This window comes from Pseudomonas sp. DWP2-2, assembly GCF_049897065.1.
Taxonomy (GTDB): Bacteria; Pseudomonadota; Gammaproteobacteria; order Pseudomonadales; family Pseudomonadaceae; genus Aquipseudomonas; species Aquipseudomonas paracarnis.
In genome coordinates, this window is sequence record NZ_JAFCVN010000010.1 from 112,840 (window position 1) to 170,165 (window position 57,326).

Consider the following 57,326-nt stretch of genomic DNA (forward strand, 5'->3'; position numbering starts at 1 on the left):
TGCTTGAGCGAGTTGGACGAATCCCGGACAATGCGGGCAGTTCTTTGGTTTTTTTCTCTCGCGGATTGGGCTGTTCTTTCGCGATGTTTGCCTTAAGCAGTGGAAGTAACGCTCACATGACGACGCATATTCAACGTTCGGCCCTGTTGCCCTACCCGGCGCAGGCGCTCTATGACCTGGTCAACGACGTGGCGCGTTACCCAGAGTTTCTGCCTTGGTGCTCGACAGCCGAGGTTCTGGAGAGCAGTGACGAGCACATGGTTGCCAGTGTGGGGGTGGCCAAGGGCGGCCTCAGCCAGCATTTTGTGACCCGCAATGTGCTGGTGCCGGGCCAATCCATCGAAATGAACCTGCAGGAAGGGCCGTTCACCCAGCTACATGGCGTGTGGGTGTTCAAGGCGCTGACGGACAAGGCCTGCAAGATCAGCCTGGATCTTTCGTTTGATTATGCCGGGCCGATTGTTCGTGCGACGTTGGGGCCTTTGTTCAATCAGGCAGCCAATACCCTGGTGGACGCGTTCTGTCAGCGCGCCAAGCAACTGCATGGTTGAGATTGAGGTGGTGTTCGCCGCCGAGGATCGCCAGGTGTTGCTGGGGGTAAAGGTGGCTGAAGGCACTAGTTTGCGCGAGGCGGTGCGAGCGTCGGGAATGGCGGCCCATTTTCCTGATGTTGATCTGGCTGATTGCCCGGTGGGTATATTTGGCAAGGTTGTCGCGGATGCCGGGACGCGTTTCGTACAAGCGGGCGACCGTATTGAGATCTACCGGCCTTTGCTGGCCGACCCTAAAGAGGTGCGCAGGTTGCGTGCGGCCAAGGCGGCATTGGCCAGGCAAGCGAACTCTTGAGCTTGCCAAATGGCAGCCTAGCTATCTGGAGCGCCGCGATCCAACTGTGGGAGCTGGCTTGCCTGCGATGACGCCCTGATAGCCAGCGCATATCTACCTGATGCCCGCGATCCAAATGTGGAAGGGGGCGGTTCCGATAGCGGATATGTACTCGATCTGATCCAGGATCCTGGTCGACTGTCAGATTGCTTTCGCAGGCAAGCCAGCTCCCACAGGTTCAGCGTCGCACCAAGGTTATGTAGATGCCTATGTAGATGGCAGGCAACAAAAAGCCCGGCATGCCGGGCTTTTTATCGAGCGCAAAATTATTGCGGGCTGGTGTCCAGAGGCTGAGGCGTCGGGACGGGCACGGTTTCCACGTTGTCGATGTCTTTCTGGATGGTGTCCAGCAACGAACCTGGCTTGGCCGGTACCTCGGATTTCGGTTTTTCGGCTTCTTGCGCAGGTGCGGTCACGTTGGCGCCGCTGTCCTTGCCCAGCAAGGCTTCATCGCGGCTTACGCCGGGCATGAAGTCACCGGACAGGCTCACGAGCTGGTCATTGCCATTGAAGATGACACTGACGCGCTCCTGCTGGCGTTCACCGCCACCCGGCTGCAGGCTGTAGAGATAATCCCAGCGATCGGCATGGAAAGTGTCGGTCAGCAGGGGATTACCCATGATAAACCGTACTTGCCGTCGGGTCATTCCCGGGCGTAACTGGTCTATCATGTCCTGCGTGACGACATTGCCCTGCTGGATGTCGATTTTGTAAACCCCGGGGAATGAACAACCGGCGAGTGCGAGCAGTCCCACAAAGGTGAAACTGGTTAGCAAGAGCTTGGTGTTTTGCATCGGTGGGCGACTTCCACTATCTTGGCTGGGACAACGTAAACGCCGATCATACCCGTATTAAGAGAAGCTGCGAAGCAGCATCCGCGAGAAAGCTAACCATGGTTGAAAATAGCGAACTACGCAAAGCCGGTCTCAAAGTGACTCTGCCACGAGTCAAGATTCTACAAATGCTCGATTCTGCTGAGCAGCGCCACATGAGTGCCGAAGATGTTTACAAGGCGCTGATGGAGTCTAACGAGGACGTCGGCCTGGCCACGGTCTACCGTGTACTGACCCAGTTTGAAGCCGCAGGGCTGGTGGTTCGTCATAATTTCGACGGCGGTCATGCGGTGTTTGAATTGGCTGACGGTGGTCACCATGACCACATGGTTGACCTGGATACCAATGAGGTTATCGAGTTCACCAGCCCTGAAATCGAAGCGCTGCAGCACAAGATTGCTGAGGAGCACGGGTTCGATTTGGTCGATCACAATCTCGTGTTGTACATCCGTAAGAAAAAGTAAAAATCGACGCAGTTTTGCTTTGCGAAACGATTGAAGGCGACCCTCGGGTCGCCTTCGTGCTTTCTATAGAGTGGAAAATGTCGCTTCAAGCCTTCGCGGCCACCACCATTTTTTTCGCGTGAGCCAAGGACTCCTTGGTCAAGTCGATACCGCCGAGCATCCGCGCCACTTCTTCCACCCGTTCCGACTTGTTCAGCTTGGAGACGGCGGTGTGTGTCGCGTCGCTACCGCGCACCTTATGCACAAACAGGTGCTGATGCCCTTGGGCTGCCACTTGCGGCAAGTGGGTCACCGTAAGCACCTGGCCACGATCTCCCAGGCGACGCAGCAATTGGCCAACAATTTCTGCGGTTGGCCCGCCAATGCCCACATCCACTTCATCGAATACCAATGTGGGTACCCGTGAGGTCTGGGCGGTAATCACTTGGATCGCCAGGCTGATGCGCGAGAGTTCGCCGCCGGAGGCCACTTTGGCCAGGGCCTTGAGCGGTTGCCCGGGGTTGGCACTCACCAGCAGTTCGACGTGCTCCAGCCCATGGGGCTGCAATTCTTGAGTGGCGTTGGGATGCAACTCGATGGTGAAGCGCCCGCCTGGCATGCCCAGGCGTTGGATTTCCAGCTCAACGGCGCTTGCCAGGCTAGTCGCTGCCTGCTGGCGCAGAGCGCTCAGCTCCCGGGCCTTTTCCTGATAATGACGGGCAAACGAAGCGAGCTCCTCGCCCAGTCGTTCGATGGATTCGTCGTTCGCGTTGAGTGTTTCGATTTCATCCAGCAGTTTCTGCTGCATGGTTGCGACTTCGGTCGGCTGGATTCGATGCTTGCGAGCCAGGGTATAAATAGTGTCCAGGCGCTCTTCTATTTCCTGCAGGCGAGCTGGGTCAGCGTCGAAGTGGTCCAGGAAGCGATTGAGTTCGCCCACGGCCTCTTCAACCTGGATCTGCGCGCTGGTCAGCAGGGTGGTCGCTTCGCTCAGTGAGCCGGAAGCATTGTTCACGCTGGACAGGCGGTTGAGGCTGGCGGTCAGTGCGTTGAGCACATTGCCGGAGTCGCTCTCGCTGCATTGCTCGACCACTTGGCGGCAGATGCCCAGCAAGGTTTCGGCGTTGGTCAGGTTCTTGTGTTCCTGCTCAAGTTGCTCCAGCTCTGTCTCACCCAGGCCAAGGCTTTCGAGCTCTTCCAATTGGTAGCTGAGCAACTGGTGGCGGGCGCGTTGTTCGTCGCCGGAGTTGGAGAGGCGTTCCAGTTCCTGGCGTGTCTGGCGCCAGCGTTGGGCGGCCAGTTGAACTTGCCGGGAAAGATCGGTGGCGCCGGCGTACTCATCGAGCAGGCGACGGTGGGTATCGGTTTTCAGCAGGGATTGGTGTTCGTGCTGGCTGTGGATATCGATCAGCAATTCGCCCAGGGCTTTCAGGTCGCCCAGTGGGCAAGGCGTGCCGTTGATATAGCCGCGGGAGCGCCCCTCGGCGGTGATCACCCGGCGCAGAATGCAGGGGCCTTCATTATTAAGGTCGCGCTCGGCCAGCCATGCTTCGGCTTCGGGTATGTCCGCCAGGTCGAAGGTGGCCAGGATGTCAGCCTTGTCGGAGCCAGGGCGTACCACGCCACTGTCGGCGCGGTCGCCAAGCGTCAGGCCGAGGGCGTCGAGCATGATCGACTTGCCGGCGCCGGTTTCGCCTGTGATTACGCTCATCCCGCGATCCAGTTCAAGATCCAGATGTTCAACGATGGCGTAGTTATGTACAGACAGGTGCACGAGCATGACGGCCGCTCCCAGGCTTTAGGTCTGGTTATTTATACAGTGTTTTGTTCAGGCCTGACAATCCTGACGCTTAGCTCGATTTGCTTGAGTCTCGAATTTTTTTAGCGCGATGTGGAATGAGCGAGAAGGAAATGATCCAGGTCAATCGAAAGACTTTTGGTAACGCCTGCGCCCTTGAACCTGAAAATTGTGGCCCCATATACCGGAGCAGAAGCGCGAGTTGAGTTCGCGCATGATTTTGAAAGGAGAAATCTATGGCTGACGAACAGACGCAGGATACGCAAACTCCAGACGCCAATTCGGCTGCCGGTGATGAACTGGCGACTCGTGTGCAAGTGCTCGAAGAGCAATTGGCCGCTGCGCAGGATCAATCGTTGCGTGTTGCCGCCGATCTGCAGAACGTCCGCCGCCGTGCCGAGCAGGATGTAGAGAAGGCTCACAAGTTCGCGCTGGAAAAATTCGCCGGTGACCTGCTGCCGATCATCGACAGTCTGGAGCGTGGTCTTGAGTTGTCCAACCCGGACGATGAAAACATCCGCCCAATGCGCGAAGGCATCGAGCTGACCCTGAAAATGTTCCAGGACACCCTGAAACGTTATCAGTTGGAAGCTATCGATCCGCAAGCCGGCGAGCCGTTCAATGCAGAACATCACCAAGCCATGGCCATGCAGGAAAGCCATGACCTGGAACCCAATAGCGTCATCAAGGTGTTCCAAAAGGGTTACCAGCTCAACGGTCGCCTGATGCGTCCGGCAATGGTGGTGGTGAGCAAGGCTCCTTCACCCGTTGCACCTTCTATTGATGAGCAGGCTTGAAATCCGCCGCAAGGCCCCCATTTATAAGTCAAGCGTTTAAGTGCTACCGCAGTTAGCCAAAACTGCTGCGGCAACCAAATTCAAGTTTCGGGAGAGTAAATCATGGGCAAAATTATCGGTATCGACCTGGGGACCACCAACTCCTGCGTCTCCGTGCTGGAAAACGGCGTTGCAAAAGTTATTGAAAACGCCGAAGGCGCACGTACCACTCCGTCGATCATCGCTTACGCCAACGACGGTGAAATCCTCGTCGGTCAATCGGCCAAGCGTCAGGCGGTGACCAACCCGCACAACACCCTGTACGCGGTAAAGCGTCTGATCGGTCGTAAGTTCGACGAAGAAGTCGTACAGAAAGACATCAAGATGGTGCCTTACAAAATCGCCAAGGCCGACAACGGTGACGCCTGGGTTGAAGTGAACGGCCAGAAAATGTCGCCGCCGCAAATCTCGGCTGAAATCTTGAAAAAGATGAAGAAGACCGCCGAAGACTACCTCGGTGAAGCAGTGACTGAAGCGGTGATCACCGTTCCTGCCTACTTCAACGACAGCCAGCGTCAGGCCACCAAAGACGCCGGCCGCATCGCGGGCCTGGATGTAAAACGTATCATCAACGAACCAACCGCAGCCGCGCTGGCTTACGGTATGGACAAGGCCAAGGGCGACCACACCGTGATCGTTTACGACCTGGGTGGCGGTACGTTCGACGTCTCCGTGATCGAGATCGCAGAAGTTGACGGCGAGCACCAGTTCGAAGTGTTGGCCACCAACGGTGACACCTTCCTGGGTGGTGAAGACTTTGACATTCGTCTGATCGACTACCTCGTTGACGAATTCAAGAAAGAAAGCGGCATGAACCTCAAGGGTGACCCGCTGGCCATGCAGCGCCTGAAAGAAGCCGCTGAAAAAGCCAAGATCGAGCTGTCTTCCGCTCAGTCGACTGACGTGAACCTGCCGTACATCACTGCAGACGCTACCGGTCCTAAGCACTTGAACGTGAAGATCTCGCGTTCCAAGCTCGAAGCACTGGTTGAAGACCTGGTTCAGCGCACCATCGAGCCTTGCCGCATCGCGCTGAAAGACTCCGGTATCGACGTTGGCTCGATCAACGACGTGATCCTGGTGGGCGGTCAGACCCGTATGCCACTGGTTCAGAAGCTGGTCACCGAGTTCTTCGGCAAAGAAGCCCGTAAAGACGTGAACCCGGACGAAGCCGTTGCCATGGGTGCTGCCATCCAGGGTGCCGTACTGGCCGGTGACGTGAAAGATGTGCTGCTGCTGGACGTAAGCCCGCTGACCCTGGGTATCGAAACCATGGGTGGCGTGATGACTGCGCTGATCGAGAAAAACACCACGATTCCTACCAAGAAATCCCAGGTGTTCTCGACTGCCGATGACAACCAGGGCGCCGTGACTATCCACGTGCTGCAGGGCGAGCGTAAGCAAGCCGCACAGAACAAGTCCCTGGGCAAGTTCGACCTGGCTGAGATTCCACCAGCACCACGTGGCGTGCCACAAATCGAAGTGACCTTCGACATCGACGCCAACGGCATCCTGCACGTCGGCGCGAAAGACAAGGCCACCGGCAAAGAGCAGAAGATCACCATCAAGGCCAACTCCGGCCTGTCTGATGAAGAAATTCAACAGATGATCCGTGATGCTGAAACCAATGCTGAAGCCGACAAGAAGTTCGAAGAGTTGGCAGGCGCCCGTAACCAGGGTGACGCGCTGGTTCACTCGACGCGCAAAATGATCGCTGATGCTGGCGACAAAGTGACCGACGAAGAGAAAACTGCAATCGAAGCAGCAGTGGTTGCCCTGGAAGCCGCTATTAAAGGCGACGACAAGGCTGCCATCGAAGCCAAGGTTGAGGAACTGTCGAAAGTCTCCGCGCCAGTTGCTCAGAAAATGTACGCCGAGCAAGGCCAGCCGGCTGACGGCGCTGCGCAACAAGCAGAGCCTGAAGCCAAGCACGACGATGTTGTCGATGCCGAGTTCGAAGAAGTTAAAGACAACAAGTAAGTTGTCGCCCGGTTGACCGCGCACAAGCGGTGACTGGTAGGATGTCGCCGCGCGGGAGCTTGCTCCCGCGTTGGCGTGTCTGGGGTATGCGAATTTTTACAGCATGCGACAACGCTCGGATGCTGGCGGTGTGAACGGGAATGCTCCTGCTTTCCGAATGACAGTCACCGCGTTTTTGGCCGGCTCCCTGGCTAAAAGCAGTAATGACCAGGATCGTTGAATTGACGTGAGTTGGGTCCGGGCCTGTATTGGGGCTCAACGAGTTTGGCAGGGTTCAGGAGGGCCAGGTCGAACGTCCTTAAGAGTGCAAAGACTTATGGCAAAGCGTGACTATTACGAAGTATTGGGTGTGGAGCGTGGCGCCAGCGAGGCGGACCTGAAGAAGGCCTACCGTCGCCTGGCGATGAAACACCACCCGGACCGTAATCCGGATAACAAAGAATCCGAAGAGATGTTCAAAGAGGCCAACGAGGCCTACGAATGCCTGTGTGATCCCAATAAGCGTGCGGCTTACGACCAGTATGGCCATGCTGGCGTCGACCCGAGCATGGGTGGCGGCGGTGCCGGTTTTGGTGGCCAGAACTTCTCCGATATTTTCGGCGACGTATTCAGCGACTTCTTCGGCGGCGGCCGGGGCGGCCAGCGTGGTGGCCCTCAGCGCGGCAGTGACTTGCGTTACACCCTGGAGCTGAACCTGGAAGAAGCCGTGCGCGGCACCAGTGTCAATATCCGTGTGCCGACGCTGGTCAACTGCAAGCCGTGCGACGGCTCGGGTGCGAAGAAAGGCTCCTCGCCGATCACTTGCCCGACCTGCGGCGGTATCGGGCAGGTGCGCATGCAGCAGGGCTTCTTCTCGGTGCAGCAAACCTGCCCGCGTTGCCATGGCCAGGGCAAGATCATTTCCGATCCGTGCGATTCCTGCCACGGCGAAGGCCGCGTCGAAGAGTACAAGACGCTGTCGGTGAAAGTACCGGCGGGTGTGGATACCGGTGATCGTATTCGCCTGTCGGGCGAAGGCGAGGCGGGCGCCCAGGGTGGCCCCACGGGCGACCTGTACGTGGTGATCAATGTGCGCGAGCACTCGATCTTCCAGCGTGACGGCAAGCACTTGTTCTGCGAAGTGCCGATCAGCTTTGTTGATGCGGCCCTGGGTGGCGAGCTGGAGATTCCGACGCTGGATGGTCGGGTCAAGCTCAAGATTCCCGAGGGGACTCAGACCGGCAAGCAGTTCCGCATTCGTGGCAAGGGCGTTGCGCCCGTGCGCGGTGGCGGTGCTGGCGACCTGATGTGCCGTGTGGCGGTGGAAACTCCGGTGAACCTGAATCGTCGTCAGCGTGAACTGCTGGAAGAGTTCCGCAGCTCGCTGGAAGGCGATGACTCGCACTCGCCGAAGACTACGGGCTTCTTCGACGGTGTAAAACGCTTCTTCGGCGACCTGTAAGGATCTGAATATGCGACGTATAGCCGTAATGGGCGCTGCCGGGCGCATGGGCAAGACGCTGGTCGAGGCGGTGCAGCAACGCTCGCCGGCCTCCGGGCTGACGGCGGCGATTGTTCGCCCAGGCAGTACGTTGATCGGCGCAGACGCAGGTGAGTTGGCCTCGTTGGGTCGCATCGGTGTTTCGTTGTCTGGCAACCTTGAGCAGGTGGCGGACGAATTCGACGTGCTGATCGACTTCACCTTGCCGGAAGTGATGCTGAAAAATCTGGCCTTCTGCCGTAGGGCGGGCAAGGCCATGGTGATTGGTACCACCGGTTTGAGTGCCGAGCAGAAACAGTTGCTAGTGGAGGCGGGCAAGGATATTCCGATCGTCTTCGCCGCCAACTTCAGTGTGGGCGTGAACCTGTCGCTGAAGTTGTTGGACCTGGCGGCGCGCGTGCTAGGTGACGAGGCTGATATCGAGATTATCGAGACTCATCACCGTCACAAGATCGACGCTCCGTCGGGCACTGCGTTGCGCATGGGTGAAGCTATTGCCGATGCGCTGGGCCGCGACTTGTCGAAAGTGGCGGTATACGGGCGTGAAGGCCACACCGGTGAGCGCGCACGCGACACCATCGGTTTTGCAACCGTGCGCGGTGGTGATGTGGTTGGCGATCACACCGTGCTGTTCGCCACCGAAGGCGAGCGCCTGGAGATCACGCACAAAGCCTCCAGCCGCATGACTTTCGCCAAGGGCGCGGTGCGTGCTGCGCTTTGGTTGGACGGCCGCGAGCCGGGCCTGTACGACATGCGTGACGTGCTGGACCTGCACTAAGCAGTAGCTAAAACGGGGGCTCAGGATTATCCTGTGGCCCCGTTTTTACCCGCTAGGCGACGTCCTGTCGCATTCCCCTGCCTTTAAGGCTCATTAGCGGTGGACCAAAAAAGCCTTTTTCTGTAAGCTACAGCTTTAGTGTGTCCACTAAAAGCGCGCAGAATAATTCAGTGAAGAAGCGGGGTGACGTGTCCATACGTCACTCCGCTTTTTTACAACCTGCGATCGCCCTTTCAGGCTTTATTTACGGGAGGTCTTCTTGACTAAGCCAGCCATACTCGCCCTTGCTGATGGCAGCATTTTTCGCGGCGAAGCCATTGGAGCCGACGGTCAGACCGTTGGAGAGGTGGTGTTTAACACTGCCATGACCGGCTATCAGGAAATCCTTACCGATCCTTCCTACGCCCAACAGATCGTTACCCTGACCTATCCGCACATCGGCAACACCGGCACTACGCCGGAAGATGTCGAGTCTGATCGTGTCTGGTCGGCGGGCCTGGTGATTCGTGACCTGCCACTGGTTGCGAGCAACTGGCGTAACACGATGTCGCTGTCCGATTACCTGAAAGCCAACAACGTTGTGGCGATCGCCGGTATCGATACGCGCCGCCTCACGCGCATCCTGCGTGAAAAAGGCTCGCAGAACGGCTGCATCATGGTCGGTGACAATATCTCCGAAGAGGCGGCGATTGCCGCGGCGCAAGGTTTCCCTGGCCTGAAGGGCATGGACCTGGCGAAAGTCGTCAGCGTCAAAGAGAAGTACGAGTGGCGTTCCACTGTGTGGGATCTGAAGACCGACAGCCACGCGACTATCGAGGCTGCCGATCTGCCTTACCACGTGGTCGCCTATGACTACGGCGTCAAGTACAACATCCTGCGCATGCTGGTCGAGCGCGGTTGCCGTGTGACCGTGGTGCCCGCGCAAACCCCTGCCAGCGATGTGCTCGCGATGCAGCCGGACGGTGTGTTCCTGTCCAACGGCCCGGGTGACCCTGAGCCATGCGACTACGCTATCCAGGCCATCAAGGACGTGCTGGAGACCGAGATTCCGGTGTTCGGCATCTGCCTTGGCCACCAGTTGCTGGCTTTGGCCTCCGGCGCCAAGACCCTGAAAATGGGCCACGGCCACCACGGCGCCAACCACCCGGTACAAGACCTGGACACTGGCGTTGTGATGATCACCAGCCAGAACCACGGTTTTGCGGTGGATGAAGCCTCCCTGCCGAGCAATGTGCGCGCCATTCACAAGTCGCTGTTCGACGGTTCCCTGCAAGGCATCGAGCGCACCGACAAGAGCGCGTTCAGCTTCCAGGGCCACCCTGAAGCCAGCCCGGGCCCGAACGACGTAGCGCCGCTGTTCGACCGTTTCATCAATGAGATGGCCAAGCGACGCTGACTGAGTGGCCTGCGGGCGGCCCCGGATTGCGGTGGCCCCCGCAGGCTCTTCAAAGATTGTTCAAGACGGCTTGCCGACTGACCTGCGGATTTGAGTGACAAACCCATGCCAAAACGTACAGACATAAAAAGCATCCTGATTCTCGGCGCTGGCCCGATCGTGATCGGCCAGGCCTGCGAATTCGACTACTCCGGCGCCCAGGCCTGTAAAGCCCTGCGCGAGGAGGGCTACCGCGTCATCCTGGTGAACTCCAACCCGGCCACCATCATGACCGACCCGGCCATGGCCGACGCCACCTACATCGAGCCGATCAAGTGGCAGACCGTTGCCAAGATCATCGAAAAAGAGCGTCCGGACGCGCTGCTGCCAACCATGGGTGGCCAGACCGCTCTGAACTGCGCCTTGGACCTGGAGCGCGAAGGCGTCCTGGAAAAGTTCGGCGTAGAGATGATCGGCGCCAATGCCGACACCATCGACAAGGCTGAAGACCGTTCGCGTTTCGACAAGGCCATGAAGTCCATCGGCCTGGCGTGCCCGCGTTCCGGTATCGCCCACAGCATGGAAGAGGCCAACGCGGTCCTCGAGACCCTGGGCTTCCCATGCATCATCCGTCCGTCGTTCACCATGGGCGGCACCGGCGGCGGTATCGCTTACAACCGTGAAGAGTTCGAAGAAATCTGCGCCCGTGGCCTGGATCTGTCGCCGACCAAAGAGCTGCTGATCGACGAGTCGCTGATCGGCTGGAAAGAATACGAGATGGAGGTGGTCCGCGATAAGAAGGACAACTGCATCATCGTCTGCTCCATCGAAAACTTCGACCCGATGGGCGTGCACACCGGTGACTCGATCACCGTGGCTCCGGCACAGACCCTGACCGACAAGGAATACCAGATCCTGCGTAACGCCTCCCTGGCGGTACTGCGCGAGATCGGCGTTGAAACCGGCGGTTCCAACGTTCAGTTCGGCATCTGCCCGGACACCGGCCGCATGGTCGTGATCGAGATGAACCCACGTGTATCGCGTTCTTCGGCCCTGGCCTCGAAAGCGACGGGCTTCCCGATTGCGCGTATCGCCGCCAAGCTGGCTATCGGCTACACCCTGGACGAGCTGCAAAACGAAATCACCGGCGGCGCTATGCCGGCGTCTTTCGAGCCGTCTATCGACTACGTCGTGACCAAGCTGCCGCGCTTTGCCTTCGAGAAATTCGCCAAGGCTGATGCGCGCCTGACCACCCAGATGAAGTCTGTTGGTGAAGTCATGGCGATCGGCCGCACCTTCCAGGAATCCTTGCAGAAAGCCCTGCGCGGCCTGGAAGTTGGTGTTTGCGGCCTGGACGAGAAGCTCGACCTGAGCAGCCCGGAAAGCATGAGCATCCTCAAGCGTGAGCTGACCGTGCCGGGCGCCGAGCGTATCTGGTACGTGGCTGACGCCTTCCGTGCCGGCCTGAGCGTCGAAGATATCTTCGGCATGAACATGATCGACCCGTGGTTCCTGGTGCAGATCGAAGATCTGATCAAGGAAGAAGAGAAGGTCAAGACGCTGGGTCTGTCGTCTATCGACCGCGACCTGATGTTCCGCCTCAAGCGCAAAGGTTTCTCCGACCAGCGTCTGGCCAAGCTGCTGGGTGTGACCGAGAAGAACCTGCGTACTCATCGCCACAAGCTGGATATCTTCCCGGTCTACAAGCGCGTTGATACCTGCGCCGCAGAGTTCGCCACCGACACGGCCTACATGTACTCCACCTACGAGGAAGAGTGCGAAGCCGCGCCGACAGGCCGCGACAAGATCATCATCCTGGGTGGCGGTCCGAACCGTATCGGCCAAGGTATCGAGTTCGACTACTGCTGCGTACACGCCGCCCTCGCCCTGCGCGAAGACGGGTACGAGACCATTATGGTCAACTGCAACCCTGAAACGGTTTCCACTGACTACGACACTTCCGACCGCTTGTACTTCGAGCCGGTAACGCTGGAAGATGTATTGGAAATCTGCCGCGTCGAGAAGCCTAAAGGCGTGATCGTCCAGTACGGCGGCCAGACCCCGTTGAAACTGGCGCGTGCCCTGGAAGCTGCCGGCGTACCGATCATCGGTACCAGCCCGGACGCTATCGACCGTGCCGAAGACCGTGAGCGCTTCCAGCAGATGGTTGAGCGCCTGAACCTGCGTCAGCCGCCGAACGCCACCGTGCGCAGCGAAGACGAAGCCATCCGTGCGGCCAGCAAGATCGGCTACCCGCTGGTGGTGCGTCCGTCCTACGTACTGGGCGGCCGGGCGATGGAAATCGTCTACGAAGAAGAAGAACTCAAGCGCTACCTGCGTGATGCGGTGAAAGTCTCCAACGACAGCCCGGTGCTGCTGGACCACTTCCTCAACTGCGCCATCGAAATGGACGTGGACGCGGTTTGCGACGGTACTGACGTCGTGATCGGCGCCATCATGCAGCACATCGAACAAGCCGGCGTTCACTCCGGTGACTCCGCGTGCTCGCTGCCGCCGTACTCGCTGCCGGCGCACATTCAGGACGAGATGCGCGAACAGGTCAAGAAAATGGCCCTGGAACTGGGTGTGGTCGGCCTGATGAACGTACAGTTGGCGCTGCAAGGCGAAGACATCTACGTCATCGAAGTCAACCCGCGTGCCTCGCGTACCGTACCGTTCGTGTCCAAGTGCATCGGTGTGTCCCTTGCCATGATCGCTGCGCGTGTGATGGCCGGTAAGACCCTGAAGGAAATCGGCTTTACCAAGGAAATCATTCCGAACTTCTACAGTGTGAAAGAGGCGGTGTTCCCGTTCGCCAAATTCCCTGGCGTGGACCCGATCCTGGGCCCAGAGATGAAGTCCACCGGTGAAGTGATGGGTGTGGGCGATACCTTCGGTGAAGCGTTCGCCAAGGCCCAGATGGGTGCCAGCGAAGTGCTGCCGACCGGCGGTACTGCGTTTATCAGCGTACGTGATGACGACAAGCCACTGGTTGCAGGGGTCGCCCGCGATCTGATCAACTTGGGCTTTGAAGTCGTGGCTACCGCCGGGACCGCCAAGCTGATCGAAGCTGCCGGCCTGAAAGTACGTCGCGTGAACAAGGTGACGGAAGGCCGTCCGCATGTGGTCGACATGATCAAGAATGACGAAGTCACCCTGATCATCAACACTACCGAAGGTCGCCAGTCGATCGCGGATTCCTATTCCATTCGTCGTAATGCCTTGCAGCACAAGATTTACTGCACCACTACCATTGCTGCTGGCGAAGCTATCTGTGAAGCGCTGAAGTTCGGTCCGGAAAAGACCGTGCGTCGCTTGCAGGATCTACACGCAGGATTGAAGGCATGAGCATAACCAAATACCCGATGACCGTTCAGGGCGCGCGCGCCCTGGAAGAGGAGCACGCCCATCTGACCAAGGTCGTACGTCCAAAGCTGAGCCAGGACATCGGTACGGCCCGCGAACTGGGTGACTTGAAGGAAAACGCCGAATACCACGCTGCTCGCGAGCAGCAGGGTATGGTCGAGGCGCGGATTCGTGACATCGAGGGCCGTATGCAGAATGCGGTGATCATCGATGTCACCACCATTCCGCATACCGGCAAGGTGATTTTCGGCACGACCGTGGAAATCGCCAACGTCGAGACCGACGAAAGCGTGACCTACCAGATCGTGGGTGAGGATGAGGCTGACTTCAAGCAAGGCAAGATCTCTGTCGGCTCACCGATTGCTCGCGCCTTGATTGCCAAGGAAGAAGGCGACGTGGTTGCCGTGAAAACGCCGAGCGGCGTCATTGAGTACGAGATTGTCGAAGTTCGTCACATCTGAAAGGCGGCGCCCGCTGCGTGCGGGCGCCATGCTTTGGCAGCTCTCTCAGATGCTTTGGGTGGGTGGCCTATGGCTGTTACATATTGGCGTGTTGCCGGCGTTGGGCCTGATTGGCCTGGCGCCGCTGCTGATCGATGAGATCGACGGATTGCTGAGTGCGTTGCTGGTGGGTTTTGCGGCGGCGTGCGTGATGCTTCAGGCGTTGGTGCTGATCACGGCCGAAGGCTTGAAGAGTTTGTGGCGGGATATTCGCGGGCAACTGCTGTTGATGGCGCTGTATGCATGCGCAATGTTTTGTATGGTGCATGTGTGGCTGCCGCAAGCGTTGCGCTGGCAGTTGTTCAGCTATCTTGTGCTAGGGTTCTCTGGCTTGGTGCTGGTTGCGCAGCCTGCGCCGGGATGGAGTGGCGGGGCGCGCGAAGCACGCCCTTGACCCTTTTCATCATTTGAAGCGATGAACGTTCGACAGTTGCTTGTTGACGCTGAAGTTCTTGCGATACAGCAGCGCCATCTTGCCGATGACCTGAACCAGGTCCGCTTTGCCGACCTTGCACAGTTCTGCAACGGCAGCCAGGCGCGCTTCGCGATCAAGGATGTTGACCTTGATCTTGATCAGTTCGTGATCGTTCAGTGCGCGCTCGAATTCGGCTAGCACACCCTCAGTCAAACCGTTGTCTGCCACAATCAGAACTGGTTTCAGATGGTGGCCAATGGATTTGTACTGTTTCTTCTGCTCTTGAGTGAGCGGCATAATCTGACCCCTGCGTCTGATCTTGTAAAAAGCGGCGGCCAGTTTACCCGAGCGAGTCCGGGACCGCCCAGTTAATCACGACCCGTTTTATTTTTTCGAGGTGGCCCGTGGCCCGTTCCAAAACCAGCCTTAAGTGGCTACAAGAACATTTCAATGATCCTTACGTCAAAAAGGCGCAAAAGGACGGCTACCGTTCCCGGGCCAGCTACAAGTTGCTGGAGATCCAGGACAAGGACAAATTGATTCGTCCAGGCATGAGCGTTATCGATCTCGGCGCGGCCCCCGGTGGCTGGTCCCAGGTGACCAGTCGTCTGATTGGTGGGCAAGGCCGATTGATCGCTTCGGACATCCTCGAGATGGACAGCATCCCGGACGTGACCTTTGTTCACGGCGATTTCACCGAGGACAAAGTATTGGCCGAGATCCTGGAGGCTGTGGGAAATTCGCAGGTAGACCTTGTGATTTCCGACATGGCCCCCAATATGAGTGGATTACCGGCTGTTGATATGCCGCGTGCCATGTTCCTGTGTGAACTGGCGCTGGATTTGGCAGGTCGGGTGTTGCGTCCGGGTGGTGATTTCCTGGTGAAGGTCTTCCAGGGCGAAGGTTTCGACGAGTACCACAAGAACATTCGCAAGTTGTTCGACAAGGTACAAACCCGCAAGCCGGACTCATCCCGTGACCGGTCCAGGGAGCAGTATCTGCTGTGCCGTGGCTACCGCGGGGTCGAAGGCGCGGCAAGTGAAGAGCGTTTTTGAGAAATTCGAGGGGGGCGATAGGTTTTTTTATATCGCTTTCGTCACGAAGCTTTACGAATATTGTGTAGTCAAAGTTTCACAAAGGGTTACAGACGGCGCCTGCCAGAGTTGTAGGTAATGTAGTAAGTTAGGCCGGTGAATATCATGCGAAGCGCGCGCCAGTAGCGGAGCTTGCTTCAGAGGGTAGTTAATTGAACGATATGGCAAAGAATCTGATCCTGTGGTTGATCATCGCGGCTGTCCTGGTGACGGTGATGAACAACTTCTCCAGCCCTAACGAGCCGCAGACCCTCAACTATTCCGACTTCATCCAGCAAGTTAAGGATGGCAAGGTCGAGCGCGTAGCGGTTGATGGCTACGTGATTACCGGTAAGCGCAACGATGGCGACAGCTTCAAGACCATTCGTCCTGCCATTCAGGACAACGGTCTCATCGGTGACCTGGTGGATAACAAGGTCATTGTGGAAGGCAAGCAGCCTGAACAGCAAAGCATCTGGACCCAGCTCCTGGTGGCCAGCTTCCCGATCCTGGTGATTATCGCCGTGTTCATGTTCTTCATGCGCCAGATGCAAGGTGGTGCGGGAGGCAAGGGCGGGCCGATGAGCTTCGGCAAGAGCAAGGCGCGCCTGCTCTCCGAAGACCAGGTGAAGACCACCCTGGCTGACGTTGCGGGTTGCGACGAAGCCAAGGAAGAAGTCGGTGAGTTGGTCGAGTTCCTGCGTGATCCGGGCAAGTTCCAGCGCCTGGGTGGCCGTATTCCTCGCGGTGTGCTGATGGTGGGCCCACCGGGTACCGGTAAAACCTTGCTGGCCAAGGCGATTGCCGGCGAAGCCAAGGTGCCTTTCTTCACGATTTCCGGTTCTGACTTTGTCGAAATGTTTGTCGGCGTTGGCGCCAGCCGTGTTCGCGATATGTTCGAGCAGGCCAAGAAGCACGCGCCATGCATCATCTTCATCGACGAAATCGATGCCGTTGGTCGCCATCGTGGCGCTGGCATGGGTGGCGGTCACGATGAGCGTGAGCAGACCCTCAACCAGTTGCTGGTAGAGATGGATGGTTTCGAGATGAATGACGGCATTATCGTCATCGCCGCAACCAACCGTCCGGACGTGCTGGACCCTGCGTTGCTGCGTCCGGGCCGTTTCGACCGCCAGGTTGTGGTCGGCCTGCCGGATATCCGCGGTCGTGAGCAGATCCTGAAAGTGCACATGCGCAAGGTGCCAATGGGTGACGACGTAGCTCCGGCTGTGATCGCCCGTGGTACTCCCGGTTTCTCCGGTGCTGATTTGGCGAACCTGGTGAACGAGGCTTCGCTGTTCGCTGCCCGTACTGGCAAGCGCATCGTTGAGATGAAAGAGTTCGAATTGGCGAAAGACAAGATCATGATGGGCGCCGAGCGCAAATCCATGGTCATGTCCGAGAAAGAGAAGCAGAACACCGCTTATCACGAGGCCGGCCACGCCATTGTAGGTCGCGTTGTGCCAGAGCATGACCCCGTCTACAAAGTGTCGATCATTCCCCGTGGTCGGGCACTGGGCGTGACGATGTTCCTGCCGGAAGAGGATCGTTACAGCCTCTCCAAGCGTGCGCTGATCAGCCAGATCTGCTCGCTGTATGGTGGCCGTATTGCTGAAGAAATGACCCTTGGCTTCGACGGTGTGACCACTGGTGCCTCCAATGACATCATGCGTGCCAGCCAGATCGCACGAAACATGGTGACCAAGTGGGGCTTGTCGGAAAAACTCGGCCCATTGATGTACGCCGAAGAAGAAGGCGAAGTGTTCCTCGGCCGTGGCGGCGGTGGGCAAAGCGCCAGCTTCTCGGGTGAGACAGCCAAGCTGATCGACTCCGAGGTTCGCAGCATCATTGACCAGTGCTACGGCACGGCCAAGCAGATCCTGACTGACAACCGTGACAAGCTGGACGCCATGGCTGATGCGTTGATGAAGTACGAAACCATCGATGCCGACCAGATCGACGACATCATGTCGGGCCGTACGCCGCGTGAGCCGCGCGACTGGGAAGGTGGTTCGGGTACTTCAGGCACTCCGCCTGTGGTGCAGAATGAGCGCCCTGAAACGCCTATCGGCGGCCCGGCAGCTGATCACTAAGGTTTGAAATGACTTCTGCTTTGTCCTCTACCCGGTTGCCTTGCGGCAACCGGGTTCTTGATTTGGCCCGGACGCATGTCATGGGCATCCTCAATGTAACCCCTGACTCCTTTTCCGATGGTGGCCGCTTCAGCCAGTTGGATGCCGCGTTGCGTCATGCCGAGGCGATGGTGGCTGCCGGTGCGACGCTGATTGATGTGGGTGGGGAATCGACCCGCCCCGGCGCCCGCGTTGTTTCTCCTTTGGAGGAGCTGGAGCGGGTGGCGCCCGTGGTCGAACGTATTGCCCGTGAGCTGGATGTCATCATCTCGGTAGACACCTCCACCCCGGCAGTGATGCGCGAAACCGCGCGGCTGGGGGCTGGGTTGATCAATGATGTGCGTTCGCTGCAGCGTGATGGAGCCCTTGATGCGGCCGCCGCAACGGGCCTGCCCGTCTGTCTGATGCATATGCTGGGTGAGCCCGGCAACATGCAGGACAATCCGCACTACGACGATCTGGTCGGCGAGGTGAGTGGGTTTCTTGCTGAGAGGATTGCCCAATGTGTGGCTGTGGGTATTGCGCCTGAGCAGATCATCCTCGATCCGGGGTTTGGCTTTGCCAAGACCCTGCAGCACAATCTAAGCCTGTTCAAACACATGGAAGCGCTGCACGCCCTTGGTCGCCCGCTGTTGGTCGGTGTGTCGCGCAAGAGCATGATAGGGCTCGCCCTGAATCGCCCGGTCGGCGAACGCCTGTATGGCGGCCTGGCGCTTGCGGCGCTTGCCGTGACCAAGGGCGCACGTATTTTGCGTGTGCATGATGTCGCCGAAACGGTCGATGTGGTGCGCATGCTCGCTGCTGTAGAATCAGCCGAATAAGAATGATGGAGTACTTATGACTAAAAAATATTTTGGCACCGACGGCATTCGTGGTCGGGTCGGCGAATTCCCGATCACCCCTGATTTCATGCTCAAGCTGGGTTGGGCGGCAGGCATGGCGTTCCGCAGCATGGGCGCGTGTCGCATCCTGGTGGGCAAGGACACCCGTATTTCGGGCTACATGTTTGAGTCTGCGCTGGAGGCCGGGTTGTCCGCCGCCGGGGCTGATGTGATGCTGCTGGGCCCCATGCCCACGCCGGCAATCGCTTACCTCACGCGTACCTTTCACGCCGAAGCCGGTATTGTGATCAGCGCCTCCCACAATCCTCATGATGACAACGGCATCAAGTTTTTCTCGGGGCAGGGCACCAAGCTGCCTGACGAGATCGAGTTGATGATCGAGGAACTGCTGGATGCGCCGATGACGGTGGTTGAGTCGAGCAAGCTGGGCAAGGTGTCGCGCATTAACGACGCGTCAGGTCGCTATATCGAATTCTGTAAAAGCAGCGTTCCGAGCAGCACCAATTTCGCAGGCTTGAAGATTGTTGTCGATTGCGCTCATGGTGCGACTTACAAGGTGGCGCCGAGCGTCTTCAAGGAGTTGGGCGCACAGGTCACCGTGCTGTCGGCTCAGCCCAACGGCTTGAACATCAACGACAATTGCGGTTCCACCCACATGGAGCAGCTGCAGGCTGCTGTGCTGGCTGAGCATGCGGACCTGGGCATCGCTTTTGACGGCGATGGCGACCGTGTCCTGATGGTGGATCACACCGGCATGATCGTGGATGGTGATGACCTGTTGTTCATCATTGCCCGTGACCTGCATGAGCGTAACAAGCTGCAAGGTGGCGTGGTCGGCACTCTGATGAGTAATCTCGGGCTGGAATTGGCATTGGCAGAACTGGGGATTCCCTTTATTCGCGCCAATGTCGGTGACCGCTACGTGATCGCCGAGCTGCTGGAGCGTAACTGGTTGGTCGGCGGCGAGAACTCCGGGCACGTGGTTTGCTTCCAGCACACCACCACGGGTGACGCTATCATCGCCGCGCTACAGGTGCTGCTGGCCCTGCGTCGCCGCGAGGAGAGCCTGGCCCAGGCGCGCCAAGCCCTGCGCAAGTGTCCGCAAGTGCTGCTCAATGTGCGTTTTGCCGGTGGCGAAAACCCCATCGAGCACCCTGCTGTCAAAGAGGCTTGCGAGCGCGTGACCCAGGCAATGGCGGGGCGCGGGCGGGTTTTGCTGCGCAAGTCCGGCACAGAGCCGCTGGTGCGCGTGATGGTCGAAGGTGAGGACGAAACACAGGTTCGTGGCCATGCCGAAGACCTGGCAAAACTGGTAACTGAAGTTTGCGCCTGAATTCGGCTTGCCAGTGATGATGTGGTTGGGTAACATCTGCGCCCACTTTGACCGACGGGGTACAGCATGCGTCGCACTATGGTAGCTGGTAACTGGAAGATGCACGGTACCCGCGCCAGTGTCGCTGAGCTGATCAACGGCCTTCGTCACTTGGCCTTGCCTAGCGGTGTTGACGTCGCGGTGTTCCCGCCTTGCTTGCATATCAACCAAGTGGTTGATGGCTTGAAGGGCAAGTCGATTCAGGTCGGCGCGCAGAACTCTGCGGTAGAACCGATGCAAGGTGCGTTGACCGGCGAGATTTCGCCGAGTCAGCTGGTTGATGCGGGTTGTTCCTATGTGCTTGTCGGGCACTCCGAGCGTCGCCAGATGATGGGCGAGCGAGATGGGACGCTCAACCGCAAGTTCGCCGCAGCACAGGCTTGTGGCTTGATTCCGGTGTTGTGCATAGGGGAGACCCTTGAACAGCGCGAATCGGGCAAGACTCTTGAAGTTGTCTCGCGTCAGCTGGGCAGCATCATCGAGGAGCTGGGTGTTGGTGCATTTGCAAAGGCGGTCATTGCTTACGAGCCGGTCTGGGCCATTGGCACCGGGCTGACTGCTACACCGCAACAGGCGCAGGATGTGCACGCAGCCATCCGCGCGCAGTTGGCGGCAGAGAATTCTGAAGTCGCACAAGGTGTGCGGCTTCTATACGGCGGCAGCGTGAAGGCGGCCAATGCGGTCGAACTGTTCGGCATGCCGGATATCGATGGGGGGCTCATTGGTGGAGCTTCCCTGAATGCAGATGAGTTCGGTGCGATCTGTCGCGCCGCGGGAAACTGAAAAAATGCTGGAAACAGTCGTAGTCGTTTTTCATCTGTTGGCTGCCCTGAGCGTAGTTGCTCTGGTTTTGTTGCAACAGGGTAAAGGTGCGGATGCTGGTGCGTCTTTCGGTGCAGGTGCTTCAAATACTGTGTTCGGAAGCCAAGGTTCCTCTACCTTTCTTAGTAAGTTTACTGCTATACTTGCCGCAGGTTTCTTCATAACCAGCTTAGGGTTAGGTTACTTTGCTAAAGAGAAAGCTCATGTGCTGACTCAAGTAGGTTTGCCAAACCCAGCAGTGTTGGAAGTTCCAAAAGCAAAACCGGCTTCTGATGATGTCCCGGTGCTTCAAGAGCAAAAGTCGGCTACTCCAGCGACTGACGTACCTCCAGCTCAAGAGCAGAAGTAAGAAGGGTTGTAAACGCTGTATTGCCGAGGTGGTGGAATTGGTAGACACGCAACCTTGAGGTGGTTGTGCCCATAGGGTGTAGGGGTTCGAGTCCCCTTCTCGGTACCAATTATCAGGAGAGCCCGCTGTTGCGGGCTTTCTTGTAGGTGGAAGGTTACATTGACCCTGTAAGGGATCGGTCGTATACTTCCGCCCCAGCTTTGTCGCGGGGTGGAGCAGTCTGGTAGCTCGTCGGGCTCATAACCCGAAGGTCGTCGGTTCAAATCCGGCCCCCGCAACCAGTTTTAGCGGAGCCCCTTTTAAGGGGCTTTTTGTTAGCTGGACACTTTCAACGCCGCTGTTCGACGGCGTTTCAAGGATGGGCGTTTCGCCCATTTTTTTATTTTGCACAGCATGCACATACATGCACGAGGGGGTTCAGGTGTCGAGCAAGCTAGAAGAGTTGCAGGCCTTGTTGGCCCCGGTGGTCGTGGCCCTAGGCTATGAATGCTGGGGTATTGAGTTTTCGGCTCAAGGTCGCCACTCAATGTTGCGCGTTTATATCGATAAAGAGGGCGGCGTGCTGGTGGACGATTGTGCCATTGTCAGCCGTCAGATCAGCGGTGTGCTGGATGTTGAAGATCCAATCTCCGTTGAATACACCCTTGAAGTTTCCTCGCCAGGCATGGAACGCCCACTGTTCACTATCGAGCAGTTTGCTAAATATGCCGGTGAACAAGTGAAGATCAAGCTGCGCTCCCCCTTTGAAGGGCGACGCAACTTTCAGGGCCTTCTGCGCGGTGTAGAAGAGCAGGATGTCGTGGTGCAGGTAGAAGACCACGAGTTCCTGTTGCCGATCGATATGATCGACAAGGCCAACATTATTCCCAGTTTTGACTGAGACGCGGATCCCGCGGATCCAATGGCTTGCGAAAGGCGAGGCGTACGATGAGCAAAGAAGTACTGCTGGTTGTTGAGTCGGTATCCAATGAAAAGGGTGTACCGGCAAGCGTGATTTTTGAAGCGTTGGAGCTGGCCCTGGCCACTGCTACCAAGAAACGTTTTGAAGACGAAGTAGATCTGCGTGTGGAAATCAACCGCCACACCGGTGCCTATGAGACTTTCCGTCGCTGGACGGTGGTCGAAGAGGACGATCTTGATGATCCGGCCATCGAAACCTGGCCAAGCAAGGTTGCGCAAACGCATCCGGGCGCTCAGGTTGGCGATGTTGTCGAAGAAAAGATCGAGTCGATCGAATTCGGCCGTATTGCTGCACAGACCGCCAAGCAGGTCATTGTGCAGAAGGTTCGCGAAGCCGAGCGCGCTCAAGTCGTTGACGCCTATCGCGAGCGCCTGGGTGAAATCATCTCTGGCACCGTGAAAAAAGTTACCCGCGACAACGTGATCGTCGACCTGGGCAACAACGCCGAAGCGTTGCTGGCCCGCGAAGACATCATCTCTCGCGAAACCTTCCGTGTCGGCGTGCGTCTGCGTGCGCTGCTCAAGGAAATCCGCACCGAGAACCGCGGCCCGCAGTTGATCCTGTCGCGTACCGCGCCGGAAATGCTGATCGAGCTGTTCCGTATCGAAGTGCCGGAAATCGCCGAAGGCCTGATCGAAGTGATGGCTGCGTCCCGTGACCCGGGTTCGCGTGCCAAGATCGCGGTCCGCTCCAAGGACAAACGCATCGACCCGCAAGGCGCTTGCATCGGTATGCGCGGTTCGCGCGTCCAGGCAGTGTCGGGCGAATTGGGCGGTGAGCGTGTGGACATCGTCCTGTGGGACGATAACCCGGCGCAGTTCGTGATCAACGCCATGTCGCCAGCTGAAGTGGCGGCAATTATCGTTGACGAAGATGCCCATGCAATGGACATCGCCGTTGGCGCAGACAATCTGGCTCAGGCCATTGGTCGTGGTGGTCAGAACGTGCGTCTGGCCAGCCAACTGACCGGCTGGACCCTGAACGTGATGACCGAATCGGACATCCAGGCTAAGCAGCAAGCTGAAACCGGTGACATCCTGCGCAACTTCATCGAAGAGTTGGAAGTCGATGAAGAACTGGCACAGGTGCTGGTAGATGAAGGCTTCACCAGCCTGGAAGAGATTGCCTACGTACCGTTGGAAGAAATGCTCAACATCGACGGCTTTGACGAGGATATCGTCAACGAGCTCCGCGCTCGGGCCAAGGATCGTTTGTTGACTAAAGCCATCGCTACTGAGGAAAAGCTGGCAGACGCCCATCCGGCCGAAGACCTGCTCTCGCTTGAGGGTATGGACAAGGATTTGGCGATGGAACTGGCGGTGCGCGGCGTAATTACCCGCGAAGACCTGGCCGAGCAGTCTATTGACGATCTGCTCGACATCGACGGCATTGACGAAGATCGTGCCGGCAAGTTGATCATGGCCGCCCGAGCCCATTGGTTCGAGTAATTAGGCGCGGCCTGAGGAGAGAAGTGCATGACGCAAGTCACGGTGAAACAACTGGCCGATGAGGTCAAAACACCGGTAGAGCGCCTGTTGCAGCAGATGCGTGAGGCAGGTCTGCCGCACACCGCCGCCGATGAAGGTGTGAGCGATAGTGAGAAGCAGTCTTTGCTGACTCACTTGAAGAGCAGCCACAAGGCGAAAGTGGAAGAACCGCGCAAGATTACATTGCAGCGCAAAACCACCAGCACCCTGCGGGTTGCAGGTAGCAAGAGCATCAGCGTTGAAGTACGCAAGAAGAAAGTCTTCGTACAGCGCAGCCCGGAAGAAATCGAAGCCGAGCGCAAACGCGAGCTGGAAGAACGTCGCGCAGTAGAAAATGCTGCACGTCAGAAGGCTGAAGAAGAAGCCAAGCGTCGCGCCGAAGAAGAAGCGCGTCGCCAGCCTGCTGCTGCGCAACCTGCTGCCACTGACGCGGTCGCCGCCCCTGTTGAAGCTGTGCGTGAGGCTGCCCCGGCTGCCGCCGCACCTGCTCCTGCAGCAGACGCCCGCAAGCGCGACGAGCCTCGTCGTCCGGACAAACCACGTGCTGACGACAACAATCGTCGCGGTGGTGGTGGCGATGGCGAGCGTAAAAACGCTCCGCACCGCGCCTCGGTCAAAGAGAAAGCGCCTGCGCCACGCGTTGCCCCACGTACCACCGACGAAGAAAGCGATGGCTTCCGTCGTGGTGGTCGCGGCAAGGCCAAGCTGAAGAAGCGCAACGCCCACGGTTTCCAGAGCCCAACCGGCCCTGTCGTGCGTGAAGTGAAGATCGGCGAGACCATCACTGTGGGCGATCTGGCCCAGCAAATGTCGGTCAAGGCTGCTGAAATCATCAAGTTCATGTTCAAGCTGGGCACTCCAGCCACCATCAACCAGGTACTGGACCAGGAAACTGCCCAGTTGGTTGCTGAAGAGCTGGGCCACAAAGTGACCCTGGTCAGCGACACCGCCCTGGAAGATTCCCTGGCCGAGTCCCTGAAGTTTGAAGGTGAAGCGGTTTCCCGTGCGCCGGTCGTGACCGTAATGGGCCACGTTGACCACGGTAAGACTTCCCTGCTCGACTACATCCGTCGTGCCAAGGTTGCCGCAGGCGAAGCCGGTGGTATTACCCAGCACATCGGTGCATACCACGTTGAAACCGAGCGCGGCATGGTCACCTTCCTCGACACCCCAGGTCACGCCGCGTTTACCGCAATGCGTGCCCGTGGTGCCAAGGCGACCGACATCGTGATCCTGGTGGTTGCAGCGGACGACGGCGTAATGCCGCAGACCATTGAAGCTGTCCAGCACGCCAAGGCTGCCGGTGTTCCTCTGGTCGTTGCCGTGAACAAAATCGACAAGCCGGGCGCCGATCTCGATCGCATCCGTAGCGAACTGTCGGTTCACGGCGTGACGTCCGAGGAATGGGGTGGCGAGACGCCATTCGTATCGGTCTCGGCGAAAATGGGTACCGGCGTTGACGAACTGCTCGAAGCGGTCCTGTTGCAAGCCGAAGTCCTGGAACTGACCGCTACTCCATCGGCTCCTGGCCGTGGCGTCGTGGTTGAGTCCCGTCTCGACAAGGGCCGTGGCCCGGTTGCCACCGTGCTGGTCCAAGACGGTACCCTGCGCCAAGGCGACATGGTACTGGTCGGTTCGAACTACGGCCGTGTACGTGCCATGCTCGACGAGAACGGCAAGCCAATCAAGGAAGCAGGTCCTGCTATCCCAGTCGAGATTCTCGGCCTGGACGGTACGCCGGACGCTGGCGACGAGATGAGCGTAGTGGCTGATGAGAAGAAAGCCCGTGAAGTGGCTCTGTTCCGTCAAGGCAAGTTCCGCGAGGTCAAGCTGGCCCGTGCTCACGCCGGCAAGCTGGAAAACATCTTCGAGAACATGGGCCAGGAAGAGAAGAAGACGCTTAACATCGTCCTCAAGTCTGACGTTCGTGGTTCCCTCGAAGCGTTGAACGGCGCCTTGAACGGCCTGGGTAACGACGAAGTGCAAGTGCGCGTTGTCGGTGGCGGTGTCGGTGGTATCACCGAATCCGACGCCAACCTGGCACTGGCTTCCAACGCTGTACTGTTCGGCTTCAACGTGCGTGCCGATGCTGGCGCTCGCAAGATCGTCGAGCAGGAAGGCCTGGACATGCGTTACTACAACGTCATCTACGACATCATCGAAGACGTCAAGAAAGCACTTACCGGTATGCTTGGCAGCGACGTCCGGGAGAACATCCTGGGTATCGCCGAGGTGCGTGACGTGTTCCGCTCGCCGAAATTCGGTGCGATCGCCGGCTGCATGGTGGTTGAAGGCACTGTGTACCGTAACCGTCCAATCCGTGTACTGCGTGAAGACATCGTTATCTTCGAAGGCGAGCTGGAATCCCTGCGCCGCTTCAAGGATGACGCTGCCGAAGTACGTGCCGGCATGGAATGCGGTATCGGCGTCAAGAGCTACAACGACGTCAAGGTTGGCGACAAGATCGAAGTCTTCGAGAAGGTTCAGGTTGCTCGCAGCCTCTAACTCGCGCACTTCAGGAGCCGCGCAGCGTGTGGGCATGCAGATGCCCCGCGTAGCGTCAGGACTCTAAACGCAACGCCCGGTCTGGCTTTTGTCAGGCCGGGCGTTTGCCGCTTTCAGACCCCACGGGTTTCACCGTGTGGCAGTAACAGGTAACAAGACATGGCAAAAGAATACAGCCGTACCCAGCGTATCGGCGATCAGATGCAGCGTGAGCTGGCCCAACTGATCCGCCGCGAAGTCAAAGACCCACGCGTTGGCCTGGTCACCATTACCGCTGTTGAAGTGAGCCGTGACGTGGGTCACGCCAAGATCTTCATCACTGTGATGGGGCAGGACAACAGCGAAGAAATCGCGCAAAGCATCAAGGTGCTCAACTCCGCCGCAGGTTTCCTGCGTATGCAGTTGGCCCGTGAAATGAAGCTGCGCAGCGTTCCACAGCTGCACTTCCATTACGACGAAAGCGTCGTGCGTGGCGCGCACCTGTCGGCATTGATCGAACGCGCCGTGGCTGAAGACAGCCAGCATCCGTCCACACCTGAAGACGCCAAGGAGTAAGCGGTGGCTCAGGTCAAACGTATCCGTCGCAACGTCAGTGGCATCATTCTGCTCGACAAACCCATTGGCTTTACCTCCAATGCCGCGTTGCAGAAGGTGCGCTGGCTGCTCAATGCCGAGAAGGCCGGGCATACCGGCAGCCTTGATCCATTGGCCACCGGTGTATTGCCGTTGTGCTTTGGCGAGGCCACCAAGTTTTCGCAATACCTGCTTGATTCCGACAAGGGTTACGAAACCCTGATGCAACTGGGCAAGACCACCACCACGGCGGATGCCGAAGGTGATGTTTTGCAGGTTCGCGACGTGACCGTTGGTCGTGCGGATATCGAAGCTGCCTTACCCGCTTTTCGTGGGCAAATCAGTCAGATACCGCCGATGTACTCGGCACTCAAGCGCGATGGCCAGCCACTTTACAAGCTGGCACGTGCGGGCGAAGTAGTGGAGCGCGAACCGCGTTCTGTTACTATTGCGCGCTTGGAATTGCTCGCTTGTGAAGGCGACACTGCCCGTTTGGCCGTGGACTGCAGCAAAGGCACCTATATCCGTACCCTGGTGGAAGATATTGGTGAGCAACTTGGCTGTGGCGCGTACGTTGCAGAACTGCGACGCACACAGGCCGGGCCTTTCAGCCTGGCCCAGACGGTCACGCTGGAAGAGTTGGAAGCGGTACACGCCGAGGGCGGCAATGAAGCGGTTGATCGCTTCCTCATGCCATCGGACAGCGGTTTGCTGGATTGGCCATTGCTGCACTTTTCGGAGCACAGCGCGTTCTACTGGCTCAACGGCCAGCCGGTACGCGCCCCGGATGCCCCGAAGTTCGGCATGGTGCGAGTACAGGATCATAACGGTCGCTTTATCGGTATCGGTGAAGTGAGCGAAGACGGGCGCATCGCGCCGCGTCGGCTGATTCGGTCAGAATGACCGAACGAGTGTGGCTGTTAACAGGCATGGTCAACACTCATTTTTAGATACAGGGATTTGTCCCTGGCCTGTTGAAACTGCCCTTTGGGTGGTTTCCTGAAAAAAGGATTGCCTCATGGCTCTCGACGTTCAAGAAAAAGCACAAATCGTAGCTGACTATCAGCAAGCTGTTGGTGACACTGGTTCGCCAGAAGTGCAAGTTGCACTGCTGACCCACAACATCAACAAACTGCAAGGTCACTTCAAGGCCAACGGTAAAGACCACCACTCCCGTCGTGGTCTGATCCGCATGGTAAACCAGCGCCGTAAGCTGCTGGACTACCTGAAAGGCAAGGATCTGGGTCGTTATCAGACTCTGATCGGTCGCCTGGGTCTGCGTCGCTAATAAGCGATTGCGCTAGAGGTTGGTTGTCTGCCGCGTGTCATCGGGATTCCCGTTGGCCCGTGGTAGGCTCCCAGCCTCAAGTTTTATCTGGATACACGTTTTACCCTGGACGAGCGTCGGGCCGATTCCCGGCATTGCCCAAGAATTTCGCAAGAAGACAAGTTCCCCCAAGAGCCACAAAGAAGGTAGGACACCGTGAACCCGGTTATCAAAAAATTCCAGTTCGGTCAGTCGACCGTTACCCTCGAGACAGGCCGTATCGCCCGTCAAGCCTCCGGCGCAGTGCTGGTTACCGTTGACGACGACGTGACCGTATTGGTGACCGTTGTTGGCGCCAAGACCGCTGACCCGAGCAAGGGCTTCTTCCCTCTGTCCGTTCACTACCAGGAAAAGACTTACGCTGCCGGTAAGATCCCTGGCGGTTTCTTCAAGCGCGAAGGCCGTCCTTCCGAGAAAGAAACCCTGACTTCCCGACTGATCGACCGTCCGATCCGTCCGCTGTTCCCAGAAGGCTTCATGAACGAAGTGCAGGTTGTCTGCACCGTCGTTTCCACCAGCAAGAAGACCGATCCGGACATCGCTGCGATGATCGGTACCTCGGCTGCCCTGGCCATCTCCGGTATTCCTTTCGATGGCCCGATCGGCGCTGCCCGCGTTGCGTTCCACGAAAGCACCGGCTACCTGCTGAACCCGACTTACGAGCAACAGAAAGCCTCGAGCCTGGACATGGTCGTTGCCGGTACGTCCGAAGCCGTATTGATGGTTGAATCGGAAGCCAAAGAGCTGACCGAAGACCAGATGCTGGGTGCCGTACTGTTTGCTCACGACGAGTTCCAGGTTGTGATCAACGCGGTTAAAGAATTGGCTGCCGAAGCTGCCAAGCCGACCTGGACCTGGGCTGCTGCCCCGGAAGCCACCGAACTGCTGGGCGCTATCCGCTCCGAGTTCGGCGCTGCCATCTCCGACGCCTACACCATCACCGTCAAGGCCGACCGTTATGCTCGCCTGGGTGAGCTGAAGGACCAGGTCGTCGCCAAGCTGTCCGGCGAAGAAGGCCAGCCTTCTTCCAGCGAAGTCAAAGCTGCTTTCGGTGAGATCGAATACCGCACCGTTCGCGAAAACATCGTTAACGGCAAGCCACGTATCGACGGTCGCGACACCCGCACCGTGCGTCCGCTGAACATCGAAGTCGGCGTTCTGCCGAAGACTCACGGTTCGGCGCTGTTCACCCGTGGCGAAACCCAGGCACTGGTCGTTGCGACCCTGGGTACTGCCCGTGATGCACAACTGCTGGACACCCTGGAAGGCGAGAAAAAAGACCCCTTCATGCTGCACTACAACTTCCCTCCGTTCTCGGTGGGCGAGTGTGGTCGTATGGGCGGTGCAGGTCGTCGCGAAATCGGTCACGGCCGTCTGGCCCGTCGTTCGGTTCAGGCCATGCTGCCTGCCGCTGACGTGTTCCCGTACACCATCCGTGTCGTATCGGAAATCACCGAGTCCAACGGTTCCAGCTCCATGGCTTCGGTCTGCGGTGCTTCCCTGGCTCTGATGGACGCCGGTGTGCCAATGAAGGCGCCGGTTGCCGGTATCGCCATGGGCCTGGTTAAAGAAGGCGAGAAGTTCGCCATCCTGACCGACATCCTGGGTGACGAAGACCACCTGGGCGACATGGACTTCAAAGTAGCCGGTACCGCCAAAGGTGTGACCGCGCTGCAGATGGACATCAAGATCAAAGGCATCACCGAAGAGATCATGGAAATCGCCCTGGGCCAAGCCCTGGAAGCGCGCCTGAACATCCTCGGCCAGATGAACCAGATCATTGGTCAGTCCCGCACCGAACTGTCGGAAAATGCTCCGACCATGATCGCGATGAAAATCGACACCGACAAAATCCGTGATGTCATCGGTAAAGGCGGCGCGACCATCCGTGCGATCTGTGAAGAGACCAAGGCTTCGATCGACATCGAAGACGACGGTTCGATCAAGATCTTCGGCGAAACCAAGGAAGCGGCTGAAGCAGCACGCCAGCGCGTCCTGGGTATCACCGCTGAGGCTGAGATCGGCAAGATCTACGTTGGTAAGGTTGAGCGCATCGTCGACTTCGGCGCGTTCGTCAACATCCTCCCGGGCAAAGACGGTCTGGTTCACATCTCCATGCTGAGCGATGCTCGTGTTGAGAAAGTGACCGACATTCTGAAAGAAGGCCAGGAAGTGGAAGTGCTGGTACTGGACGTGGACAACCGCGGCCGTATCAAGCTGTCCATCAAGGACGTAGCAGCAGCCAAGGCTTCGGGCGTTTAATCACCCGCAGGCTTCACGCTGAAAAAAGGACTCCTCGGAGTCCTTTTTTTATGGGCGCGAGAAAATGAAGCAGAATCAGCTGTTTAGCGTCGCCCAAAAGCCGCAACTTGCATGCAGGCACGACGGGCTTCATGCAAGTTGCACGATTTCGAAAATTCATAGATTTCATAACTCGTTGTTTATTAAGGAATTTAATCCGTTCGGCGAGTTGGCACACTGCCTGCAATATCCCTGGTAGCGCTGCAGCATGAAGGTTTACGCCTGCAGACTTTTAATAAAACAGGAGTTACTCGTATGAAGAAGTTCGCTCTCGCTACTGCTACCGCTCTGACCCTGGCCATGGGTGCTAACGTAGCCTTTGCTCAGACTTCCCAAGCCCCTATGACTTTGGCGGCGGGTGAAGCGACCAAGGCTAAGGAAAGCGTTTCGGATACTTGGATCACCACTAAAGTCAAAGCTGACCTGCTGACCGAAAAAGGCATTCCAGGTTCGGACATCAAGGTTGAGACCAACAAAGGTGTGGTTTCCCTGTCCTCCGACGTCGCTATCTCGGATTCGCAGAAAGCCACTGCTGTAGCCATCACCAAGAAAATCAAAGGTGTGACTGCGGTTTCTGCTGACGGCCTGCTGGCTGGCGGCGCTACCAAAGCTGACGGCATCGACAAAACCAAAGGCGCTGCCCACGACGCTAAAGAGACCACCAGCGATACCTGGATCACTACCAAAGTGAAGGCTGACCTGGTAACTGAAAAAGGCATTCCTGGCACCGACATCAAGGTTGAAACCAACAAAGGTGTTGTATCCCTGTCGTCGCCTACCGCTGTGACCGCTTCGCAGAAAGAAACGGCTGTAGCGATCACCAAGAAAATCAAAGGCGTTAAAGCTGTATCGGCCGACGGCCTGAAAGCAGAGTAACGCTGACGTTTCGTTTGAACTGAATAGCGGCGGCTTAGGGTGAGTTAGATATCCACCTGACGCACCTCTGGAGTTCATGCGACCGGCCACACGGATGTGGTCATTACAGGCCCCGGCACTTGTGTCGGGGCCTGTTCTATTTCAGGCTGAAACAGAATGATCAGGTCAAAAAAATGTGGGAGCTGGCTTGCCTGCGATGCTGGCACCTCGGTCATTCAGTTGCACCGAGGTGATGCTATCGCAGGCAAGCCAGCTCCCACATTAGGATGGGCGGTGCTTAGAAGTTACTCAGCGTCCAGGTGCATTGGAGTGATCACTCGGCCATCTTTCTCGGCCTGCCCCAGCTGCGCATCGATGAAGTACACGCGGTCATCTTCCAACTGGCCCTTGTCCACCAGGTAATCCTTGATCGTGCTGGCTCGGTCCTGCCCCAACTGGCGCAGTAGCACGTCACTGCCACTCCAGAACTTGATCACACCGTCCTTGAGCTTCGCCGAGCGCTCATCGCTGCCCAGGTCTTTCCATTCGGCCGGGGGTTGCTGTTTGAGGCGGGTGCGGTAGATGCCTTCCAGCAATGGTGCTTTTTCCTTCTCCGGTACCTCAAGCAACGAGGCCTGGGCTGGCACTTTGTCGCCACGGCGCTGGAGGATCTTGTAATAGTTGTATTGGTATTCACGTTCCAGTCGCTGTGCGGCCAGGAACGGCCCGTCGCTGCTGGCGGCGGCTGTGCCTTCAATTTCCAGGCGCAGGGCAGGGCGCTCTTTCAGCGCCTTGGCCAGGGTGTTCAGAGCGCCTTCGGCGTCTTTGTTCAGTTCACTGGAGCCAGCGGCGAACGACACATTGCCCAAGTCTTCAGAGCCGCCACCAGTGACCAGCCCGCCAATGAACTTGAAGGGCGCGGTTGCCGCGCGCACCACGAGGTTGCGCAGGGTTTGCCACACAATCGGCATCACGCTGAATTGCGGGTTGTTCAGGTCGCCGCTTACCGGCAGTTCGATGGAGATCTTGCCATCGGAGTCCTTGAGCAGGGCGACGGCCAGGCGAATCGGTAAGTCGACGGCATCAGAGCTGTCGACTTTTTCACCCAACTGCAGTTGCTCGACCACCACTTTGTTTTCAGCCTTCAACTGGCCTTTGGTGATCACGTAGTGCAGATCGAGATTCAGGCGGCCCTTGCGGATGCGGAAGCCTGCGAATTTACCCGAGTAAGGCGTCAGGTTGGTGAGCTCGACACGCTTGAAGCTGGTGGCGATGTCCAGCGCGGCCATCGGATCAAACGGGTTCACGCTGCCTTTGATCGTCACTGGCGCGTAACGGTCCACCTTGCCCTTGATATCGACGCTGGCCGGTTTGGCCTGGCGACTGTCGATGGTGCCAATCTGGCCGTTGAGCTGTTGAATCGCGGTGGCAAAGTTGGGGGTGAGGCTGAAGTCGGCAAAGTTGGCCGAACCGTCGTTGATCGCGATCTGCCCGATATGAATGCCCAGGGGCTTGTCGTTACTAGCGGCAGGTTTGGCTGCCGACTTGCTGCCGCTGTCGGCCGGCTGCGGAATCAGCAGGTCGTCGATGTTAGTGGTGCGATCTTCGTTGATCATGAAGCGCGCATACGGCTGCAACAGGTTGACCTTGTCGATCGACAGGCTTTGGCCGTGCTGGTAGTTCACGCCCTCTAGCACCAGACGCTGCCACTTGAGGAAGTCGCGGGTCTTCAGGGTGTCCAGGGTATGCAACTGGTCAACCTGGGCGCGGCCGGTGATCTGAAGGGCCAGTGGCTCGGTGCTTTTGAGGTTTACGTCCAGGTTGCTGCCGAGCATGCCGCTGCGCAATTCCAGGCGAATAAACGGGCTGATATAGGCCTGGGCGACCCGCAGGTCGATGTCCTGGGTGTTCACTTTCAGCTTGGCGCTGACCGGGTTGAGGTTAACTTCGCCGGTTGCCTGGATCTTGCCTTGCTTGCCCAGGCCGGTGTCGACCTTCAAGGCGAAGGGGCTCTGGTTGAGGCTGTCGAAGTTCTGTACGTCGACATTCAACGGGCCCAGTTCCAGCGCGACCGCAGGTTTAGCCTGGCGGTCGGCCAAGTGCACCTGATAGTTACGCAGTTGCACGTCCTTGAGCAGCACTTGCCACGGCTTGCTCGGGACCGCCGGTTGCGCCGACGGCGCGTCGGCAGCGATTGGTTCCGGAGTCTTGGCCGGTTTGCTCGGTTGGCTGGCGAACAGCTTCTGCCAATCCAGTTGACCATCGGCCTCACGGGCGGCCCAGGTTTCCAGCTTGTTGCTGCGGATCTTACCGACAATGACCTGCTGCTTGGCCAGGTCTACCGTGGTTTCGCTGACGTCCAGGCGCTCCAGGCGCGCCAGTGGCCGGCCATCGGGGGCCTTTATAGCAAAGGGGGCGATGCTGGCGGCGGTGTTGGTCAGGTTCAGCTCGGTTTCTTTGGCCAGGCTGAATTTGTAGTCAGTGCTGAAGTTGAGCACCCCGTCTTCCAGCACCAGTGGCAGGGCGTCACGTACATACGGCCACCAGGCTTTCATTTTGCCGTCGGTCACCTTCAAGGTGCCTTCGGAGGTGATCGGTACCAGGCTGAAGTTGCCTTTCCAGTCGATCTGGCCACCTTCGGGGCCGGCGGCGACCAGCGTCATGTCGGCATTGTCGTCAGGCAAGGTGCTCAGGTTTTTCAGCTCGAAGTCGAGTTCGTCGTAGAGGAATTCGATGGGCTCGCTGGGGCGTAGGTCCTGGAAGTGCAGGTTGCCGCCCGCCAGCTTGATGCTGTCGATACGCAGTGGGAACGGCTTGGCATCGGGATCGGCCGGGGTTGGCTCGCTCGGTGGCAGTTTGAACAACTGCGCCAGGTTCAGTTGGCCGGACTTGTCGAACAGCAGTTCGGTCTTGGGCTTGTCCAGTTGCACATCGGCCAGGTGCAGGGCGCGGGTCCAGAGGCTGTCGATCTGCAGGTTGGCGTAGAGGCGTTCGAAACCTACTTGCTCTTTGCCTGGCTCGCCGATCTTCAGGCCCCACAGCGTCAGTTCCAGGCTGAAGGGGTTGAGCTCGATGCGCTCGATTCGCGACGGCACCGTGGCGTAATTGGCCAACTGTTGGTTGGCAATGCGAAGGGCGATGCCGGGTAATATCAGAAAGCCCAGCAAGCTGTACAAAGCAAGGGCGGTCAACAAGGCGCCTACGGCGCGGATCAATCCTTTGGGCATGGGTGAACGCCATCTATGTCGAACGAGAGTGCCTTGGAGTATGGCACGGGAATTCGGTTCCGAAGAACCGTGGGCGCTGGGAAACTTCCTACAAATGCAGGATCAGCGTCTTCAGCGGAGGCTGTTGGTCTCTGGAGGGAAAGTCGGCTCCAGGTGTTATAACCTGCCATTCGCGCACCGGGCGCCCGGCTTTTTCTGCGCAGCGCAGCACCTGCTCACGCCAGTCTTCCATGCTGACCTTTGCCAGGTTGTTGCAGCAAATCAGCACGCCATTGTCGGCGGTGGCCAGCAGTGCGGGTTTGAGCAGGCTTTGATAGTCGCGCAACAAATCGACCGTGCCGAAGGCGCTCTTGGCCCAGGCGGGAGGATCGAGCAGTACCAGGTCGTACTGGCGTTGCTCCAGGCGCGGATAGCTCGGCAGCTTCTGCCCGCGCCGCTGGGTGATGGGCAGGCCCGCCAGTTGGCGAATGGCCGGGAAGTAATCGGACTGTACAAACTCCATGCTCGGCAACTGCGGGTTGAGCTGGCCGTTTTCACGCCCCACTGCCAGGTTGCCCTCGGCAAAATCCAGGTTGCACACCTCGCGTGCGCCGCCCGCTGCCGCGCTCAAACCCACACCGCACGTGTAAGCGAACAGGTTCAGCACGCTTTTGCCGGCGCTGTGGTCCTTGACCCAGCCCCGGGTGTTGCGCAGGTCGAGGAACAGCAGTGGGTCTTGCCCGGCGTGGCGCCCGCGCACACGGTAGTTGAGGCCCCACTCGTGGCCGACCAGGTCTTCCAAGGCGCCAGGCTCCGCACGGTACACCGTGTCTTCGCGGTCGATGCGCGAGTTGCCGCGGGCACGGTCGTTGTACACCAGCAACAATTCCAGGCCCATGTATTGGTTGATCAGTTGGTGCAGGTCCAGCAGGTCTGCCGTTTCCAGGGACTGGTGGAAGCTTTGTACCAGCAATTGCGGGCCGTAGCGGTCGATGGTCAAGCCGCCGGCGCCTTCCTGGCTGCCGTGAAACAGCCGATAGCAGTCCGTACCCTGGGCGTGCAGCGTGTTGATCAGGTCTTGGCGGTGATCGAGGGCGGCGCGCAGCGCCTGATTCAAGGGAGTCATGGAGCGCGCCTTGCTGGTAGATGAATAAGAAAAATGGGGCGCGAAGTTTAACAGCTAACCCCGGCCTGCACAGGCCGGGGATAATCCTGGCGCTATCGGTTGAGGCGTTTGTCGATCAAACCGTCCACCACGCTGGGGTCTGCCAGGGTCGAGGTGTCGCCCAGGCTGTCCAGTTCGTTACAGGCGATTTTGCGCAAGATGCGCCGCATGATCTTGCCGGAGCGGGTTTTCGGCAGGGCAGGGGCCCATTGGATCAATTCCGGTTTGGCGAAGCTGCCAATCTCCTTGCTGACCAATTCCAACAGGTGCTTTTTCAACGCGTCGCTGGGTTCGACGCCATTCATGGGGGTGACAAAAGCGTAGATACCCTGGCCCTTGACGTCGTGGGGGTAGCCCACCACGGCGGCTTCGGCGACCTGATCATGCAGCACCAGGGCGCTCTCCACTTCAGCGGTGCCGATGCGATGGCCCGAGACGTTGATCACATCGTCGATCCGCCCGGTGATCCAGTAGTCGCCGTCTTCATCGCGCCGTGCGCCATCCCCGGTGAAGTAGTAGCCGGGGTAGGGCTTGAAGTAGGTGTCGATCATGCGCTGCGGGTCGCCGTAGACGCTGCGAATCTGCCCCGGCCAGCTTGATCTGATGGCGAGTACACCACTGCCGGCGCCACTGATTTCCTTGCCCTGTTCATCGAGCAACACTGGTTGTACGCCGAACATGGGCTGTGTCGCGCAGCCCGGTTTGATGCGCTGGGCGCTGACCAGCGGGCTGAGCATGATGCCGCCGGTTTCGGTCTGCCACCAGGTATCGACAATCGGGCAGCGCTGTTCGCCGACGGCGTTGAAATACCAGTCCCAGGCTTCCGGGTTGATCGGCTCGCCCACGCTGCCCAGCAGGCGCAGGCTGGCGCGGGATGTGCTCTGCAGCGGGCCGTGTCCTTCACGCATCAGGGCGCGCAGGGCGGTGGGCGCGGTATAGAAAATATTCACCTGATGTTTATCGATGACCTGCCAGAAGCGCGAACTGTCCGGATAACTCGGCACGCCTTCGAACATCAGCGAGGTGGCGCCATTGGCCAGCGGGCCGTAGACGATATAGCTGTGGCCGGTGACCCAGCCCACGTCGGCGGTGCACCAGAACACTTCGCCTTCCTGGTAATCGAGCACGTACTTGAAGGTCATCGCCGCTTGCAGCAGGTAGCCAGCGGTGGTGTGCAACACGCCTTTGGGTTTGCCGGTGCTGCCGGAGGTATAGAGGATGAACAGCGGGTCTTCAGCGTCCATCGGCTCGGGTGGGCAGTTGTCGCTGGCGGCGTCCAGGGCAGCTTGGTACTTGAGGTCGCGGCCCTCGTGCCAATTCACGCTCGCCCCGGTGCGCTCCACTACCAGTACCGTGCTGACGTTCGGACAACTGGCCAGGGCTTTGTCGACGTTATGTTTCAACGCCACGGGCTTGCCACCGCGTACGCCCTCGTCGGCGGTGATCACGGTGCGGCAATCAGCGTCGAGGATGCGGTCGCGCAGGGCGTCAGGAGAGAAACCACCAAACACCACCGAGTGCACTGCGCCAATTCGCGTGCAGGCCAGCATGGCGTAGGCCGCCTCGGGGATCATCGGCATGTAGATGCATACCCGATCACCTTTGTTCACGCCTCGGCTTTTCAACACATTGGCCAGACGGCTGACGTTTTGGTGCAGTTGACGGTAAGTAATCGTGCAGGATTTTGACGGATCGTCGCCTTCCCAGATGAAGGCCGGCTGATCGGCGCGTTGCGCCAGGTGGCGGTCGATGCAGTTGTAGCTGACGTTCAACTGACCGCCGGCAAACCATTGGGCGGCACCGGTGTGGATGTCTGACTGCTGCACGCTGTGCCAAGGTTTTATCCAGTCGAGAAAGCCCTTGGCCTGTTCGGCCCAGAAGGTGTCTGGCTGGTCGATGGATTGGCGATAGAGGCGCTGGTAGTCCTCTTGACTGAGCTGCGCAGCCCGGCGGACGGCATCGGCGGTGGGAAAGGTGCTGATATCGAACATGAGCGCTCCTTATTCTTGTTTTTGCGACAAGTCATAAAGATGCACCCTGGGACGGGAGGGTTCAAGGCCAACGTCCAAACGCACGTTGACCTTGAATGAACGGCTTCAGCCGCGGTGACGACCGCGGAAGTAGTTGATCAGGCCCTGGGTCGAAGCATCTTCGGCCAAGGTTTCTTCGGCGCCGGTCAGGCGGTTGTACACGCCTTTGCCCAGCTCCTTGCCCAGTTCAACGCCCCATTGGTCGAAGGCATTGATGCCCCACACCACGCTCTGCACGAACACCTTGTGTTCATACATCGCCACCAGCGCGCCCAGGCGGCGCGGGCTGATGCGCTCGACCACCAGGGTGTTGCTCGGCCGGTTACCCGGTATCACCTTGTGCGGTGCCAGCTTCTGTACTTCGGCTTCCGGCAGGCCCTTCTCACGCAGCTCGGTTTCGGCCTCGCTGCGGGTCTTGCCGAGCATCAGCGCCTGGCTCTGGGACAGGCAGTTGGCGTACAGCCACTGGTGATGATCAGAGACCGGGTTGAAGCTGACGATCGGCACAATGAAGTCGGCCGGGATCAGTTGAGTCCCTTGGTGCAGCAACTGGTGGTAAGCGTGCTGGCCGTTGCAGCCTACGCCGCCCCAGATCACCGGGCCGGTATCGGTGGACACTGGCGTACCGTCCTGGCGCACGCTCTTGCCATTGGATTCCATGTCCAACTGCTGCAAATGCTTGGTGATGTTACGCAGGTAATGGTCGTACGGCAGGATCGCATGGCTCTGCGCACCCCAGAAGTTGCCGTACCACACCCCCAGCAAGCCCAGCAGCACGGGCATGTTGGCTTCGAACGGCGCGTTCAGGAAGTGCTGGTCCATGGTGTAGGCACCCGACAGCAGTTCCTTGAAGTTGGACATGCCGATAGCCAGGGCAATTGGCAAGCCGATGGCAGACCACAGCGAGTAGCGCCCACCGACCCAGTCCCACATTGGGAAGATGTTTTCTTCGCGAATACCGAAAGCCACGGCCGCGGCATTGTTGCTCGAGACGGCGATGAAGTGGCGATACAGCTCGGCTTCCGAGCCCCCCTGGGCCAGGTACCAGGCGCGGGCGGCCTGGGCGTTTTTCAGGGTTTCCAGGGTGTTGAAGGATTTGGACGAGACGATAAACAGCGTGGTCTCGGCGCGCAGCTTCATGGTCAGTTCGTGGAACTCGCTGCCGTCGATGTTCGCCAGGTAGTGGCAACGCACGCCTTTATGGGCGTAGGACAGCAAGGCCTCCGAGACCAGTTCCGGGCCGAGGAATGAGCCACCGATACCGATGTTCACCACGTCGGTGATCGGCTTCTCGGTGTAGCCGCGCCACAGGCCGTCGTGGATACGGCCGACCAGGTCAGTGATCTGGTTCAGCACCTTGTGCACGTCCGGCATGATGTTCACGCCGTTGACCGACAGCTTGTCGCCCACCGGGCGGCGCAGGGCGGTGTGCAGGGCAGGGCGGCCCTCGGAGGAGTTGACCGGTTCGCCAGCGTACTGCGCGTCGATCGCCGCCTTGAGATTGACTTCCTTGGCCAGGCCCACTAACAGGTCGCGGGTTTCGCTGGTGATCAGGTTTTTCGAGTAATCGAGGAAAAGTCCGCAGCTGCTCAAGGTGAACTGGGAAAAACGCTGAGGATCGGCATTGAACGCCTCGCGCATGCTGAAATCCTGCATGGCTTGGCGATGTTGAACAAGCGCTTGCCAGGCGGGCAGCGCGGTAACGTCATGAGGGGTGCGGTAGTACGCCATCGCTGCGGGTTTCCTTTTATTACGGGGACTGCCTTTAGGACACTTCAAAGCCCGGAACATCCAGTCTTATCGCAAGGATTGGGTTCCAGACAGCGCTAACCATAGCGCAGGGCAGTTACATTAAACCTAGCGTGTGGATATGTCTTGGCTTTGTCTGCGCTGTGGCCGGTACTTTTTTATACCGGCACAGCCGTCGGGGCAACAGGTTGAGGTAAAGCGGGCGTCAGGCGAGGTTCAGGTGCAGGTTATCGATGAGGCGTGTTGCCCCCAGATAAGCGGCGACCAGGATCACCACATCGCGATCTTCAGCCGTGGCCGGGCGCAGATGCACGCCTTGGCGCACTTCCAGGTAGTCCATGCGCAGCCCTGCGGCTTCAATCTGCTGGATGTGCTCAGCGCGAAGCCTGGCAAAATCGTGATCGCCGCTTTTGATGGCCGTGGCGATCTGGCTGAGGGCGCGGTACAGCACTGGCGCGACCGCCCTTTGCTCATCGGTGAGGTAGCCGTTGCGTGATGACAGCGCGAGGCCGTCCTCGGCGCGCACGGTAGGCTCGCCGATGATCTGGATCGGCATGTTCAGGTCGCGGACCATGGCGCGGATCACCGCCAACTGCTGGTAGTCCTTCTGGCCAAATACGGCCATGTCCGGCTGGACCATGTTGAACAGCTTGCTGACCACCGTGGCCACCCCTTCAAAGTGCCCTGGGCGGCTGGCGCCGCACAAGCCTTCGGACAGCTGAGGCACGCTGACGCGGGTCTGGCCGTTCATGCCGTCGGGGTACATTTCCTCGACCGTGGGCGCGAACAGCAGGTTGCAGCCGGCCTGCAGGAGTTTTTCCTGATCGGCGGCCAACGTGCGCGGGTATTTGTCCAGGTCTTCGCCAGCACCGAATTGCAGCGGGTTGACGAAAATGCTCGCCACCACGAAATCCGCTTGCTGCGCGGCCTTGGTCACCAGGGTGGCGTGGCCGCTGTGCAGGTTGCCCATGGTGGGTACAAAGCCGATGCGCTTGCCGGCGCTACGGGCGTGGGTTACGGCAGCCCGCAGTTCGCGGACGGTTTTAACGGTGTTCATGCCGAGAATCCGTGTTCAACGCCTGGGAACGTCACGTTTTTGACTTCGCTGACGTAGGCGCTCAGGGCGGCGTGGATGCTGTCCTGGCCAGCCATGAAGTTCTTCACGAACTTGGGCACGTGGCCGGTGATCGACAGGCCGAGCATGTCGTGCAGGACCAGCACCTGGCCGTCGGTGGCGGAACCGGCGCCAATCCCGATCACGGGCACTTTGACGGCCTGGGTGATTTCGGCAGCCAGTTCGCTAGGCACGCACTCCAGCAGAATCATCGCTGCACCGGCCTGTTCCAGGGCGATGGCATCGGCGCGCATCTGGCGGGCCTGGGCTTCATTGCGGCCCTGGACCTTGTAGCCACCGAGGATATTCACCGACTGCGGTGTCAGGCCCATGTGCGCGCACACTGGCACGCCGCGCTCGGCCAGCAACCGGATCGACTCGGCCAGCCACACGGCACCTTCGACTTTGATCATGTGCGCGCCGGCCTGCATCAGCTTGCCGGCGTTCAGGAAGGTTTGCTCAAGGGTGGCGTAACCCATGAACGGCAGGTCCGCGATAATAAAGGCGCCATCGTTGCCACGCTTGACGCTGGCGGTGTGGTAGGCGAGTTCATCGGTGGTCACAGGCAGCGTGCTGTCATTCCCTTGAAGAACCATGCCCAGGGAGTCGCCCACCAGCAGCACTTCGACTCCAGCCTGGCAGCTGGCGTGGGCGAAAGTGGCGTCATAGCAGGTCAGCATGGTGATTTTTTCACCTTTGAGCTTGAGGCTCTGCAAGGTGGTCAGGGTAATGTCTGGCATGAAAGGGTCCTCGTTCAGGCGCTTGGAAACAGCGAGTAACGCGCGTGAGTCTTCGTTTATACAGGCGCACTGTCTTGAAAGCAGTGCTTATAAGGCCTGGATTGCGCCCTGTCGCGCCGGGTTGGCGGCAGCGGGACGCCTATAGTCGTGAGGAGGACACGGGAAGTCAATTGGATGTGTTACCGCATTGTTACGATGGCGGTGTTACCGCTGTTACTGACGCGATTGTAGGAGCGAGCTTGCTCGCGAAGAAACCATAGGCGCCGCGTTTAATCAGGCTGAGCGCGTTATCGTTGGTGATTTTCGCGAGCAAGCTCGCTCCTACAGAGGTAGGCGTTCCAGGCCGACGAACGGGCAGGCGGTGAGCAGGTCGCTCAAACGCTGGCCGTCAGGTAGCTGCAGGTCGGCGGGCGCCAACTCAGCCAACGGATACAGCACAAACGCGCGCAGATGCATCTGGTAATGCGGCACCTTGAGGCGCGGCTCGTCGATCAGGCGATCACCGAACAGCAGGATATCCAGGTCCAAGGTGCGCGGGCCCCAGCGTTCCAGGCGTTCGCGGCCCTGATCGTTCTCGATGGCTTGCAGCGCATCAAGCAGGTCCAATGGCGCCAGGCGACTGTCCAGCGCCGCAACGGCGTTGGTGTAGCGCGGTTGGCCTGGCAGCAGTGAATCGCTTTGATAGAAGGCGGACACCCCGGCGAGGTGGGTGCCAGGCAGTTGCGCCAGCGCCTCGATCGCGCTGCGCAATTGTTGTTGCGGGGCAGCCAGGTTGCTGCCCATGCCGATGTAGATACGTTCCACGTTTATTCGCCCGCAGCGCCCGAGGCATCGGCACTGCTGCGTTTACGCTTGGTGCCGCTACGGCGACGCTTTTTCGGCCCTTCGCCGGCGCTATCGCCTTTGCTGCCCAGCTCACGAATCATTTCGCGGCGCTGGCTGTCATTGGCGTCCTGATAATCGGTCCACCATTCGCCCAGGCCATCGGTCTGCTCGCCCGCGCTTTCACGTAGCAGCAGGAAGTCGTAGCCGGCACGGAAACGCGGGTTGTCCAGCAACAGATCGGCGCGCTTGCCGCTGCGGCGTGGCAGGCGCTCCTGCATGTCCCAGATTTCGCGGATCGGCATGGTGAAACGTTTAGGGATGGCGATGCGTTGGCACTGTTCGGCGATCAGCTCGTGAGCCGCTTCCTGCATGGCCGGGATCGGCGGCATGCCACGGTCCTGCAGGCGCAGGACGCGTTTGGGCAGGGCCGGCCACAACAAGGCGGCAAACAGGAATGCCGGGGTCACCGGTTTGTTCTGCTTGATGCGCAGGTCGGTGTTGATCAAGGCTTCGCTGATCAAGGTGTGGGTGTACGTCGGGTTGTACTCCAAGGCCTCGGCGCTGGCCGGGAACAGGGGGTCGAACAACTGCAAGTCCACCAGCATTTCAAAGGTGTCGGCGGCGTAGCCCGAAAGGAACAGCTTGAGCACTTCTTCAAACAGGCGTGCCGAGGGGATTTCCCGCAGCATCGGCGCCAGTTCGCGAATCGGCGCGGCGGTGTGTTTTTCGATGCCGAAGTTGAGCTTGGCGGCGAATCGCACGGCACGCAGCATGCGCACCGGGTCTTCCTGATAGCGCTGCGTAGGATCGCCGATCAGCCGGATCAGGTTGTTGCGAATGTCGTGTACGCCGTTGGCGTAATCGAGGATGCGCTCGCTGACCGGGTCGTAATACAAGGCGTTGATGGTGAAGTCGCGACGTTGCGCGTCCTCTTCCAGGGTGCCATACACGTTATCGCGCAGGATGCGCCCGCTCTCGTTGCGGGAAGACTGGTTAGTGTCCTCCTCTTCATCGTTTTGCGGGTGACCGGCGCGGAACGTTGCGACCTCGATGATTTCGCGACCAAAGTGGATATGCACCAGCTTGAAGCGCCGGCCGATGATTCGTGCATTACGAAACTCGGCGCGCACTTGTTCAGGCGTGGCGCTGGTGGCGACGTCGAAATCCTTGGGCGTGATGTTGAGCAGCATGTCGCGTACGCAACCACCCACCAGGTAGGCCTGGTAGCCGGCGTTCTGCAAACGTTCGACGATGTTCACTGCATAACGGCTGAATTGAGCGCGCTGCAGCGAATGCTGGCTGCTATTGAGCACTTCAGGCGTGCTGCGTTTGTGTTGCGTTCGACGCAAGGGAGAACGGAATGACTGGAACAACTTCTTCAGCATGGGATGCACTGTTTGAAGGAATGTTCGGCCATAACGAAGAATGACCGCATGATGGGCGGGGATTCTAGCATTTAGTCAGGGGATGGTGTAGGAACAAGCTAAAGGCATTGCGCCATAAGCGTTTGAAGGTCAAATCCCGGAAACTACAAGGGGAGCCGAAGCTCCCCCAGAAGTAGTTGCGTGCTCTATTTTTATTATTGATGTCGGGCTTCTTGTTTTTGTTGATCGCCCTCGCCACGAAGCTTCACCTTCATGACACTCCCAATCGGGAGCCAAGAGCAAACGGATTGCTTTGGTCGCTGTGTTGCTGATCTACGATCCAACCAGTTCAGGCTCTGCCTTAGGGCAGTTTTTGTTGTTCTCGGCCTGGTTGCGGGGCAAGCCCCAAATGCAACGCCTCTCCAAAAGAATCAGTTAGCTGCGCCTCCGCCGTGTTGTTTTTGTTATGCGTGAGTCGATTCGTCTTATTTTTATTGTCTTGTACAAAGCTTGTTATTGTTTTTGTACTAAGCATATAGCAGGGTGCGTGCCAACTTTTGCGCCGTCCAGCAAAACCGGGGGTTTGGGCTGGTTTCGCCAGATTGAGGGCCAAAAAAAAGCCGGGGCTTCGTTACCGTAAGCCCCGGCTTTTGTTACGTGAAAATTCAGCGGTAACAGTTTTTTCACATCAGCAGGTGTTACCTGTGGGGCTGCACCCTCAGCTTTCGCTGGCCACCCCGGTCTTGCGCCGCGGAATGCCCAGGCGCTGACGCCGTTCCCACAGGCATTTGCGACTCACGCCCAGCTTGCGTGCCAGCTCTGTCTCGGTCATATGGTCCTGATGCTCGAGCACGAAGTGCTGGAAGTAGTCTTCCAGTGACAAATCTTCCGTCGGTTCATGGCTGGTATTGCTACCGCTGCCCTGCTGCGGGGACAGGCCAATGAAGTCGTCGTCATCCAGGTCGCTGAGCTCAATGTCGATGCCCAGCAACTCGGCGGAAATCTCCGGGCTCTCCGACAGAATCACGGCGCGCTCGACGGCGTTCTCCAGCTCGCGCACGTTCCCTGGCCACGAGTAGTGACGGATCGCCTGTTCGGCGTCCGCGGCAAACTTCAGGTCGGTGCGGTCAATGCGTGCGCCTTGACGCAACAGGAACGCGTTGGCGATTTCGTTGACGTCGGCGCCACGCTCGCGCAGGGCCGGCAGTTTGAGCGCGATGACATGCAGGCGGTAATACAAGTCCTCACGGAACTGGCCGATCTTGGCCAGGCTCTTGAGGTCACGGTGTGTCGCCGCGATCAATCGAACATCGACCTTCTGCGATTGCACCGAGCCGACCCGGCGAATTTCGCCTTCCTGCAGCACGCGCAGCAAACGCGCCTGGGCTTCCAGGGGCAACTCGCCAATTTCATCGAGGAACAACGTGCCGCCGTCCGCGGCCTCCACCAGGCCCGCACGCCCGGCGCTGGCGCCGGTGAACGCACCTTTCTCGTGGCCGAACAGCTCGGATTCGATCAGGGATTCGGGGATCGCCGCGCAGTTCACCGAGATCATCGGCGCCTTGGCGCGCTTGGACAGGTTGTGCAGGGCGCGGGCCACCAGTTCTTTGCCGGTGCCCGATTCCCCCTGGATCAATACATTGGAGTCGGTTGGCGCCACCTTGCGGATCTTGCTGTACAAGTCCTGCATCGGAGGGCAGGAGCCGATGATGCCGATCTCGCCATTGCTGTTGTTGGCGCCTGGTTTTTCGGCGCCGCTGGTCTTGCCGGTGGGGCGTGGCTCGGCAGGCGCACTGCTGGCCGACACACGGTCACGCAGGATGCGGGCCACGGCCTGGAGCATCTCGTCGTGATCGAAGGGCTTGGCGATGTAATCCACCGCGCCCATCTTCATCGAGTCCACCGCCGAGCGCAGGCTGGCGTAGCTGGTCATGATCAGCACCGGGGTGCCCTGGCCCAGCTTGATCAGCTCGGTGCCCGGGGCGCCTGGCAGGCGCAGGTCACTGACAATCAGGTCGAACGTGGGAATGCTGAATCGCTCTTGGGCTTCCTGCACCGAGCCGGCTTCGCTGACCTGGTACTGATTACGTTCAAGCAGGCGACGCAAGGCAGAGCGGATAATGGTTTCGTCTTCGACGATCAAAATGTGCGGCATTGATTCAATTCTCTCGACGGTCTCAGTTCACAGCGGACGTCGCTTCGACATGACGCGGCAAGGTCACCCGGATACGGGTGCCGCGTTGGCTTTGTGTGTCAGCCGGGCTGTCGATGGTGATTTGTCCATAATGCTCTTCAACGATGGAATAGACCAGTGCAAGGCCCAGACCGGTACCTTCACCGGGGTCCTTGGTGGTGAAGAAGGGTTCGAACAATCGGTCCATGATGTTCTGTGGAATGCCGCTGCCTTCGTCTTCCACGATCAGGTCGACCGTGTGCTCGAAAGCCTCGCTCTTGACGCGTACAGCACTGCCGGCCGGCGACGCGTCGCGGGCGTTGGACAGCAGGTTGATCAGCACCTGGGCCAGGCGTTGTGAGTCGCCATCGACCCAATGCTCCGGATCGCACAGGTTAAAGAACTGTACTTCGAAATTGCGCCGGTTCAAGGCCAACAGCCCAATGGCATCCTGGGCCACTTCGGCCAGGCACACCGCTTCGTCCTGATTCTGATGGGCGCCGGAGTGGGCAAAGCTCATCAACGACTGGACGATGCGTGAAACCCGCTTGGTCTGTTCAAGGATTTGCCCGCTGATTTCGGTGATTTCCCCGTCTTCTTCACGCTCTTCCCGCAGGTTTTGCGCCAGGCAGGCGATACCGGTGATCGGGTTACCGATTTCATGAGCCACGCCGGCGGCCAGGCGCCCAATGCTGGCCAGGCGTTCGGAGTGCACCAGCTTGTCTTCGAGCATCTGTGTATCGGTCAAATCTTCTACCAGCAGCACCAGGCCGCTGTTACCCGGCGCCAGGGGCTCGTCGATGGCCGCTTTGTGCAAGTTGAGCCAGCGGGTCTGGCCGTCGAGGGCCAAGTGCTGTTTGTGCAAGTGCTCGTCTGGCAGGTTGATGAAACCCTGCAGCAGCTCTTTCCAGGGATCGCCCAGGGTATTGAGGCGCGAACCCACCACCCGCTGGGCGGCGATGCCGGTGAGTTCTTCCATGGCCTTGTTCCACATCAGGATTTCCTGGTCCTTGGCCAGGGAACACACGCCCATCGGCAGTTCCTGCAGAGTCTGGCGGTGGTAACGGCGCAGGGCATCGAGTTCGGCCGCCAGGCCCGTGAGGCGCGAGTGGTAATCCTCAAGCCGGCTTTCGATGAAGTGGATGTCTTCGGTGACGTAGTTTTCGCCACCGGCCTTGTAGGGCAAGAAGGTTTCCACCATGTCCTGGGACACGCTCGGCCCCATCAACCCGGACAGGTTGGCTTCGATACGGTCCCGCAGGCGGCGCAGGGCATAGGGGCGGCGCTCGTCAAATGGCAGGTAGAGGTCGCGCAGCGCCTGTTCAACTTCCTTTTGTGCGGCCTTGGCACCCAGGGGCTTGGCCAGTTGTGTGGCGAACTCCTGGGGCGAGGCCGCATGCAGTTCGCGGCGTTGCGGGCGGCGCACGTTATCCACCGCACAGGCTTCGGCGGCGCTGGTTTCTTCGGCGCTGGCGTTGGTGAACAGCGAGATCAGGGTAAACATCAGTACGTTGGCGGCCAGCGAGGCGATGGCAGCCATGTGCCAACTGGTGTCGTCCAGCACGTAAATCATGTTCAGCAACGGGATATAGAAGCCCTGCAAGTTGCCGACCAGCGGTAACAGCATGGTCACGGTCCACACCAGGATCCCGGCCAGCAGCCCGGCAATAAAGCCACGGCGATTGGCGGTCGGCCAGTACAGCACCGACAACACGCCCGGCAGGAACTGCAAGGTGGCGACAAACGCGACGATGCCGAGGTTGGCCAGGTCTTGCCCGGCGCCCAGCAGCAGATAAAACGCGTAGCCGGCCATGATGATCGCGACGATCAGCGCGCGTCGGGTCCATTTCAACCAACGGTAGATATTACCCTCGGCTGGCGGCTGGTACAGCGGCAGTACCAAGTGGTTGAGCGCCATGCCCGAGAGTGCCAGCGTGGTGACGATGATCAACCCGCTGGCGGCCGACAACCCCCCGACATAGGCCAGCAGCGCCAGAGCCGGGCTGTTGGCGGCAATACCGATGCCCAGGGTGAAATACTCAGGGTTGGTGGTGGCCCCCAGTTTCAGGCCGGCCCACAGGATCAGCGGCACCGCCAGGCTCATCAGCAACAGGAACAGCGGCAAGCCCCAGCTGGCGCTGACCAGCGAGCGCGGGTTGAGGTTCTCGGTGAAGGTCATGTGGTACATGTGCGGCATCACGATCGCCGAGGCGAAGAACACCAGCAGCAGCGTTCGCCATGGGCCTTCCTGCAATGGCGTATGCAAGGCGGCGAGGGCGGTCTGGTTTTGCAGCAGCCACAGCTCCAGCTGTTGCGGCCCGTCGAACACGCCGTAAAGCGCATAAAGGCCGACGCCGCCGATGGCGATCAGCTTGATGACCGACTCAAAGGCAATCGCAAACACCAGGCCCTGGTGTTTCTCGCGGGTGGCGATATGGCGAGAACCAAAGAAGATGGTGAACAAGGTGATCAGCGCGCAGAACGCCAGGGCAACCCGATGTTGCACGGGCTCGCGGGTCAGGATGCTGATGGAGTCGGCCACCGCCTGGATCTGCAGGGCCAGCAACGGCAGCACGCCGATCAACATGAAGATGGTGGTCAGCGCGCCGGCCCAGGTGCTGCGAAAGCGAAAGGCAAACAGGTCTGCCAGGGAGGACAGTTGGTAAGTCCGGGTGATTTTCAGGATCGGATACAGCAGCACCGGCGCCAGCAGGAACGCGCCGGACACCCCCAGGTAACTGGAGAGAAAGCCGTAGCCGTACTGATAGGCCAGCCCCACCGTGCCGTAGAACGCCCAGGCACTGGCGTAGACGCCCAGGGACAAGGTGTAGGTCAGCGGATGGCGAATGATCGCCCGCGGAATCATTCCGCGCTCACTGATCCAGGCCACGCCGAATAACGCAGCCAGGTAGGCGGCGCTGATCAGCAGCATCTGGGTGAGACTAAAGCTCATCGGCATCTTTTTGGCTCTGCAGGATGAAGGTCACGACGATCAGGATCAGCCATAGCAGATAAGGGCGATACCAGGCGCCCGTGGCGTCGATCCACCAATCCATGATGGCGGGGGAGAACAGGTAGATCCCGACGACCAGCAGCAGGACCAAACGATAGATGTACATGTTGGCCTCTGATTAAAAATCTGCCGCGATGTTAACGGATGATGGGCAACCTGCAAGCGCCTTCAACTCAATTGCGCTTCGGCCAGGGTCAGTGTGCGTGGGATGCGGGTGGCGTCCCAGTGTGCAATGCCCCAATCCAGCAGTTCTCGTGGGCTGGCGTACTGCAACTGCGCGTCGGGCTGTTGGCCAAGGGCACGCAGCGCTCTAAGCAGCAAAGGCGTGGCCTGGTCGGCTGTCAACGGTGGAGAGCGGTAGGACTTACCCAGCTTGTTGCCGTCTGGCTGCACGATCAGCGGCACGTGCAAGTAACGGGGTTGGCGCAGGCCGAGCAGTTCTTGCAAGTAAAGCTGGCGCGGCGTGGAGTCGAGCAGGTCGGCGCCGCGTACGATATCGGTTACACCTTGCCAGGCGTCGTCGAGCACCACCGCCAGTTGGTAGGCGTAGAGGCCATCGCGCCGACGAATGATGAAGTCGCCGGCATCGCGCCCCAGATGTTGCCGGAACTCGCCCTGGACGCGGTCGACAAAGTGATATTCCAACTCGGGCACGCGCAGGCGGATCGCGGCATCCTGCTGTTCGTGGCCGGCATTGCGGCACAAGCCTGGGTAAATCCCGTTGTAGGGCTCCAATTGCTTGCGCGAGCAGGTGCAGGCGTAGGCCAGGCCGTGGTTGAACAGGTCGTTGAGCACTTTAGCGTAGGCATCATGCCGCTCGCTCTGGCGAACCAGTTCGCCATCCCATTCAAAGCCATAGCTTTCCAGCGCATGCAGGATCGCCGCCTGAGCGCCGGGCTCTTCACGGGGAGGGTCAAGGTCTTCCATGCGCATCAACCAACGGCCGTGGTGGGCGCGTGCATCGAGGTAGGAGGCGAGGGCGGCAACCAGGGAACCGAAGTGCAAATGGCCGCTGGGTGTGGGGGCGAAACGCCCAATATAGGTAGAGGCTGTCATGGCCCGGATACTACTGCATAACCGGTAAACGCCAGAAACAAAAATGGAGCGTTCGCACGCTCCATTCGTTCAGCTCGGCAAAGTTACTTGCCGACCTGTTTTTCCTTGATTTCAGCCAAGGTCTTGCAGTCTACGCACAGGTCCGCGGTTGGACGGGCTTCCAGTCGGCGAATACCGATTTCGACGCCGCAGGATTCACACCAGCCGTATTCTTCGTCTTTGATCAGTTGCAGGGTCTTGTCGATCTTCTTGATCAACTTGCGCTCGCGATCGCGGGCGCGCAGTTCGAGGGCGAACTCTTCTTCCTGGCTGGCGCGATCGGCCGGGTCAGGGAAGTTGGCCGCTTCATCCTTCATATGGTCAACCGTACGGTCGACTTCCTGCATCAAGTCCTGTTTCCACTTGTTGAGGATCTTGGTGAAGTGCTCGCGCATGGGCTCGCCCATGTACTCCTCGCCCTTTTTTTCGACATAGGGTTCGAAGCCGCCGAGGCCTTGAGTCTGCTGTTGCTTTGCTTGGGTGGACATGAATAGACCGCCTCTCACTCTTCTAATCCATTGCGCAGGATTGCAACGTCACCGACACCTGCCGGCCCTGCGGCTGCAAGCGGGCGAACTTACCAGATAGATTCAGGGTGCGCTACTCCCGGTTGTCGAGGCCCAAGGCAAAGGGGTTGCAAACTGCAGCAGCCCGCCATGACTGGGTATGTATCGCCTCGAATGTTGATTTTAGCTGTTTTACGAGCGCGCGCAGGGTGCACTTGCAGCCCCAATCAGGCAATAGAGCATGTTTTACCGTGAGGGTTCGGTAGAATCCAGATTTTGTCCTCACCGTCTAAGGAAGGCTAATGGCTCAGCCCTACAGTGCGCGTAGTCGCGCCATCGAACCTTTTCATGTCATGGCGTTACTGGCGCGTGCCAATGAGCTGCAGGCCGCCGGTCACGACGTGATCCACCTGGAAATCGGCGAGCCTGACTTCACCACCGCCGAACCGATCATCCAGGCCGGCCAAGCCGCGTTGGCAAACGGTAAGACGCGCTACACCGCCGCCCGTGGCTTGCCGGAGTTGCGCGAAGCCATCAGTGGTTTCTACCAGCAACGCTACGGTTTGAGCATCGACCCGCAGCGCATCCTGGTCACCCCCGGTGGCTCCGGCGCGTTATTGCTGGCCAGCAGCTTGCTGGTGGATCCGGGTAAGCACTGGCTGCTGGCGGACCCAGGCTACCCCTGCAACCGACACTTCCTGCGCCTTGTGGAAGGCGCGGCGCAGTTGGTGCCGGTCGGACCAGACGTACGCTACCAGTTGACCGCCGATCTGGTGGCCAGGCATTGGGACCAGGACAGTGTCGGCGCACTGGTGGCGTCGCCCGCCAACCCCACCGGCACGATCCTCACCCGGGACGAGTTGGCTGGGCTGTCGGGCGCCATCAAGGCGCGCAACGGTCACCTGGTGGTCGACGAGATTTATCACGGACTCACCTACGGCACCGACGCCGCCAGCGTGCTGGAAGTCGATGATGACGCCTTTGTCCTGAATAGTTTTTCGAAGTATTTCGGCATGACCGGCTGGCGCCTCGGTTGGCTGGTGGCGCCCCCTGAAGCGGTGGGTGAGTTGGAGAAGTTGGCGCAGAACCTCTACATCAGTGCGCCAAGCATGGCCCAACATGCCGCCTTGGCTTGTTTCACCCCGCAAACTCTGGAGATTCTGGAGCAGCGCCGTGCCGAATTTGGTCGCCGCCGAGACTTCCTGCTGCCGGCTCTGCGTGAGCTGGGGTTCGGTATCGCAGTGGAGCCCGAGGGAGCCTTTTATCTGTATGCCGATATCAGCGCGTTCGGCGGCGATGCCTTCGCGTTTTGCCGTCATTTCCTCGAAACCGAGCATGTGGCCTTTACGCCCGGGTTGGATTTCGGTCGCTACCAGGCGGGGCACCATGTGCGTTTTGCCTACACGCAAAACCTCGATCGGCTGCAAGAAGCGGTGGAGCGGATTGCCCGTGGTTTGCGGAGTTGGCAAGGCTGATGCGTTTTAATCCTCCTCTTGAAGAAGGGCGGCTGATCCGCCGCTACAAGCGCTTTCTCACCGATATCGAAACCGTTACCGGCGAGTTACTCACCATTCACTGCCCTAACACCGGTTCGATGCTCAACTGCATGGTCGAAGGTGGCCAGGTCTGGTTCAGCCGTTCTACGGATCCCAAGCGCAAGCTGCCTGGCACGTGGGAAATTGCCGAAACGCCCCAGGGCCGGCTGGCGTGCGTCAACACCGCGCGTGCCAACCAGTTGGTGGAAGAAGCCTTGCTGGCCGGTGTGATCACTGAGCTCAACGGCTTTACTGCGTTGAAGCGTGAGGTGCCTTATGGCCAGGAGAAAAGCCGCATCGACTTTCGCCTGGATTACCCTCAGGGCGCTGCGTTTGTCGAGGTCAAAAGCGTCACCCTGGGCTTTGATGGCAGCTCAGTGGCGGCTTTCCCCGATGCGGTGACGCAGCGCGGTGCCAAGCACTTGCGTGAGCTGGCCCACCTGGCGCGCGACGGTATACGGGCGGTGCAGCTGTATTGCGTGAACCTGTCGGGGATCGACGCGGTGCGCCCGGCTGTGGAAATCGACGCTGGTTATGCGACCGCGCTACGTGAGGCCAAGGCCGCAGGTGTGGAGGTGCTGGCCTACGGCGTATGGGTCACGCCTCAGGAGATTTACGTCGAGCGTCGGCTGAAAGTGCTGCTGGGCGATTAGAGATCGACCCACAATCCTTGTTCGTCTTCACGGCCGGGCAGGGCAGTGAGGTGTTGGCCTGCGCAGGGCCCGGCGATGCACTCGCCGCTTTCAATCAGAAACAATGCGCCATGGGTGGCGCATTGGATCAGGCTGGCGCTGTCGTCGAGGAAGCGATCAGGTTGCCATTCCAGCGGGATACCACGATGGGGGCAGTGGTTGAGATAGAAGTACGCAATGCCGTCCCGACGCACCGCCAACAGCCTGTGGCCATCGATATCAAAACCGCGGCTGCTGTTGGGGGCGAGGTCGCCTGAGGTGCAGAGAAACTTCATTTCAATCCTTAAGTGCCTTGACGTTCAAATGCAAACAATTATCAAATGCCCGCTTCGCCCGTCAGCTGACTGGGTGCTCAATACGATGCCTGGCAGGGGTTATCTGTCACATCAATGAGTGCTTGAGTGGCCCTGCCCTAGGAAGGAAACCCTGTTATGCGCCTGAGTACCAGCGCTATTGCGCTTGTTGCCTCACTGCTGGTCAACCCTGGGGCGCACGCCTCTGAACTGCCGCAACGCTGGGTGAGTGCCGGTGGGGCGCTGTCGGAGTGGGTGACGGCCCTGGGCGGTGAATCGAAGTTGGTGGGAGTGGATACCACCAGTCAGCATCCCGCCTCGCTCAAGGCCTTGCCGAGCATTGGTTACCAGCGGCAGTTGTCGGCCGAAGGCATTCTCAGCCTGCGTCCGCAAATCCTTGTGGGCACGGAGGAAATGGGGCCTCCGCCGGTGCTGGCGCAGATTCGCAGTGCCGGGGTGCAGGTGGATATGTTCTCGGCCCAGCCGGATTTGCCCACGCTCAAAGGCAACCTTGCACACCTGGGGAAACTACTCGGCAGTGAGGACCAGGCTAATGCCTTGTTTGCCGTGTATGAGCAGGCGCTGGCACAGCAAAAAAATTGGGTGGCCAAGGCCCAGGCCACACAAAAAGCTCCAGGCGTGCTGTTGCTGCTCGGCCATGCCGGTGGCAAGCCGCTGATCGCGGGCAAGGACACCGCCGCTGATTGGATGTTGCAGCAGGCTGGGGGGCGTAATCTCGCCACGCATGTGGGATACAAGCCGTTTTCCGTCGAATCGCTGGCAGGGTTGAGCCCTGAGGTGCTGGTATTTGCTGATCGCGCCCTGACCGGTGACGCGGCGCGGGCAGCCTTGTTCAAAGAAAACCCGATCCTTGCCTCTACGCCGGCAGCCAAGAGTCGCCGCGTGTTTGAGTTGGATCCGACCTTGCTGGTAGGCGGCCTTGGGCCCCGATTGCCGCAAAGCCTGGAGAAACTGTCTGCCGGTTTTTATCCGTCCCAGCCTAAGCCTGCTCCATGACCACTCTGGTTAAGCCAAAAACGCTGTTTATCGGGCTGTCGCTGCTGTGTGTATTGGCGATCTGGCTCTCATTGGCACTGGGGCCGGTCAGCCTGCCGTTAGTGGACACGCTCAGGGCTGCGTTAAGGCTGATGGGCGTACCGATTGAGGCCCAGGGGTTGGAGCAGGCCGAGTTGATCCTGGGGCAGATTCGCCTGCCGCGGACCCTGTTGGGGCTGGCGGTCGGCGGTGTGCTGGCGTTGTCGGGCGTGGCGATGCAGGGGTTGTTCCGCAACCCGCTGGCCGACCCTGGCTTGGTCGGCGTGTCCAGCGGGGCGGCGCTGGGAGCGGCGGTGGCGATTGTCGGTGGCTCGCTCTTTGGCGGGCTGCCGGATGCTTTCGGGCCGTATCTGTTGTCGCTGTGCGCATTTCTCGGTGGCCTGGGCGTCACGGCATTGGTCTATCGCCTGGGGCGTCGCAATGGCCAGACCAATGTCGCGACGATGTTGCTTGCCGGTATCGCGCTGACGGCCCTGGCCAGTTCGACCGTGGGCCTGTTTACCTATCTGGCGGACGATGCCACCTTGCGCACCCTGACGTTCTGGAACCTGGGTAGCCTCAATGGCGCAAGTTATTCGCGGTTGTGGCCCTTGCTGCTGGTGAGTGCAGGGGTGGCGCTGTGGTTGCCGCGCCGGGCCAAGGCGCTGAACGCGCTGCTGTTGGGGGAGTCCGAGGCCAACCATCTAGGTATTGATGTCGAGGGGCTCAAGCGCGAGTTGGTGTTTTGCACGGCCTTGGGTGTTGGCGCCGCAGTGGCGGCGGCGGGAATGATTGGTTTTGTCGGTTTGGTGGTACCACATCTGGTGCGGCTGCTGGCGGGGCCGGATCATCGGGTGTTGTTACCGGCCTCGGTGTTGGCGGGCGCGAGCCTGCTGTTGTTTGCGGACCTGGTGGCGCGCCTGGCGTTGGCGCCGGCGGAACTGCCGATCGGTATTGTCACTGCGTTTATCGGTGCGCCGTTTTTCCTCTATTTATTGTTACGAGGGCGCGCCTGATGTTGCGGGTAGAAGCATTGCAGATCCGGCGCGGTGGTAAGACTGTGCTGGCCGATGTCACCTTGGACCTATTGCCGGGCGAAGTGCTGGGCGTGCTGGGCCCCAATGGCGCCGGCAAAAGTACCTTGCTTGGGGCGCTGTGCGGGGAGTTGCAGCCGGATCAGGGCAAGGTCTGGCTGGATCAGCAGGCGCTCAAGCACATGACCGGTGTGCAGCGTGCCCAGCGCCTGGCGGTGCTGCCACAATCCTCCACCCTGGACTTTGCCTTTCGTGTCGAAGAGGTGGTGGGCATGGGCCGCTTGCCTCATCAGACCGGGCGATTGCGCGACGACGAAATCATCAACGCCGCGCTGCAGGCTGCTGATGTAGGTCACCTGAGTGGCCGCAGTTACCTGGCCTTGTCGGGTGGCGAGCGGCAGCGTGTGCACCTGGCACGGGTATTGGCGCAGTTATGGCCGGGTGAGGCAGGGCAGACGTTGCTGCTGGATGAGCCCACATCAATGCTCGACCCTCTGCACCAACACACCACCTTGCAAGCTATCCGACATTTTGCCGACAGAGGCGCTGCGGTGCTGGTCATCCTGCATGATTTGAACCTGGCGGCGCGCTACTGCGACCGGATCCTGTTGCTGGAAAACGGCCGCCCCCACGCGTTGGATACGCCCTCTAAAGTCCTGCAACCAGAGCCACTGAAGGCTGTATTCGGTCTGGATGTATTGGTACAGCCGCATCCGGAGCGTGGGCATCCGTTGATCATTGCGCGTTAAGGCCGGTTAATTCGCGGGCAAAAAAAGACCCGGCAAGAGCCGGGTCAAATAACCGTGATTAGCCTGATGAGGAGATAATCTGAGAGTCCGAACCAATGGTCTTTCAGTTATCGGCTGATCTCGCGACCAGTTGTGATAATCATAACGATTCTCATTTGAGAGTCAACATTTGTTTTCCTGCTTCATCCAGTTTTCTCAAACGCTCGTTTGCAATGCCCATCAACACTGGGTTTGAGTGCCGCTCTAGTTCTTCTGATGTACTGAGATCGCTTCCAACTGACGGTTCAAGGCCTCCTTGCGCTCCGTGGGTATGTCGTTCCAGTGCACATCCATCAATGCCCCTTCAATGGCATACAGCAGAACCTTCGAAGCTCGAAACCCGCGCGTGCGCACGGCTCGGTAGGCATCGACCGCCCCTAGCCGACGCAAGTCGGACGCGCTGTGGATGCCCACCGCATGCAGCCACTGCGCTGACGTCTTGCCAAGGTTTTTCAGGTGTTGCAGCTCATCGTTCATCAAGCCTCCTTGCGTTGGCCGAATGGTGCGGTGGGTGTCGTGACCAGGCAGCCTGAAAATGAGTGTAGCGCTCAGTAGGAAAAGCGTGGTTCTTTGGTCAGAAAGGGCTGAAAAGCTTATAAGGATGGCGCGACGGCGCTTGCTCGCAGGCAGGCGCAAAGTGCCCGGCAGGCAGGGGGGGCTGGCCGGTACTCGGTGTGTGGGGTTACTTGGTGCGGTAGCGCAGGCGAGTGCCGAAATTGACCGACATGAGTATTTCGTCAGCCGTGAGTTCGGGCGGGAAATAAGCACCCGAAATCTGCGCATGGGCCAGGCTGGCGCCTTCCAGTGAGCAGCCACGCAAGTCCAGGCCGCGCAGGTCGGCAGAGCGAAAATAGGCGTCGGTGAAGTCAATACCGGTGGCGTTCAGGTCGCGCAGGTCCAGCCCTCGAAAGTCGCCACCGCGCATGTCGATGGGGCCATTTTCAGGGCGCTCCTGGTTGAAGCCGCGGATGTCGTCCTTGTGCAGGAAGGCGTAGAGCGGGGTATCAAGAAGCTTTGGCTGACTCATGATCGCGACTCTGGTTGGCGTTATAGAGCCATTATAGTGCCACTATCGCTGGGTCGCGCGCCGAAGACGACGACGCGACCAAGAAATATTTCTTACAGGCCCGGCAGGTGTTGACGGATATGCCCGACCAACGCGTCGAGCGTCCCGCTTTCATTGGTCTCCACACGCTTGCTGAGCAGCAGCTCCTCGGCAGTCAGCGGGTCACGACTGGCTTGTTGTTCTTCGATAACGGCCAGTGTGGCGTCAGACGGATCGTTTTTATCCGCCTGGCGTTGTGCCAGCCAACTGGTGATAACGGCTTGCGGGGCGTTGCAGTCGAGGATCAGGAACGGCGCCCCAGTGGCTTCGGCAACCTGAGCGGCGGCCTCACGCTGTGCGCGTTTCAGAAAAGTGGCATCCAGCACCACCGGGTAGCCGGCGCGCAGCACGGTGTCGGCAATCTCGTTCAGACGTGTGTAGGTGGCAGCGCTGGCGTCCTGATTGTAGATACCGGCCTGCAGGGTGTTCTCTACCTGTTGTTCGCCAAACAGGCGCTTGCGCTCTACATCCGAACGCAGGCGCACCGCGCCCAGGGCTTCGACCAGGCGCATGGCCACGTGGCTCTTGCCCACCGCTGAAACGCCATGGGTGATTGCCAGGAAGCGCGAGGGGATG

At 59.2% G+C, this 57,326-nt stretch carries 50 protein-coding genes and 2 tRNA genes (1 of these 52 running past the window's edge); 32 read left to right on the forward strand and 20 right to left on the reverse strand.

Features of this window, described 5'->3' with window-relative positions; all coding sequences use genetic code 11:
- The first annotated feature begins 116 nt into the window (after positions 1–116).
- Together ACP7CZ_RS20730 and ACP7CZ_RS20735 are read left to right on the forward strand one after the other, a co-directional pair.
- Entirely contained in the window at positions 117–551 is a 435-nt protein-coding gene (locus ACP7CZ_RS20730; protein WP_003194226.1) for a type II toxin-antitoxin system RatA family toxin, read from the forward strand.
- A complete protein-coding gene (locus ACP7CZ_RS20735) occupies positions 544–846 on the forward strand; it encodes an RnfH family protein (RefSeq protein ID WP_034126996.1) in 303 nt (100 codons plus the stop codon). The genes ACP7CZ_RS20730 and ACP7CZ_RS20735 overlap by 8 nt, the downstream gene beginning before the upstream one ends.
- Before the next feature lie 305 nt (positions 847–1,151).
- On the opposite strand, the gene ACP7CZ_RS20740 is transcribed toward ACP7CZ_RS20735, so the two are convergent.
- Entirely contained in the window at positions 1,152–1,679 is a 528-nt protein-coding gene (locus ACP7CZ_RS20740; RefSeq protein WP_054896116.1) for an outer membrane protein assembly factor BamE, read from the reverse strand.
- Between the two features lie 98 nt (positions 1,680–1,777).
- Here ACP7CZ_RS20740 and fur point away from each other — a divergent pair, with 98 nt between their 5' ends.
- Positions 1,778–2,182 carry a ferric iron uptake transcriptional regulator gene (gene fur / locus ACP7CZ_RS20745; protein ID WP_003194220.1) on the forward strand — a complete coding sequence of 135 codons (405 nt, stop codon included), beginning with the start codon at positions 1,778–1,780 and terminating at the stop codon, positions 2,180–2,182.
- A gap of 85 nt (positions 2,183–2,267) precedes the next feature.
- Here fur and recN read toward each other — a convergent pair whose 3' ends face one another.
- The gene (recN, locus tag ACP7CZ_RS20750; protein WP_054896115.1) at positions 2,268–3,941 is read right to left on the reverse strand and encodes a DNA repair protein RecN; all 1,674 of its coding nucleotides are present in this window, start codon (positions 3,939–3,941) and stop codon (positions 2,268–2,270) included.
- Positions 3,942–4,195: 254 nt separating this feature from the next.
- Here recN and grpE point away from each other — a divergent pair, with 254 nt between their 5' ends.
- From grpE to ACP7CZ_RS20790, 8 genes are all read left to right on the forward strand, one after another.
- On the forward strand, positions 4,196–4,756 hold the full coding sequence (grpE, locus tag ACP7CZ_RS20755; RefSeq protein ID WP_034126999.1) for a nucleotide exchange factor GrpE: 561 nt from the start codon (positions 4,196–4,198) through the stop codon (positions 4,754–4,756).
- Positions 4,757–4,858: 102 nt separating this feature from the next.
- Complete coding sequence (dnaK, locus tag ACP7CZ_RS20760) at positions 4,859–6,775, forward strand: molecular chaperone DnaK (protein WP_014719959.1); 1,917 nt, start codon at positions 4,859–4,861, stop codon at positions 6,773–6,775.
- A gap of 316 nt (positions 6,776–7,091) precedes the next feature.
- Positions 7,092–8,216: a molecular chaperone DnaJ gene (dnaJ, locus tag ACP7CZ_RS20765; protein WP_054896114.1), complete on the forward strand. Its 1,125-nt coding sequence runs from the start codon at positions 7,092–7,094 to the stop codon at positions 8,214–8,216.
- A gap of 10 nt (positions 8,217–8,226) precedes the next feature.
- On the forward strand, positions 8,227–9,033 hold the full coding sequence (gene dapB / locus ACP7CZ_RS20770) for a 4-hydroxy-tetrahydrodipicolinate reductase (RefSeq protein ID WP_054896113.1): 807 nt from the start codon (positions 8,227–8,229) through the stop codon (positions 9,031–9,033).
- A 259-nt stretch (positions 9,034–9,292) separates the two neighbouring features.
- The gene (gene carA, locus ACP7CZ_RS20775; RefSeq protein WP_003194208.1) at positions 9,293–10,429 is read left to right on the forward strand and encodes a glutamine-hydrolyzing carbamoyl-phosphate synthase small subunit; all 1,137 of its coding nucleotides are present in this window, start codon (positions 9,293–9,295) and stop codon (positions 10,427–10,429) included.
- Positions 10,430–10,534: 105 nt separating this feature from the next.
- Complete coding sequence (gene carB / locus ACP7CZ_RS20780; RefSeq protein WP_054898018.1) at positions 10,535–13,756, forward strand: carbamoyl-phosphate synthase large subunit; 3,222 nt, start codon at positions 10,535–10,537, stop codon at positions 13,754–13,756.
- Positions 13,757–13,758: 2 nt separating this feature from the next.
- The gene (gene greA / locus ACP7CZ_RS20785) at positions 13,759–14,235 is read left to right on the forward strand and encodes a transcription elongation factor GreA (protein ID WP_032873232.1); all 477 of its coding nucleotides are present in this window, start codon (positions 13,759–13,761) and stop codon (positions 14,233–14,235) included.
- Between the two features lie 28 nt (positions 14,236–14,263).
- On the forward strand, positions 14,264–14,668 hold the full coding sequence (locus ACP7CZ_RS20790; RefSeq protein ID WP_054898019.1) for a hypothetical protein: 405 nt from the start codon (positions 14,264–14,266) through the stop codon (positions 14,666–14,668).
- Between the two features lie 9 nt (positions 14,669–14,677).
- Here ACP7CZ_RS20790 and ACP7CZ_RS20795 read toward each other — a convergent pair whose 3' ends face one another.
- Positions 14,678–14,986, reverse strand: a complete 309-nt coding sequence (locus ACP7CZ_RS20795) for a YhbY family RNA-binding protein (RefSeq protein WP_003176146.1) — start codon at positions 14,984–14,986, stop codon at positions 14,678–14,680.
- A gap of 107 nt (positions 14,987–15,093) precedes the next feature.
- Here ACP7CZ_RS20795 and rlmE point away from each other — a divergent pair, with 107 nt between their 5' ends.
- The 16 genes from rlmE (at position 15,094) to ACP7CZ_RS20875 (ending at position 31,309) form a co-directional block, all read left to right on the forward strand.
- Entirely contained in the window at positions 15,094–15,744 is a 651-nt protein-coding gene (gene rlmE / locus ACP7CZ_RS20800) for a 23S rRNA (uridine(2552)-2'-O)-methyltransferase RlmE (protein WP_003194199.1), read from the forward strand.
- 200 nt (positions 15,745–15,944) lie between these two features.
- Entirely contained in the window at positions 15,945–17,855 is a 1,911-nt protein-coding gene (ftsH, locus tag ACP7CZ_RS20805; protein WP_034127004.1) for an ATP-dependent zinc metalloprotease FtsH, read from the forward strand.
- 8 nt (positions 17,856–17,863) lie between these two features.
- Entirely contained in the window at positions 17,864–18,715 is an 852-nt protein-coding gene (gene folP / locus ACP7CZ_RS20810) for a dihydropteroate synthase (protein WP_054898020.1), read from the forward strand.
- 16 nt (positions 18,716–18,731) lie between these two features.
- Positions 18,732–20,069 (forward strand): phosphoglucosamine mutase, encoded by a 1,338-nt coding sequence (gene glmM / locus ACP7CZ_RS20815; RefSeq protein ID WP_054917976.1) that lies wholly within the window; start codon positions 18,732–18,734, stop codon positions 20,067–20,069.
- Between the two features lie 66 nt (positions 20,070–20,135).
- Positions 20,136–20,891, forward strand: coding sequence for a triose-phosphate isomerase (tpiA, locus tag ACP7CZ_RS20820; RefSeq protein ID WP_003194193.1), 756 nt, complete (start codon positions 20,136–20,138; stop codon positions 20,889–20,891).
- Positions 20,892–20,895: 4 nt separating this feature from the next.
- Positions 20,896–21,279 (forward strand): preprotein translocase subunit SecG, encoded by a 384-nt coding sequence (gene secG, locus ACP7CZ_RS20825; protein WP_003194191.1) that lies wholly within the window; start codon positions 20,896–20,898, stop codon positions 21,277–21,279.
- Positions 21,280–21,301: 22 nt separating this feature from the next.
- Positions 21,302–21,387 (forward strand) — tRNA-Leu (locus tag ACP7CZ_RS20830).
- Between the two features lie 96 nt (positions 21,388–21,483).
- Positions 21,484–21,560 (forward strand) — tRNA-Met (locus ACP7CZ_RS20835).
- 140 nt (positions 21,561–21,700) lie between these two features.
- Positions 21,701–22,159, forward strand: coding sequence for a ribosome maturation factor RimP (rimP, locus tag ACP7CZ_RS20840; protein ID WP_032873230.1), 459 nt, complete (start codon positions 21,701–21,703; stop codon positions 22,157–22,159).
- Between the two features lie 47 nt (positions 22,160–22,206).
- Complete coding sequence (gene nusA / locus ACP7CZ_RS20845; protein WP_003194187.1) at positions 22,207–23,688, forward strand: transcription termination factor NusA; 1,482 nt, start codon at positions 22,207–22,209, stop codon at positions 23,686–23,688.
- 27 nt (positions 23,689–23,715) lie between these two features.
- Entirely contained in the window at positions 23,716–26,232 is a 2,517-nt protein-coding gene (gene infB, locus ACP7CZ_RS20850; protein WP_003194185.1) for a translation initiation factor IF-2, read from the forward strand.
- Positions 26,233–26,391: 159 nt separating this feature from the next.
- Positions 26,392–26,787, forward strand: a complete 396-nt coding sequence (gene rbfA, locus ACP7CZ_RS20855; protein ID WP_003176137.1) for a 30S ribosome-binding factor RbfA — start codon at positions 26,392–26,394, stop codon at positions 26,785–26,787.
- Positions 26,788–26,790: 3 nt separating this feature from the next.
- Complete coding sequence (gene truB, locus ACP7CZ_RS20860; RefSeq protein ID WP_027605370.1) at positions 26,791–27,708, forward strand: tRNA pseudouridine(55) synthase TruB; 918 nt, start codon at positions 26,791–26,793, stop codon at positions 27,706–27,708.
- 115 nt (positions 27,709–27,823) lie between these two features.
- A complete protein-coding gene (gene rpsO, locus ACP7CZ_RS20865; protein WP_003177875.1) occupies positions 27,824–28,093 on the forward strand; it encodes a 30S ribosomal protein S15 in 270 nt (89 codons plus the stop codon).
- Between the two features lie 195 nt (positions 28,094–28,288).
- Positions 28,289–30,394 carry a polyribonucleotide nucleotidyltransferase gene (pnp, locus tag ACP7CZ_RS20870; protein WP_003194180.1) on the forward strand — a complete coding sequence of 702 codons (2,106 nt, stop codon included), beginning with the start codon at positions 28,289–28,291 and terminating at the stop codon, positions 30,392–30,394.
- A gap of 294 nt (positions 30,395–30,688) precedes the next feature.
- A complete protein-coding gene (locus ACP7CZ_RS20875; RefSeq protein WP_034127006.1) occupies positions 30,689–31,309 on the forward strand; it encodes a BON domain-containing protein in 621 nt (206 codons plus the stop codon).
- Positions 31,310–31,593: 284 nt separating this feature from the next.
- Here the strand turns inward: ACP7CZ_RS20875 and ACP7CZ_RS20880 are convergent, their stop codons facing one another.
- The 13 genes from ACP7CZ_RS20880 to dksA form a co-directional block, all read right to left on the reverse strand.
- A complete protein-coding gene (locus ACP7CZ_RS20880; RefSeq protein ID WP_060772868.1) occupies positions 31,594–34,515 on the reverse strand; it encodes a DUF748 domain-containing protein in 2,922 nt (973 codons plus the stop codon).
- Between the two features lie 88 nt (positions 34,516–34,603).
- Positions 34,604–35,620, reverse strand: coding sequence for a class I SAM-dependent rRNA methyltransferase (locus tag ACP7CZ_RS20885; RefSeq protein ID WP_089042459.1), 1,017 nt, complete (start codon positions 35,618–35,620; stop codon positions 34,604–34,606).
- 92 nt (positions 35,621–35,712) lie between these two features.
- On the reverse strand, positions 35,713–37,650 hold the full coding sequence (gene acs, locus ACP7CZ_RS20890) for an acetate--CoA ligase (RefSeq protein ID WP_060764105.1): 1,938 nt from the start codon (positions 37,648–37,650) through the stop codon (positions 35,713–35,715).
- 105 nt (positions 37,651–37,755) lie between these two features.
- Positions 37,756–39,420, reverse strand: coding sequence for a glucose-6-phosphate isomerase (gene pgi / locus ACP7CZ_RS20895; RefSeq protein WP_034127010.1), 1,665 nt, complete (start codon positions 39,418–39,420; stop codon positions 37,756–37,758).
- Between the two features lie 223 nt (positions 39,421–39,643).
- Positions 39,644–40,495, reverse strand: coding sequence for a pantoate--beta-alanine ligase (panC, locus tag ACP7CZ_RS20900; protein ID WP_057975465.1), 852 nt, complete (start codon positions 40,493–40,495; stop codon positions 39,644–39,646).
- On the reverse strand, positions 40,492–41,292 hold the full coding sequence (gene panB / locus ACP7CZ_RS20905) for a 3-methyl-2-oxobutanoate hydroxymethyltransferase (protein ID WP_034127012.1): 801 nt from the start codon (positions 41,290–41,292) through the stop codon (positions 40,492–40,494). The genes panC and panB overlap by 4 nt, the downstream gene beginning before the upstream one ends.
- A gap of 321 nt (positions 41,293–41,613) precedes the next feature.
- On the reverse strand, positions 41,614–42,096 hold the full coding sequence (folK, locus tag ACP7CZ_RS20910) for a 2-amino-4-hydroxy-6-hydroxymethyldihydropteridine diphosphokinase (RefSeq protein ID WP_057975464.1): 483 nt from the start codon (positions 42,094–42,096) through the stop codon (positions 41,614–41,616).
- A gap of 2 nt (positions 42,097–42,098) precedes the next feature.
- The gene (locus ACP7CZ_RS20915) at positions 42,099–43,502 is read right to left on the reverse strand and encodes a polynucleotide adenylyltransferase PcnB (RefSeq protein WP_003194157.1); all 1,404 of its coding nucleotides are present in this window, start codon (positions 43,500–43,502) and stop codon (positions 42,099–42,101) included.
- Positions 43,503–44,199: 697 nt separating this feature from the next.
- Positions 44,200–45,636 (reverse strand): sigma-54-dependent transcriptional regulator, encoded by a 1,437-nt coding sequence (locus ACP7CZ_RS20920; RefSeq protein ID WP_057975463.1) that lies wholly within the window; start codon positions 45,634–45,636, stop codon positions 44,200–44,202.
- Positions 45,637–45,658: 22 nt separating this feature from the next.
- Positions 45,659–48,613 (reverse strand): sensor histidine kinase, encoded by a 2,955-nt coding sequence (locus ACP7CZ_RS20925; RefSeq protein WP_161975095.1) that lies wholly within the window; start codon positions 48,611–48,613, stop codon positions 45,659–45,661.
- Positions 48,597–48,773: a hypothetical protein gene (locus ACP7CZ_RS20930; protein ID WP_003176118.1), complete on the reverse strand. Its 177-nt coding sequence runs from the start codon at positions 48,771–48,773 to the stop codon at positions 48,597–48,599. The genes ACP7CZ_RS20925 and ACP7CZ_RS20930 overlap by 17 nt, the downstream gene beginning before the upstream one ends.
- A gap of 62 nt (positions 48,774–48,835) precedes the next feature.
- On the reverse strand, positions 48,836–49,723 hold the full coding sequence (gene gluQRS, locus ACP7CZ_RS20935) for a tRNA glutamyl-Q(34) synthetase GluQRS (protein WP_034127016.1): 888 nt from the start codon (positions 49,721–49,723) through the stop codon (positions 48,836–48,838).
- Positions 49,724–49,806: 83 nt separating this feature from the next.
- Positions 49,807–50,250: an RNA polymerase-binding protein DksA gene (gene dksA, locus ACP7CZ_RS20940; protein ID WP_003194150.1), complete on the reverse strand. Its 444-nt coding sequence runs from the start codon at positions 50,248–50,250 to the stop codon at positions 49,807–49,809.
- Positions 50,251–50,570: 320 nt separating this feature from the next.
- Between dksA and ACP7CZ_RS20945 the strand changes: the two genes are divergently transcribed.
- Complete coding sequence (locus tag ACP7CZ_RS20945; protein WP_054898029.1) at positions 50,571–51,743, forward strand: pyridoxal phosphate-dependent aminotransferase; 1,173 nt, start codon at positions 50,571–50,573, stop codon at positions 51,741–51,743.
- Positions 51,743–52,456, forward strand: a complete 714-nt coding sequence (gene sfsA / locus ACP7CZ_RS20950; RefSeq protein ID WP_057975462.1) for a DNA/RNA nuclease SfsA — start codon at positions 51,743–51,745, stop codon at positions 52,454–52,456. Before ACP7CZ_RS20945 ends, sfsA begins: the two co-directional genes overlap by 1 nt.
- Here sfsA and ACP7CZ_RS20955 read toward each other — a convergent pair.
- Complete coding sequence (locus tag ACP7CZ_RS20955) at positions 52,453–52,770, reverse strand: Rieske (2Fe-2S) protein (protein ID WP_198790947.1); 318 nt, start codon at positions 52,768–52,770, stop codon at positions 52,453–52,455. The two genes, sfsA and ACP7CZ_RS20955, sit on opposite strands and share 4 nt — an antisense overlap.
- A gap of 156 nt (positions 52,771–52,926) precedes the next feature.
- Here ACP7CZ_RS20955 and ACP7CZ_RS20960 point away from each other — a divergent pair, with 156 nt between their 5' ends.
- Genes ACP7CZ_RS20960 through ACP7CZ_RS20970 form a run of 3 tightly spaced genes read left to right on the forward strand, consistent with a single transcriptional unit; the run spans position 52,927 to position 55,606 of the window.
- Complete coding sequence (locus ACP7CZ_RS20960; protein ID WP_236280463.1) at positions 52,927–53,805, forward strand: heme/hemin ABC transporter substrate-binding protein; 879 nt, start codon at positions 52,927–52,929, stop codon at positions 53,803–53,805.
- Positions 53,802–54,839, forward strand: a complete 1,038-nt coding sequence (locus tag ACP7CZ_RS20965) for a FecCD family ABC transporter permease (RefSeq protein ID WP_057975459.1) — start codon at positions 53,802–53,804, stop codon at positions 54,837–54,839. Before ACP7CZ_RS20960 ends, ACP7CZ_RS20965 begins: the two co-directional genes overlap by 4 nt.
- The gene (locus ACP7CZ_RS20970; protein WP_054898033.1) at positions 54,839–55,606 is read left to right on the forward strand and encodes a heme ABC transporter ATP-binding protein; all 768 of its coding nucleotides are present in this window, start codon (positions 54,839–54,841) and stop codon (positions 55,604–55,606) included. Before ACP7CZ_RS20965 ends, ACP7CZ_RS20970 begins: the two co-directional genes overlap by 1 nt.
- Before the next feature lie 243 nt (positions 55,607–55,849).
- Here ACP7CZ_RS20970 and ACP7CZ_RS20975 read toward each other — a convergent pair whose 3' ends face one another.
- From ACP7CZ_RS20975 to ACP7CZ_RS20985, 3 genes are all read right to left on the reverse strand, one after another.
- Entirely contained in the window at positions 55,850–56,122 is a 273-nt protein-coding gene (locus ACP7CZ_RS20975; protein WP_003194139.1) for a TfoX/Sxy family protein, read from the reverse strand.
- 205 nt (positions 56,123–56,327) lie between these two features.
- On the reverse strand, positions 56,328–56,672 hold the full coding sequence (locus ACP7CZ_RS20980) for a pentapeptide repeat-containing protein (RefSeq protein ID WP_034127023.1): 345 nt from the start codon (positions 56,670–56,672) through the stop codon (positions 56,328–56,330).
- Between the two features lie 92 nt (positions 56,673–56,764).
- On the reverse strand, positions 56,765–57,326 hold the 3' portion of the coding sequence (locus ACP7CZ_RS20985; protein ID WP_294169185.1) for an AAA family ATPase. Its footprint extends 995 nt past the window's final position; the window shows 562 of its 1,557 coding nt (coding positions 996–1,557); its start codon lies off the right edge, out of view; the stop codon is at positions 56,765–56,767.

What these genes read in the sequence shown, in the direction of transcription:
- ACP7CZ_RS20980 (WP_034127023.1), bottom strand. Translation starts at nt 56,672, where the DNA reads ATGAGTCAGCCAAAGCTTCTTGATACCCCGCTCTACGCCTTCCTGCAC.
- ACP7CZ_RS20930 (WP_003176118.1), bottom strand. Translation starts at nt 48,773, where the DNA reads ATGTACATCTATCGTTTGGTCCTGCTGCTGGTCGTCGGGATCTACCTG.
- infB (WP_003194185.1), top strand. Translation starts at nt 23,716, where the DNA reads ATGACGCAAGTCACGGTGAAACAACTGGCCGATGAGGTCAAAACACCG.
- dksA (WP_003194150.1), bottom strand. Translation starts at nt 50,250, where the DNA reads ATGTCCACCCAAGCAAAGCAACAGCAGACTCAAGGCCTCGGCGGCTTC.
- ACP7CZ_RS20790 (WP_054898019.1), top strand. Translation starts at nt 14,264, where the DNA reads ATGCTTTGGCAGCTCTCTCAGATGCTTTGGGTGGGTGGCCTATGGCTG.
- sfsA (WP_057975462.1), top strand. Translation starts at nt 51,743, where the DNA reads ATGCGTTTTAATCCTCCTCTTGAAGAAGGGCGGCTGATCCGCCGCTAC.
- rpsO (WP_003177875.1), top strand. Translation starts at nt 27,824, where the DNA reads ATGGCTCTCGACGTTCAAGAAAAAGCACAAATCGTAGCTGACTATCAG.
- ACP7CZ_RS20795 (WP_003176146.1), bottom strand. Translation starts at nt 14,986, where the DNA reads ATGCCGCTCACTCAAGAGCAGAAGAAACAGTACAAATCCATTGGCCAC.
- ACP7CZ_RS20970 (WP_054898033.1), top strand. Translation starts at nt 54,839, where the DNA reads ATGTTGCGGGTAGAAGCATTGCAGATCCGGCGCGGTGGTAAGACTGTG.
- tpiA (WP_003194193.1), top strand. Translation starts at nt 20,136, where the DNA reads ATGCGTCGCACTATGGTAGCTGGTAACTGGAAGATGCACGGTACCCGC.
- ACP7CZ_RS20920 (WP_057975463.1), bottom strand. Translation starts at nt 45,636, where the DNA reads ATGCCGCACATTTTGATCGTCGAAGACGAAACCATTATCCGCTCTGCC.
- ACP7CZ_RS20730 (WP_003194226.1), top strand. Translation starts at nt 117, where the DNA reads ATGACGACGCATATTCAACGTTCGGCCCTGTTGCCCTACCCGGCGCAG.
- folP (WP_054898020.1), top strand. Translation starts at nt 17,864, where the DNA reads ATGACTTCTGCTTTGTCCTCTACCCGGTTGCCTTGCGGCAACCGGGTT.
- ACP7CZ_RS20875 (WP_034127006.1), top strand. Translation starts at nt 30,689, where the DNA reads ATGAAGAAGTTCGCTCTCGCTACTGCTACCGCTCTGACCCTGGCCATG.
- carB (WP_054898018.1), top strand. Translation starts at nt 10,535, where the DNA reads ATGCCAAAACGTACAGACATAAAAAGCATCCTGATTCTCGGCGCTGGC.
- panB (WP_034127012.1), bottom strand. Translation starts at nt 41,292, where the DNA reads ATGCCAGACATTACCCTGACCACCTTGCAGAGCCTCAAGCTCAAAGGT.
- ACP7CZ_RS20945 (WP_054898029.1), top strand. Translation starts at nt 50,571, where the DNA reads ATGGCTCAGCCCTACAGTGCGCGTAGTCGCGCCATCGAACCTTTTCAT.
- ACP7CZ_RS20740 (WP_054896116.1), bottom strand. Translation starts at nt 1,679, where the DNA reads ATGCAAAACACCAAGCTCTTGCTAACCAGTTTCACCTTTGTGGGACTG.
- ACP7CZ_RS20955 (WP_198790947.1), bottom strand. Translation starts at nt 52,770, where the DNA reads ATGAAGTTTCTCTGCACCTCAGGCGACCTCGCCCCCAACAGCAGCCGC.
- dapB (WP_054896113.1), top strand. Translation starts at nt 8,227, where the DNA reads ATGCGACGTATAGCCGTAATGGGCGCTGCCGGGCGCATGGGCAAGACG.
- secG (WP_003194191.1), top strand. Translation starts at nt 20,896, where the DNA reads ATGCTGGAAACAGTCGTAGTCGTTTTTCATCTGTTGGCTGCCCTGAGC.
- glmM (WP_054917976.1), top strand. Translation starts at nt 18,732, where the DNA reads ATGACTAAAAAATATTTTGGCACCGACGGCATTCGTGGTCGGGTCGGC.
- recN (WP_054896115.1), bottom strand. Translation starts at nt 3,941, where the DNA reads ATGCTCGTGCACCTGTCTGTACATAACTACGCCATCGTTGAACATCTG.
- acs (WP_060764105.1), bottom strand. Translation starts at nt 37,650, where the DNA reads ATGTTCGATATCAGCACCTTTCCCACCGCCGATGCCGTCCGCCGGGCT.
- gluQRS (WP_034127016.1), bottom strand. Translation starts at nt 49,723, where the DNA reads ATGACAGCCTCTACCTATATTGGGCGTTTCGCCCCCACACCCAGCGGC.
- ACP7CZ_RS20735 (WP_034126996.1), top strand. Translation starts at nt 544, where the DNA reads ATGGTTGAGATTGAGGTGGTGTTCGCCGCCGAGGATCGCCAGGTGTTG.
- ACP7CZ_RS20885 (WP_089042459.1), bottom strand. Translation starts at nt 35,620, where the DNA reads ATGACTCCCTTGAATCAGGCGCTGCGCGCCGCCCTCGATCACCGCCAA.
- panC (WP_057975465.1), bottom strand. Translation starts at nt 40,495, where the DNA reads ATGAACACCGTTAAAACCGTCCGCGAACTGCGGGCTGCCGTAACCCAC.
- ACP7CZ_RS20925 (WP_161975095.1), bottom strand. Translation starts at nt 48,613, where the DNA reads ATGCCGATGAGCTTTAGTCTCACCCAGATGCTGCTGATCAGCGCCGCC.
- pgi (WP_034127010.1), bottom strand. Translation starts at nt 39,420, where the DNA reads ATGGCGTACTACCGCACCCCTCATGACGTTACCGCGCTGCCCGCCTGG.
- fur (WP_003194220.1), top strand. Translation starts at nt 1,778, where the DNA reads ATGGTTGAAAATAGCGAACTACGCAAAGCCGGTCTCAAAGTGACTCTG.
- ftsH (WP_034127004.1), top strand. Translation starts at nt 15,945, where the DNA reads ATGGCAAAGAATCTGATCCTGTGGTTGATCATCGCGGCTGTCCTGGTG.
- grpE (WP_034126999.1), top strand. Translation starts at nt 4,196, where the DNA reads ATGGCTGACGAACAGACGCAGGATACGCAAACTCCAGACGCCAATTCG.
- rbfA (WP_003176137.1), top strand. Translation starts at nt 26,392, where the DNA reads ATGGCAAAAGAATACAGCCGTACCCAGCGTATCGGCGATCAGATGCAG.
- ACP7CZ_RS20915 (WP_003194157.1), bottom strand. Translation starts at nt 43,502, where the DNA reads ATGCTGAAGAAGTTGTTCCAGTCATTCCGTTCTCCCTTGCGTCGAACG.
- ACP7CZ_RS20960 (WP_236280463.1), top strand. Translation starts at nt 52,927, where the DNA reads ATGCGCCTGAGTACCAGCGCTATTGCGCTTGTTGCCTCACTGCTGGTC.
- ACP7CZ_RS20975 (WP_003194139.1), bottom strand. Translation starts at nt 56,122, where the DNA reads ATGAACGATGAGCTGCAACACCTGAAAAACCTTGGCAAGACGTCAGCG.
- nusA (WP_003194187.1), top strand. Translation starts at nt 22,207, where the DNA reads ATGAGCAAAGAAGTACTGCTGGTTGTTGAGTCGGTATCCAATGAAAAG.
- dnaK (WP_014719959.1), top strand. Translation starts at nt 4,859, where the DNA reads ATGGGCAAAATTATCGGTATCGACCTGGGGACCACCAACTCCTGCGTC.
- dnaJ (WP_054896114.1), top strand. Translation starts at nt 7,092, where the DNA reads ATGGCAAAGCGTGACTATTACGAAGTATTGGGTGTGGAGCGTGGCGCC.
- ACP7CZ_RS20965 (WP_057975459.1), top strand. Translation starts at nt 53,802, where the DNA reads ATGACCACTCTGGTTAAGCCAAAAACGCTGTTTATCGGGCTGTCGCTG.
- ACP7CZ_RS20880 (WP_060772868.1), bottom strand. Translation starts at nt 34,515, where the DNA reads ATGCCCAAAGGATTGATCCGCGCCGTAGGCGCCTTGTTGACCGCCCTT.